We start from the raw sequence: 57671 nt of genomic DNA, 5'->3' as shown, positions 1-57671 counted from the left end.
TTTATTGAAGTGAAGTTCTTCATCTCTCAAGCTTGCCCGGCTGTGCAATGGATGCTCCCAGCTGAAAACGAAAATACCGCCCGGTTTCAAATAGTCGTGTACATTAGTGAGCGTCTGGCGTAAATCGGTCGTCCAACCTAGTGCATAAATAGAATAGACAATATCAAAGTATGCATGAGGCAGTCCGGGATTTTCTTCCATTGGAGATTCGAATAAATGAACTGGAGCCTTGCTGTCCATCAGCAACTCTTTTGCCGTTTCGATCTGTGTCTTTGAAAGGTCCACTCCCCAAAGTTCCTCGACACCTCGAGAATCCATATATTGCAAAGAATGCCCGCTACCGCAACCTATATCCAACACCTTCGCACCAGTGACGTCTCCAAGTAAATTTAAATTCTCTTCCCGTGGCGCAAGCGGTCCGTACTCTGGCAACGGATTCCGCCCGAAAAACCGAGGCGCTACCTCATCCCAACTTTTTTTATTCAACACTAGTGATTCATTTCCCATGTTCATCCCTCCAAAAATCGCATGCGAATATACATTCGACAACGGAACCTTTTTCTCCTTCAATTTATAAAAAGGAATTTACCGTCTACATAACGAATGAATAATTAGAATGGGGGAGATAAAATGAATACTTATCAAATTCGAAAGGCAGACGAGAAGGAAGCCGCACTAATCATTGAGTTACTAAAAGAAGTTGCTGCTTGGCTGCAAAATAATAACATCAACCAATGGGGATTTTTATTGGAAGGCGGAGAGGATGAGGAGATAACAGAAGCGGTTATCAATGGAGATACTTATGTCGCCTGTCAGGACGATGAAATCATTGCGACTGTTACGCTCTACTCGCAGAAGAGTGAGTGGGATCAGCATGTTTGGGGAAATGAAGACAATCCTGAAGTCCTCTATCTCCATCGGTTGGCTGTCCGGCCTCAATATATGAAAAACGGGATTGGAAAAGAAATTATAAATTGGGTAGATGAAAATATAAAAAACACAATTCGGCTTGATTGTGTAGCGCATAATTCTAAGTTGTGTGCGTACTACGAAAAGAATGGATATTCACTGACCGGAACGACAGCGGATGGACATTGTAAATTTCAGAAGGTGTTTGGGGAAGGAATGTAACATGTATCAAACAATTATTGATTTACAAAACAAAGGACTCGTCGGAGACCAAGCAGAAATCAAGCAACTGACGAGTGGAACAACCGATGGGCAAGTGTATGTAGTAGAAGAAAGTAACAATCCTTCTAGCATTCTAAAATACGATCACCCTATAAATATTGGAGCCGCCGAGCAATTCTTTAAAACGTATAAAGATATTGAGCTTTTGCCTTACGTTTATTATGTTGATCCTGAAAAGAGATTTTTTCTCTATGAATATGTTGAAGGAACAACTCATGTCAATCGCGGAAATAAGGCGGATTGGATGAAGCTTCTCGTTGAAAGACTGTTCAATCATTATGAAAAATACGATTCACAAGCTCCGTGGGGTCGATTAGGGGGAACGCCTCGGCAAAACTGGGTTGAGTTCAACAGAATTAGCTTGGAATATGCTTATGAAAATATCGGGGATTTGTTGCCGCATGAGGATTATTTACTAATGAATAAGACGGTTGAACGACTTGCAGAGTATGAAAGACAGCCGGATAAGTATTTACTCCATGGCGATACGGGTGTACATAACTTCGTTTTTCATCAGAATCAACTTGTCGGTGTAATTGATCCAGATCCAATGGTGGGACCGGTAATCTATGATTTTACATACGCGTTTTGTTCTTCACCGGATGACTTGAATATGGAGACATTGCTAGATGCATTTGATTTATTGAACAAGGTGGAGATGGATACGCCGCGTCTAGTCGAAGAAGTTGTTTTTCAGTTATATACCCGGATCGGCATTTGTAAGAAAGTGCATCCCCATGATTTAGATGAGTATTTGAAGGCATGGGAGTATTGGAAACATAAATTGAAGGAGTATGAGGATGCGTTCTAATGATAAGTTTAGTACATTTCTAGAGATTGCAAAGGATTTAAATGCGATCAATATCATTCCGTTATTAATGGGGTCGGTTGGATTAGAAGTTGTCACGAAAAGAAGTTGGGATGCAAGTGATTATCAAGCTTCTTCTAAAGATAGTTATAGGGCAGAAAATAATAACTTCAAGGACTTTGAAAAGATTCATTAAGAATTAGCCTTTAGTCAATTTTCTCCTTCTTTTATGAAATAGAAACCAAGCACCAAAAATTGCCCAAGAACCTGTTGAATAGGTTAAAGAAATATAAGATCCAGGGATGTTAGTTAAAAATAAAAGAAGCGTCGCAAGAATGAAAGAAGGCACCATGATGATTACCCATGCACGAAGTACAGGATTTTTAAAGCTTACTTCAAACTCCATGTCCATCCTCCTAGTGATAGTCGTTTGATTATTATAACAATAACAGTCAAACGATACAAAGAAGTAAAAGTCTATTTACTATTGTCTGAATGTCTAGTAGAATTTAAGTAGTTGGGAAATTCGTGTAAAAAGGAAGGTGATATCATGAGTCGGCTTAAAATTCATACGAGAACAATAAGATTCACGATGTCCAATTATGTGCCTTCCTTTGGTGATGAGATATGACTTTACTTCATCCAAGACTATCGTAGATGATAGTCTTTTTTTCATCCACAGAAGGCTGTTGAATGGACTCGTTATCCTGACATCTTTGTTCTTGCAATTATAGGAGGAAGAGAAAAGATGATGAAGTTGTCCATTATGAGAGATTTTCTTGAGTCGGATGAAAGCAAGGCCCTCGTTCATGGTTTGTTAGAAAAATGGGGATTTGATCATGATTCAGTCCAGTTTTTAAGGGCAAGCAGTAATTTCGTTTTTGTATTTGAAAGAAACGGCGAAAAGCATATTTTAAGGATAACTCCTAACGGTGATCGAAATAAGCTGATGGAGGAAGTTTCGTTTTTATCTTTTCTATCAACAAATGGAGTTAGCGTAAACATTCCTGAACGATCGAAGAATGGCAATATGGTTGAGGAAGCGAAGAATGACTTGGGTATTTTCCAGGCTGTTGTATTCCGCTTTCTATCGGGGGTTCATTACGAAATTGAGGAACTATCGGATAGGCGATTTTACTTGTGGGGAGAAGCTTTAGGGCATCTTCATAATTGCTCAAAGCAGTTTGTGAAAATGGATAGTACGAGTAATGATTATGTTCAACAACTTGCCGAGCTGGATAGTTTTTTGCCTCAAAGTGAAAGCTTGGCGCGTAAGGAGCTTGAAACAATCAAGGCATTGTTAATGACCCTTGAAATAAATGAAGACAATTATGGAATCATTCATTTTGATTTCGAACTCGATAATCTGATTTGGGATGACGACAATGTCCAAATGATCGATTTTGAAAGCAATTTGGAACATTGGTACACGGCAGATATCGCATTTGCCTTGCGAGATTTATTTAATGGGGATGTTGATTTGTCGAACAGTTCATTTCAACTATTTCTTGAAGGTTATAGAAGTAAAATGCATGTGAAAGATGAGGAAATCGATACAATCCCAATGTTTTTAAGGTTCCATAACTTGATTACTTTTGCCGATCTGCTTCGCACAGTAGATGTTGAAAAAGATTTGCATAATCCTCAATGGATTGAGGGGTTGCGTAAGAAGCTGGATTCCAAATTAGACGAATATCGAGATGGATTTACACGCAGGGGGGAATAACAATGGGAAGCGAAGGATTATATGTAATCGATTAAAAAGATGGCTTGAGTCTGGAGTTTAGCAAATTGGCAACCATGATGGAATATACAAGGGTGACAACATTGGCGGAAGTGAAAGATCTAACAGTGGACCAATTGGATTTCCTCATTAACGACGAGGCCAATTCCATCGGCATGCTGCTCGCCCATATGGTGTCAGTTGAAAAAGCATATCAAATCGATACATTTGAAAATCGGGATTTCACGGAAGAGGATATCCAACTGCTGAATCCAGCATTGGAACTTGGCGAAGCAGCACGGGAACAAATTAAAGGGAATCCAATTGAATACTACCTTGAAGAGCTGGAGCAAACGAGTAAAAAGACAATCGACACTTTCCAGACATTGCCCGATTCATGGCTATTCGAAACAGCCCCTTATTGGGGAGGAGAGCCTATGAATAAGTATTTTAAATGGTTCCATGTGTTTGAGGATGAATTGAATCACCGTGGGCAAATTCGGTTGATTAAGAAACTGATGCGTGCTTCGGAAAAATAAGTATGAGGCAATGGAAGGGCTAACAATTATGAAATCTGTTAGCCCTTTTTCTATGAAGGTTATATTGAATTGATAGGTGGAGTGTATATGGGCTTTGAAAAAGCGTTATATGATGCAGCTGTTGAATTGATTAAGAAACGATATCCTACAGGCTGGGGCGGGGCAGCCGCTATGGGCTTGGAAGATGGCACGATTTTAACAAGTGTTGCCCCAGAAGTTATTAATGCATCGACGGAATTGTGCATGGAAACGGGTTCGATTTTGGAGGCACATAAGTTGAATAAAAGGGTTACTCACTCCATATGCGTCGTCCGGGACGATGAAACTTCCGATTTCAAGGTGCTTTCACCATGTGGAGTCTGCCAAGAGCGGCTGTTTTATTGGGGGCCTAGTGTGAAAGTGGCAGTCACTTTGCCGGGGCAGGAATTAACGTTCAAAAAGCTGTCCGATGTACAGCCATATCATTGGACTGCAGCTTATAAGGAGTACGAGGGGAATTGAGTAGATAGGTGGGTGGATTTATTATGAATTCAATTGTAATCGTCATCTTGTTATCCACTTTGATAGTATCTACATATCTATGCCTAGTGATGCCTAAGAAATGGGGTAGGGCAAGGGTAGTCGTTTTTTCTTTCTTACTAAATACGGTTGTACTGAGTTCGGCGTTTTTCATACTACACAAAATTGATGCCCGTACATTCCTTAAAGATGATCAAGGTTTATTTGGAAGTTTAGGGATTACAGTGATATTCATTTTCATTCCAATCATTACGTGGATGAATATGATTATTGTTCAAATAAGGAATTATGGATTGAAAAGGTCGGACATGCGTAAATAACTGGGGGTGCGTTATGCGGAAAGTAGAAGTAATACCTTTTTCTGAAATATGGAGCGTTGATTTCGAAAAGGAAACAGCTGTATTACAGAAGATATTTGACGCGGAAGTAATCGAATTCCACCATATCGGCAGCACATCCATACACGGTTTGTCCGCAAAGCCTATCATTGACATTATGCCTGTCGTGAAAGATATTACGCAAATCGATCAGTATGACGGAAAAATGGCCGCCATTGGGTACGAAGCAAAGGGTGAAAATGGAATCGTGGGGCGCCGTTATTTTCAAAAAGGTGGGGATGAGCGGACGCATCATGTCCATTTTTATGAGAAAGGCTCTTCGGAAATCCATCGCCATCTTGCATTCCGTGACTTCCTGCGAGAGCATCCCGAGAAGGCGAAGGCATATGGGGATTTGAAAGAGAAGCTAGCGCAGCAATTTCCTTATGATATTGAATCATACATAAAAGGGAAAGAGCAGCTTGCAGCAGAGATTGAAAGGGAAGCGATGGAATGGTATGAGAAGCGTAAATGGGGGTGAGGAGAATGAAAATCTTCATCATGGGCATTGTTGCAAGTGGGAAAACGACATACGCAAAAGAATTGTCGAAGGAAATGGGTTTGCCCTTCGTTGAACTGGATGCGGTTGTTTATTATAACGTGGATGGCGAGCGGATCAAGAGGAAGCCTGAGGAACAAGTAAAGATCATTCGTCAAATGGATGCAAGAGGAAGTTGGATCGCAGAAGGAGTATATCGCCCGTCCTATCATCTTCTTTTGGACATGGCTGACATTGTCATATGGCTGGACCCGCCATTATGGAAACGGAAAATCAGGATTTTGAGTAGACATGTGAAGCAAATGATCGGCGTGGAAGAATGTGCGTATAAACCGGATTTTCAAATGCTTCGCAATATGTATAAATGGACAAAGCAGTTTGAAGGAGAACGAGCAGACCTTGATGAGATCCTTCAACCATATGTGGATAAGTTGATCATTGTTCGGGGTGACCCGGCCAATAATCGAGCACTTTCGAAGATTATTTACTAATAGATTCAAAATATAGTAACGATAATATTACGGAATGTGGGTGTATTATGAGGAATGGTTTACTAATCATTGATGTGCAAAAAGGGATGTTTCAAGAGGGAGATACTGTGTTTAAGGGAGATGAGCTGATTTCCACTTTACAAGGAGTGATAAAGAGAGCACGAGCATCCAACACCCCTATATTTACATACAGCATAATGCTCCAGTGGGAAAACCTTTGGAATATGGTAGCGAAGGCTGGGAGATACACGCTGAAATAGAGCCTCACCTAAACGATGTGATCATCCAAAAAGCAACTCCTGACTCATTCTTGAATACAACATTGGAAGAAGAACTGTATAAGAAAGGGATAAAAAATATTTATATTTCGGGCATCCAAACGGAAGCATGTGTTGATACGACTTGTCGCAGGGCGTTTAGTATGGGTTATAAGGTAACTTTGCTATCGGACGCTCACAGTACATGGAACTCCAGTGAAATTTCAGCTCAACAAATTATTAACCATCATAATGGCGTGTTACGGTGGTTTGCGGATGTTTATCCATCTGAAGAAGTAGAATTCAGATAAAAAGAAGAATTATATCGTATGACAGCAATAAATTGTTAGAATAAAAAAGGAATGAGAAGTATTTATGAACCAAAACATATTTGAAAAAAACCTCGAAAAATACGCTGATCCTGAAATGTACGATCATTTATATGACAAGTATCAGAAGGACTTAGGCATCATTCTGAAATGGGCTAATCAGGATCATCCTATATTGGAACTAGCTTGCGGAACAGGCAGATTGACGATTCCAATGGCACAGCGTGGATTCCAAATGGTTGGAGTAGACCTTCATGAAGGCATGTTGGAAAGGGCTCGACGGAAAGCCGAACAAACGGAAGTGATGATTGAATTTATGCAACAAGATTGCACGAATTTGAATCTTCCCGTCAGAAGTTCGCTAGCTTTCATGACGGGAAATTCCTTTCAACACTTTCTAACGAATGAAGCACAGGACGCTCTATTCCAATCTGTCCGCCGGCATTTGGTGGATGGAGGCATCTTTATTTATGACACACGGAATCCAGTATTGAAGGAACTTTCTGCTGTCGATGAGTACGAGGAAAAATACGTCGATAAAAATGGCGATCGGGTGATTGAAAGCCATCGTGATGTGTACGATCATTTAACACAGATCTTAGATTGCCGGACACATCGTCGAATTTATCGAGATAATACGTTAATTGCTGAGGAGCAGGACGGCATTTCCCTTCGCTATTCATTCCCGCAAGAAATGGAAAGGCTGGTAGCCGCAAATGGGTTTGAGATTGTGCAAGTGTACGGCGATTGGGATGAAAATGAATTACATGCGGAGAGCATTTCAATGGTGTATATATGTAGAGTGAAAACGGAATAAGTCAATAAGATGCAGATCATTAGGCGCTTCAAGTGTGCAAAAAGTTTTGCTCGGATTTGAATAAGAAATGCTTGAGTTAAGGTTCATTTTGTTCAAGTTCTGACAGGTTTTACTCGATTTTGACGTAGTTAAGGCACAATCTCCGTCAATTATGCTCGACTCGTGACTTTAGAATCACCTCGTTACACAATAAAGGGCTTTCCATAAAGTCGGTTTGACTTTCTGGAAAGCCTCTTTATATACTTATCCTTTGTATTTATCTCTCTCGGCCGTTTCCCGATGATTCGGCGTCATCTTCTCATGGTTTGGTTGAAGATTGCCGAGTTCAGCCAATTCCATCGAAATTTCTTCTTTAACTTCCTTGCGATTTCCTGGTGTCTTCGGATTGGAATATAAATTGCTGTGCGCTCCTTGTTTCATTATGCAACCTCCCATATTGTAATTACATTTTTAATATGGTCTGTTTTATTCGTTTTAATCTATAGCGTTAGACCTTTTCTCTATCTTCTTCAATTATCTCGCCCGATTACGATAGTGGGTTATGGAAACTGTTTATACTTATTGTATACTAAGAAAATTACAGGGTATTCTATTTTTTGACATGGAAAATGGTAATACTATACGTTGAACAGTTGTTCAAAATGAATATTGTACTTTAAGATGGATAATCCGTTTTCAGGATGGAGGAGGAATAATGAATCAAATGCAAAAGCAAATTAAGCTTGCAAAACGTCCTATCGGGACACCTGTGATGGAGGATTTTGCTTTTATTGATGCACCAATCGGAACGCCTGCGGATGGTGAAGTGTTGATTCGTGCTATATATGTTTCGGTTGATCCGTATTTACGTGGAAGGATGCAGGATACAAAATCCTATATTCCTCCATTTCAAATAAACGAGGTTATTACAAGTGGGATAATTGGCCAAGTAGTCGAAACAAAATCGGAGCATTTTACGAAAGGCGATATCGTACTCGGTACGCTTGGCTGGCAGGAATATTCAGTTGTGAATGAGAAGGGAATTCGAAAAATTGATCCGAAGAGTGCTCCCGTAACAGCACATCTAGGTATTATTGGAATGACGGGATTAACAGCATATTTCGGCTTGCTTGATATCGGGAAGCCAAAAGCAGGGGAAACGGTTGTCGTGTCCGGAGCTGCTGGTGCAGTTGGATCTGCCGTTGGACAAATTGCCAAAATTAATGGAGCCCGCGCTGTGGGAATAGCCGGGACAGATGAAAAATGCCAGTATCTATTAAATGAACTCGGGTTTGACGCAGCGATCAATTATAAAAAGGAAGATGTTCCAAGAGCACTAGAAATAGCATGTCCAGACGGAATTGATATCTATTTTGATAATGTCGGCGGCTCTATTTCTGATGCTGTATTCCCACTTCTTAATAAGTTTGCCCGCATTCCGGTTTGCGGTGCAATTTCTTCCTATAACAGTGTTGAACTGGATATGGGTCCTCGTGTTCAAACGGCACTGATCAAAACAAGTGCCCTTATGAAAGGATTCACGCTTGGGGATTATGCAAGTCGCCTTGAAGAAGGCAACATTGCACTCGCTGCGTGGTTAAATGAAGGAAAACTTAAATATGAAGAAACGATTACGGAAGGTTTCGACCATATTATTGACGCCTTCCTTGATCTTTTTACAGGAGCAAATGTAGGTAAATCACTCGTCAAAGTGGCAGATATTATTTAAACTTTGGTGGGCCAAGGCTTTGTATGGCAAAAGATTCGAAAGAAAAAACAGACCCTAGGCATCGAGCCTAATGGGTCTGTTTATACGGTTTCCTTAGCCCTCATTACTCGGGAAAGCAAAGGTTGACGCGGATTCGCTGTTTTCTTCAAACCACTTTTCTGAAATGGTTTTGGTTTTGGTGAAGAAGCGAACATGCTCGGGCCCGAACATATGCCCCTCGCCGAATCTGGACCGTTTCCACCCGGCAAAGTTATGGTAACCGACAGGAATGGGAATCGGCACATTAATCCCGACCATCCCGACGTCAATTTCCATTGAAAATTTGCGTGCGGCTGCCCCGTTATTCGTGAAAATTGTCACGCCGTTTCCAAGTTCATGTGCATTGATCAGTTCGATTGCTTCCTCTAAAGAATTGACCCGGACGACATTGCGGGCAGGACCAAATACTTCTTGCTCATAAACTTCCATGCCGGGTTTGACATTGTCCAGCAGAGTAGGGCCGAGATAGAAACCGTTGGAGTTTTTAGCGATGTCCGGGTTACGGCCATCACATACAAGCGTAGCACCTTCCTCCACGCTGCGGTCGATATAGCCGATGATTGTATCCTTTGACTGCTTAGTTATAACGGGCCCGAAGTCGACATCTGCATCTGTGTATGGTCCCACTTTTAACTTTGCAATTTTTTCAGCTAGTATGCCTACAAGCTTGTTCGCTGTTTCTTCGCCAACAGGAATGATTGTCGAAATGGCCATACAGCGTTGGGAAGCGGCCCCATAAGCAGCGCCTAAAAATGCGTTTGCCGCCTGTTCTAAATCCGCATCGGGCATGACGATCATATTGTTTTTACCGCCGCCTAAAGCCGTAACGCGCTTTCCAAATTTAGAACCGGTTTTGTAAATATACTCGGCGACTGGCGTGGATCCGACAAACGAAACGGCTTCAATAGCAGGGTTTTCCAATAGTTCGTTGACCGCATCCTTGTCGCCATTGATGACTGTCCAAACACCATCGGGCAAACCCGCTTCTTTCCACAGTTCCGAAAAGAATAATGCAGAGCAGGGTACACGTTCGGAAGGCTTTAAAATGACGGAATTACCGACTGCGACCGCCATACTTGTCATGGCTAGCGGCACCATCACGGGAAAGTTGAAAGGGGAAATCGCAGCCACGACGCCGAGTGGAACTTTTGCCGAATAAGCATTAATATTCCCGCCGACATTAACGGAGTACTCGCCCTTTAATAAGTGAGGGGCGTTTATGGCTAAATCTACAGATTCTAATCCGCGTGTAATTTCACCCCTCGCATCGTCGACTGTTTTCCCGCTTTCAGTACATATGGTTTCGATGAGCTCATCCATACGTTCGGTCATCAATTGACGGAACTTCATGACAATCTCAACACGTTTGCTAACTGACAGAGCGCGCCATGCTGGAAAGGCAGCTTGAGCAGTTGCAATGGCTTCCCGCACTTCCTCTTTTGACGCAATAGGGACATGTGCGATTACTGCACCTGTACTTGGATTGAAAACATCTGAGAATTGACCACTTTTGCCAGCTACGATTTCACCATTAATAAAGTGCCCCAGTTCTTTTACTTCTGTATTCGTCACCATTCATTCATTTCCCCTTTGTGGCAGTAGTTCTTGCAATGCGCGAGTGAGTTTGTCAACAATAAAATCTTTTTCTGCCATCGAAATAATTAGTGGTGGTGCGATTGTTAAAACGTTGTTGAAACCTGCAACCGTGACTCCATTTTTCCCGATGATTAGCCCTTTTTCTTTACATAAAGCAATGACTTTGTTGACAGCAGTTACATCAAGTGGAGCTCTGCTGTTTTTGTCACTTACAAGCTCAATGCCGATTAGTAAGCCTTTTCCGCGGATGTTGCCGACATTTGGATGTTCCTTTAAGCTTTCTTGCAGTTCCGCATGGAGAACAGCTCCCATTTCTTCTGAGCGGGAGAATAAGTTTTCACTTTCCATGATTTCAATATTTTTAAGGGCTACTGCACAAGCCGCTGGAGAACCGCCGAATGTGTTGACATGTCGGAAAAAGTCGTACTCCTCGCTTCCAATAAAGGCTTCATAGATTTCTCGGCGCACTGCAGTAGCAGATAACGGCATATATGCGCTAGTTAAGCCTTTTGCCATTGTGACAATATCAGGCTGAATGCCGTAGTTCTGGAAGCCGAATGCTTTACCGGTACGTCCGAAGCCACAAATGACTTCATCGGCAATGAGCAATGCCCCATGCTTTTCACAAACGGCCTTTACCCCGCGTAAATAGTCCTCGTGCGGCATAATCACGCCGCCGCCCGTAATTATGGGCTCGAGAATAACGCCAGCAATCGTATCGGACATTTCCCACGTCATGACATTATCAATCGCCTGAACGGACGGCAAGGCAGTCGGCTCTGTAATATGATCTTCATTTGCACGGTAGGTATCCGGCGGTGCGACATGAATGAAGTTGGGTGCTAACGGTTCGTATTTATATTTACGCTGGGCTTGCCCTGTTGCCGCCAACGCCCCCATTGTACTGCCGTGGTAGGCCCGGTAGCGGGAGATAAATTTCGTGCGATTGGTATGACCTTTCTGTTGATGGTACTGGCGTGCGATCTTGAAGGCGGCTTCATTCGCCTCCGAGCCGCTGTTGGAGTAGAAGACAACATAATCATCACCTAATAATTCGCTGATCTTTTCGCTTAGTTGGATGGCAGGGACGTGTCCTATGGATAGGGGTGTATAGGCGTTTTCCAGTAACTGGTCGTAAGCGGCTTTGGCGAGTTCCTCCCGACCGTAGCCGACGTTCACGCACCACAAACCGGACATGGCATCCAAGTACCGTTTCCCGTCAATGTCCGTTATCCAAGCGCCTTCCGATTTCTGAATAATTGACGTAGCATTCGGGTTGTACGGCTTCATGGCATGCCATACATACTGCTCATCTTTTACTTGCCAATTTTGACTTGTCAAGTTCGTCATGGAAATCATCACTCCTTCATTTATCTTATGCCAATAAATCCACTATTCAACTCCCATAAAAAACAGCGTTATACACACAGCCCCTTATTATATAAACAACTTCCCTAAAATATGCGCTTGCCCCTATTTTGTAGTCTTATATCCTCCCCCTCCGAATACACTTACTCTATAGTTTTTTAATTAGTAGATAGTTCAATAACTATGAAAGAGAGGACTTGCATATGTATGCATGTAATAGGAGTCGATTGCAGGCATTAGTTGAACGGTTCAGTCAGTTCGGTGCCACTGCCAATGGGGGGGTAACCCGTCTGTCCCTGTCAAAAGAGGATATTTTGGCAAGAGATTGTTTTATTGAAATATGCAAAGAGCTAGGCATGGATAGTAAAACAGATGATATGGGCAATGTCTATGCAACATTGCCGGGGAAAAAAGATTGTCCGCCAATCGTAATCGGATCGCATCTGGATTCTGTTGAAAAAGGCGGCAAGTTTGATGGTGTGTTAGGTATTTTAACAGGAATAGAAGCGATACAGACGTTAAAGGAGAACGACATTGAGCCTGAGATTCCAATCATGCTTGTGAATTTTACGAATGAAGAGGGTGCGCGCTTCGATCCGGCGATGATGAGTTCCGGTGTCCTTGCTTCCAAGTTCAGTAGAGAAAAAATGCTGAGTTCTTCCGATAAAAACGGTATTACTTTTCAAGAAGCACTACAGGCGAGTGGCTACGCAGGGGAGCAAGGAAATCGATTAACAGAGGCCCTTGCGTATATTGAGCTGCATATTGAACAAGGACCGGTGTTAGCTGCTAAGCATTGTGATATTGGAGTGGTCGAAGGCGTTTTAGGCATGGTGTGCTATGAAATTACTGTAACAGGTGAATCAAATCACGCAGGTACAACGCCGATGCAGATGCGTAAAGATCCGATGATTGTGGCATCTCGATTAATTTCGTCATTGCACGAGCAGTTGGGCAAGATCGACGAAAAGCTAGTTTTCACTTTTGGACGTATGCATGTGACGCCTAATATCCATACAGTTATTCCAAATGAAGTAGTGTTTACGATCGATTCACGTCATCAATCTCCAGAGGTGATGCATCAAGTGGAGGAGCTATTGACGGGAATAGTTACAGAAGAAAACGACTGCCGTATTCAACCAGTGAAGCTATGGGGACGGGAGACAGTATTATTTGACGAAGCTATTTGCGATGAAGTGGAAAGATCGTGTGCTGACTTCGGTTATTCCCACCATAGGATGTTCAGCGGGGCGGGACACGATGCACAATATATTGCGAGTTTCATACCTTCTGCAATGATTTTTGTGCCAAGCATTGGCGGGAAAAGTCATTGCGAAGAAGAAGAAACGACATTTGAAGACTGTGCAAAGGGAGCAGACGTATTATTGGAAACCGTATTGGCACTGCAAACGAAATTCAGCATGAGCGATCGATACACACTAAACCAATGATGAATGAGGTACTTCGTCGTAATGAACATGGGGCAAATCTAAAAAACTTACAGTCATTAATGGAAAGGTGAGGTTAATATGAAAAAAATGATTACAGGCGGACTCATCGCGACAGCTTCAGATTTGTATGAGGCAGATATCTTAATCGAAAATGGCAAGATTGTGCAAATCGGCAAAAACTTATCGGCTGATGGAGCGGAAATTGTGGATGCAGCGGGCAAATACGTTTTCCCTGGCGGAATTGATCCGCATACGCATTTGGATATGCCGTTCAACAACACGGTAACAGATGATGATTGGAAGTCGGGTACAATTGCCGCTGCCTTTGGCGGGACAACGACCATTTTAGATTTCTGCTTAACTGCGGGTGAAGAAAAACTAGCGCCTGCCGTGGAAAAGTGGCATGAAAAAGCAAATGGAAATTCAGTCATTGATTATGGCTTCCATTTAATGATCACCGATTTAACGCCCGAAACGGAGGCCGAGTTGCCTTTGTTGCTTGAGCGTGAAGGGATTACGTCTATTAAAGTGTTCATGGCATACGCGAAAGAATTCCAGGCGTCGGATCGTACGCTGTTTAAAGCCTTTAAAATCGCAAAAGACATGGACGCTGTAGTCATGGTGCACTGTGAAAACGGCTCAGTTATCGACGAATTAGTAGAGGAGGCGAGGCAAGCCGGCCAGACGGCGCCAATCTATCACGCACTGACGCGTCCTGCGGAAGTGGAAGGTGAGGCGACGAAACGGGCAATTGAACTGGCGCATATCGCAGGCGCGAAGCTTTACGTTGTCCATGTGACGTGTAAAGAGGCATTAGATGAAATTATCAATGCGCGTGAAAAAGGCTATGACGTATATGGGGAAACATGTCCACCTTATTTAACGCTCGATCAATCAGCGTTAGCGCAGCCAGGCTTCGAAGGGGCGAAATATGTTTGGTCACCGCCACTTCGGCCGAAATACCATCAAGAGCACTTATGGAATGCGTTAAAAGCCAAGCAGTTGCAAACAATCGGATCGGATCAATGTTCATTCAGTTTTAACGGAAAAAAGCGATTAGGGATAAATGACTTTTCAAAAATTCCAAATGGTGGACCGTTCATCGAAGATCGTTTTAGCATTTTATATTCTGAAGGTGTGGCGAAAGGACGGATTTCCATTCATGACTTCGTCGATATGATTTCGACGAGTGCTGCAAAGATTTTCGGCCTTTATCCGCAAAAAGGAACGATTGCGATTGGTTCTGACGCGGATATCGTGATTTTCGATCCTGCAGTAAAACGTGAAATTTCTGCGGACACCCACCATATGAATGTCGATTACAACCCGTACGAAGGATGGGAAGTGACGGGGGAGCCCATCAGTGTACTTGTCCGTGGTGAATATGTCATTAAAAACAGACAATTTGTAGGCGCACTAGGCAGTGGCCGTTATATTAGGCGTGCCGTACAGCCGGCAACTGCAGAACAGATCAACGTCTGAACATCAATTCATTAGGGGGAATGATTAAATGAGTTCTCAACTCAAACGTAATTTTGCGGAAATGACGGTCAGAATGACGAAAAATGAAGCAATGGAAGAAGCTAATCGCTGTCTGTACTGTTATGACGCACCCTGCATTACCGCTTGTCCGACAAGTATTCAAATTCCGAACTTCATCAAAAAAATAGCTACTAGCAATATGAAAGGTTCGGCCATGACGATCATGGATGCCAATCCGATCGGTGCAAGCTGTGCGCGTGTATGCCCAACCGAGATATTGTGTGAAGGGGCATGTGTGCTGAATTCATCGACCAAACCTATTAAGATAGGACAATTACAACGTTATGCAACAGACTGGGCGATGGAAACAGACGTCGAACTATTTAACAAAGGTGAAGCAAATGGAAAAAGGATCGCGATTGTGGGGTCTGGTCCAGCTGGCTTATCGGCAGCGCGTGAGCTTAGTCGCTTCGGGTATAGTGTCACAATTTTCGAAGCGGAGGCGAAGGCGGGTGGCTTGGGTGCTTATGGCATCGTGTCCTTCAGATTGCCGAATGAAGTAGTGGATTGGGAAGTGGCTCAAGTTGAAAAGCTTGGTGTAGAAATTAAAACAAACACTAGAGTAGGCGTAGATATTTCTGTTGAGGACATTCTAACGCAATATGACAGTGTTATTTTAGCGGCTGGAATGGGATCTGTACCTGACCTAGGCATTGAAGGTGAGGAACTAGAAGGCGTCCATGATGCCATTGAGTTTGTCAAGCGTACAAAAGTAGGTGAACTGACAGAAGACTTAATCGGGAAACGTGTTGCAGTCATCGGTGCTGGCAATACAGCCATAGATGGAGCGACTTGTGCTGTACGGCTAGGTGCGGATCAAGTTGACATTCTTTATAGAAGAACGGAAAAAGAGATGACTGCCTATCAATATGAATATGAATTTGCCAAGCAGGACGGTGTTGGATTCAAGTGGCTGACAGCACCGAAGCGAATTATTGGTGATGAGGCAGGGAAAGTGGTAGGCCTTGAATGCATCAAGATGAAGCTTGGAGAGGCTGGAGCAGACGGTAGGCAAAGACCTGAAGCAATAGAGGGATCTGAGTTTGTCATAGAGGTAGACGCGGTTATTAAAGCAATTGGGCAAACGCGTTTTGTCCCGCTCATTGAAGCGTTTGGTTTGCAGCATACGAACGGAGTCGTAGACATTGACGAAACGACTATGCAAACGTCGAATGATAAAGTGTTTGCCTGCGGGGATGTCGTTTTCGGCAACGGCCAAGGTGAAGCTATGGTCGTAACAGCTGCACAGCAAGGAAAAGATGCTGCTTACATCATTCATGAGCGTTTTAGAAAACAGAGCGGGATTGCATAAGGGGGGATAACACATGGCAGACTTACGAATTGACTTAGCGGGGATTAAATCACCGAATCCATTTTGGTTAGCATCAGCACCACCGACTAATTCAGGTTATCAAGTGCAACGGGCATTTGAAGCAGGGTGGGGCGGTGCAGTATGGAAAACGTTGGGCGAACCTATTTTAAATGTTTCATCGCGCTTTGCGGCCGTCAACTTCAACGGACAAAGAGTAGCGGGGTTCAATAATATTGAATTGATTACGGACCGTCCATTGGAGGTTAATCTGAAAGAAATTGTTGAAACGAAAAAAAGATTTCCCAATCACGCTATTATCGCTTCCTTAATGGTAGAGCCAAAGCAGGAAAAGTGGCATGAGATTGTAAAAAAAGTAGAAGCTGTTGGAGTTGATGGACTGGAGCTGAATTTCGGTTGTCCACATGGAATGGCAGAACGGGGAATGGGATCCGCCTCTGGTCAAGTCCCTGAATTGGTTGAAAAGCAGACATATTGGGTGAAGGAAGCTGCACGCACACCAGTCATCGTCAAGCTGACGCCGAACATAACGGATATTACGATGACAGCAGAAGCGGCAGTGCGTGGCGGGGCAGATGCCGTCAGTATGATCAATACGATTAACAGCTTGGCAGGTGTCGATCTGGATACATGGAATACCGTCCCACATGTTGGCGGGAAAGGGGCACATGGCGGTTATTGCGGGCCGGCAGTCAAGCCGATCGCCCTGAATATGGTCGCGGAATGTGCGCGAAATCCGCTCGTCAATGTCCCAATATCAGGGATTGGCGGGATCTCAAACTGGCAGGATGCTGCGGAATTCATGCTAATGGGTGCAACAGGCGTACAAGTTTGTACAGCAGCGATGCACCACGGATTCAGTATTGTCGAAGATATGATAGATGGGCTAAATAATTATTTGGACGGGAAGGGCATTGCCTCAGTGATGGATTTAGTCGGTCAGTCCGTGCCGCGCTATTCTAACTGGGGTGACTTGGACTTGAACTACAATATTGTTGCTCAAATTAATAATGATGTATGCATTAACTGCAATAAATGTCACATCGCGTGTGAAGATACGTCACATCAATGCATTGACCTGTACACAGAGAATGGTCGCCCGATGCTGAAAGTACGTGAACAGGATTGTGTTGGTTGTAATTTATGTGCAATTGTATGCCCAGTTGACGGTGCGATTTCGATGATCGAAAGAAAGTCTACGATTCCGCCGATGACCTGGAACGAACGTCAATCACTTATCAGCAATTTTACACGATAAATAAGCAGACCAAATTTGGTGCTAAGTGAAAAGCAAAGAGTTAGTTGTGTATTAACTGGAAATCTACTAAAAAGGAGAGACATGTATGGCGAATGGCGGAGATTATTTAAAATCCCCAGATTTACTTCCAGTGACACATCAAAATAGAAGCGTTGGCACATTTGGTTTTGCAGTGATTTGGATAGGGATGGCGATCGTCTTAGCCGCATTTGCTATTGGCGGTTCGGCTATTATGAGTTTGTCATTGCCGATGGTAATTCTAGCGACGTTAGCCGGTTCTGTATTAATCGGCGTATTCATGACGTTGATCGGTGATATTGGCGTTGAGCATGGCTTGTCCTTCCCCGTGTATATGCGTGCCCCGTTCGGCACAATCGGCACACATATACCTTCGCTCGTCCGCGGAGTGACAGCAGCTTGCTGGTTCGGACTTAACACCTATTTTGGTGCGATGGCCATCAACGGGATTTTGAATTTATTATTCGACTTCAATAATTGGTTTTTATGTTTCCTAGTGTTTGCGGCATTACAGTTATTCAACACAGCGCGCGGCATTAAATCCATTGAGCGCTTTGCGGATTTTGCAGCGCCGGTAATTATTTTAATATCGTGCTGGATGTACGTTACGCTTGCCGATAAAGCGACGGTTCAAGGGAAAGATGTGTGGACTTGGGTAGAATCCCCGACAACAGGGATAGCGGCTTTTACAGCTTTCATGGTTGTAATGATGGCGAATATGGGGTTCTGGGCGACATTGGCAGCTGATATGCCGACACTGTCACGTTTCTTTAAAGCACCAAAAAATGAACGCAATTGGTTCAAACGTAATAAAACACAATTAGTCGGCTCTTTGATCGTGATGCCGATTACGAATACATTTATCGTAACGATAGGGGCAGTGGCTTACATGGCAGTGGCCTCTGCTGATCCGATAAATGCTTTGATGCAAAGTGCAAGTGGAATTGTGCTGGGGGTTTTATTGCTAATGATCGTGTTGGCGCAATGGTCAACAAACACATCCGCAAACGTTATTCCTGCAGCAACGATTTTCTCGAACATCGGTGGACCGAAAGTGCCATTCTGGGCAGCTGTCATCATTGCGGGAGTAATCGGGGTTTTGGCACAGCCATGGAGTCTGTTTGGCGTGTTGGTAGAGGCGCTATTAATCATTGGCGGTATATTAACGGCAATTGTGGGGATTCTGTTCGCCGATTATTATTTAATCCGTAAACGTCGTGTGAACGTAAAAGATCTGTATGAGTTAGACGGCCAATATGAGTATATGAAAGGCTTTAACTTAGCAGGGCTATTTGCTTGGGTCATTGGTGGAGTGTTAGCGAATATGTTCCCGACTTATTCTTCATTGGTCGGCTTCGTCGTTGGGGCGGTTGTCTACTATGTGCTAGCAAAATATTGGTGGTTTAAGAAGTATCCGCAAGCAGAACTGGTTAATCCGAGTGATGCGGAATATTTAGGAATTACAGCCGGTCACGACTGGGATGATATCGTCACGCAGGAGATGGAAGAAAAAGTTGCTAAGTAGAAAAGCGGGGTGTTTGTATGTCGGATTACTTGTTAGGTTTGGATGAAATGAATCAAGTTGATGGCTATTTAGCCAGTGGCTTTAAGGTCCATTCTGTTCGTGAAAACTTGAGTGGCATGTTCGTTGAGTTTAAACGGCAGGAAGAAGAAGTTTGTTTGCAGATTACGACTGCCGAAGCTCGCAAATATTTTTCGGCAAAGCTCTTGGAACAAACGCTGTAGCTAGAAATAATGGGAAGTGGTATAGACTCTATTCTGGTACGTACTAGAATAGAGTCTTTGCTATGAAGCTTGATTGGCCTGATACACGTATTCTCCTTCTCTCTTGGCAGCACAGATGAAGCAGATCCCCGAATTGTTATTGAATCGCAGCTTTTACGATTGCTAAATCCTCCACTAATAATCGATACAAATTCGGCCGACGCCTGACAGCAAGCGGGTGGTAGGCGACTGTTGTCGGATACCCTTGAACGTCGTGCCAGCTGCCGCGCAACCCTTTCACGTCCGCATCTGGATTTTGAAAGAAGGCTTGTACAGCTACATTTCCTAGACATAAGATAAGTCGGGGTTTTTGGAGCTGCAGCTGTTCTTCCAAATGGCGACGCATGCAGATTTCACGGGTCCGTTCTTTATCGTATTTTCGGATGGGTCTCCTCTTTAAGATATATGTAACGTAAATAAGTTCTTTATTCAGCCCAACGTCATGAACGGCTTGCTGCAATGTATGCCGCGTTCCGCAAACAAACGGGTTTCCTTCACGATCCTCACGGGCGCCCGGATTATCAAGAACGACCATGATAGGTGCGTTCGGATTCCCTTCTCCCCATACCATCCTTGTGCCTTGTTTATAAAGTCCGCACTCCTCGCAGTTGATCTGACTCATCGGTGTCGGGTCCTCCGGCCAACTTTCTGGGCAAAACGGTTTCATGTTCATCACCCTCCTAACAGTTTAGAATACCCCTTATTGAATAAAGCATGCGGTTCTTCCATTCTATTTTTTCAATTAATAAAGGAGAAACGGCCGTTGGTATAGAACATAATTTTGAAAAGGGGTGTGAGTATGGAAGCTTTGTTAGTAATTGATGTGCAAAATGGGATTGTTGATTCTGGTGATTTCAATGCTGAATTAAACTTGATTACAAATATAATCGGAGACTTTACAGGGAAAGGGAAGCCGGTTATTTTTATCCGGCATTTTGATGATATAGAGGAAAGTCCACTTTACAGGGGTTCTGTAGGTTCAGAACTACATCCATCCATTAAAAGGTTTGCGGAAGTTGTTGTTGAAAAGCAAACACCAAGTTCATTTTTTAAAACCAAATTGGCGGGTTTGTTAGAAGAGTTGGAAGTGGATCATGTATTCATTACTGGCTTCAATACTGAGTTTTGCTGTTTGTTTACGGCAATTTCCGCTTTTGACCGTGGTTTTAAGGTGACATTCATTGAGGATGCAACAGGAACTGCGAATACAGATGAAACGTACGAAATGCCAGGACTGGATATTCGGGATTTTGTTGGGACGGTGCTGCATTGGTCAGAGGTAATCGAAGTGCTGGATTATGAGGAGTACGTGGAGGCGTATAAGTAATGTTGCCGCAAGAGTTGGCTGTTGAAAAGATTGCTGCGAGTTTGAAGGGTGACCCGCTTGTACAGGCGATTTTTCTGAAAGGATCGATGGGGAGGGGAGAGCATGATGCGCATTCTGATGTTGACCTTTATTGCTTGGTGAAAAAGAAGGATCAGAAGGGGTTTCTTGCCGGTCGGATGGAACATTTGCGAGCGTATCGTGACATTATATTGGTCGATGATATTTTCATTGTCGCTCCCCAAATTATTGCGGTGTTTGATGATCTGTTGCATATCGATTTATTCACTGTGACGAAGGAATCGTTCGTTGGCGGTGACCATTTCAAGGTGCTGTATGATCCGCATCGGTTATTGGATGAATTTATGGAGACGCAAGGGTTGGCGCTGTCCGAGAATGAATATCGGGATGATGTAATGGATGTGGGTTGGTTTTTATTCCAACACTCGAAGACGGCTGCACGAGGAAATGACATTTGGGCGGTTAAGATGCTGACGAATGTTGTGCACCATTTAGGGAGGGTGCTGCTTTATCGATATGCGCCGGAACGCGCGAAGTTAGGTTTGAAGACGATTGAACGGTCGTTGCCGGATTCCGTTGTAGCGGAGCTGACGGAAATTCTTGAGGCCATTACGCCTGGAAACCATGCGCAGGCGGTTATTCTGATAAGCCGATTGCTTGAACGGGAGTATGAATGGATTCAACTGCAAATTAATGTGGAAGATCAATCGATGAGATTTTTACGAAAAATGATTGATATGTACATAGGGGAAAGGGAGGGGGAAGAGGTATGACACAAGTTTGTGTAATTAGCATTTATGTACCGGATATGAAAGTTGCGGTTGAATTTTACACCGGAGTGTTAGGGTTTCAGGTGAATAAAGAATACAGTCCTAAAATTGTAACGCTTGTCCATGGGGAGCTGCCGATCGTGTTAGAGGAAATGGAGAATGCGGGATATGATAAAACGTCTTCAGGGGTTGTGCTCACGTTGAAAAGCGATGATATCCATCAATCACTTGCGGTGCTTAAAGAACACCATGTGGAATTAATCATCGGAGAGCCTGCCGACTGTCCGCCGGGAAAATATATTAGTTTCCGCGATCCGTTTGGAAATGTGTGGGAGTATTTGGAGTTTGATTGAATAATTAGACTAACATGCTAAACTAGTAAATAGCGGAATAAATAGAAGAGGAGCTGAGACTATTCATTCATAAAGAAAGACAAGCACCACTATTGTTAGAAGGGCTGGAGGCGGCGATTAAGCGATTGCCAGTTCACCATGAAGCGATTCCTGTTTTGCGCTCGAAGTATGCGGCCGTACAGGCCGGATTTGGCGGAGAGCAGGAATTGGACAAAGTGTTTGAGAGCTATGCTTTTTCGATGAAGCATGGCATTTTCCACGATTTATCGCTAGCCTCCAGTACAAATTTTCAAGTGGACACGCTATTCATCACTCCTTGGTATGCGGTTTTGTTTGAAGTGAAAAACATTGCGGGTGAATTGACGGTGACGGAAAACCCGCCACAAATGATCCGCGTGCTCGATTCAGGTCAAGTGAGCGGCTTCAAAAGTCCAATTGCCCAATTGGAAAGCAACTGTGAATTGTTTCAAGACTGGCTGTACAGCCGAGATCTATCATTGCCGGTATACGGAGCAGTTGTGCTCGCCTATGCCAGCCAACGCATCGAAGTATTCGATACGAAAATCCCTGTTTTATTTCCAAGTGCGGTCCCCACATTCATCCGCAAACTCCCAACAACCTCCCCATTGTTGGATGACGAAACGTTTGCCACCCTTTTAGCGCAGCTTAACAGCGGCCATCGTTTTTTTATTCCATCTCCAATTTGTGAAACTTATTCGATCAGACGCAGCGACATCCGCACGGGCGTGATCTGCCCGGGGTGTGGGTTTATTGGCATGGAAAAATATATGGGAGGGTGGCGCTGTCTGTCTTGTGAAGGGAGAAGCAGGGATGCGCATCAGCAAGCGATTCGTGACTGGTTTTTATTATTTGGCGGAGGAATGAGGAATAAGGATTGTCGAGAGTTTCTCAGGGTCGACCGCCAGCAGACCGCGCATCGGCTTTTGGCGTCTATGGATTTAGAAGTAGAAGGGGCTAAGCGAAACAGGTCGTACACTCTAAAATTTCATATGGAAAGCAAAAAGCGCACATAATTTGTGCGCTTTTTTGCTGGGAAAATGTCCAGTCGGTGATAAAGTGCTAAGAGTCGGTGATAACTCCCTAAAGGTCGATGATAAATAAATTCACCTATGAAAAGGGTGCTTGTGATCGGCGCTGTTTGTTGAAAAATGGAGAGTCGGTGATAAAGTGCTAAGAGTCGGTGATAAACTCGCTCAAGTCGGTGATAACGGATCGAGAGTCGGTGATAAACCTATCTGAGTCGGTGATAACTCCCTAAAGGTAGATGATAAATAAATTCATCTATGAAAAGGGTGCTTGTGATCGGCGCTGTTTGTTGAAAAATGGAGAGGTGGTGATAAAGTGCTAAGAGTCGGTGATAAACTCTCTCAAGTCGGTGATAACGCATTGAGAGTCGGTGATAAACCTTTCTGAGTCGGTGATAACCGGCTCAGCTCACTCAATCATTCCACCTCAATCAACCCACTCTCCACCAAAAACTCCTTCGCGACCTTTTCGACCATCATGCCGTCGTTGTCGACTTTGGCATTCATTTTTTGCATGGCTTCTTCGTCAATCATGCCTTCGAGCTGCTTTAGGACTTCTTCGATTTCAGGATATTCCTCAAGCGTTTCTTCCCGCACTAACGGGAGCGCGTGGTACGGTGGGAAGTACGATTTGTCGTCTTCCAAGACGCGTAAGTCGAATTCCTGCAATTGGCCATCTGTCGTGTAGGAGTTAATGACGTCTACTTCGCCTGCATTGATCGAACGGTACATGATGCCGTGATCCATGCCTTTTACAGCATCGAACTTCAGCCCATATTCATTCTGAAAACCAGGCAGGCCATCTGGGCGGTCGATGAATTCAAAGACAGCGCCTAATGTGAAGTCTTCCGAGTAGGCAGCAAAGTCGCTGAATGTGACAACGCCGAGTTCTTCGGCTTTTGATTCATCTAATGCGAGCGTGTACGTATTGTTGAAGCCGAATGTGTTAAAAGCGACAATGCCGTCTTCAGCAACGAGACGCCTTGTCGCTTCCAACGTTTCATCGGCTGTCCCCGGCTCTTCATGATAATACGTCACGACAATCGTCCCCGTGTAATCGGGAATGACGTCAAGATTACCGTTCAGCATTGCATTCCACACCACATTAGATCCGCCGAGATTCTCTTTATAGATCACTTTTATGTCTGTTTTATTCTCAATCAACTGCCCCATGACGTGCGACAGGATGATGCTTTCTGTGTTGTTCCGTGAACCGAGCGTCAACGAATCTGTTTCAATTAAAATGCAGGCCGATAGCATACTTGCAACAACTGCAATAAGCAGCAATGAAGTGAGTTTCTTCCTCATTCCGCTTTCAATCCTTTCGGTGTCGTCCAGCGCTCAACCGAGCCGAAGAACACTTCCAAAATAATAGCTAGTAGTGCAGCAGGGATTGCGCCAAGTAGGATCAGTCCGTCGATACCACGCGTGATTCCTAGGAAAATGAAATCGCCAAGGCCACCTGCGCCGATGAATGCGGCAAGAGTAGCGTTACCGACGTTAATGACAGCGGCAGTTCGAATTCCGGCCATGATGACGGGAATCGCGAGTGGTAATTCCACTTTGAAAAGAATTTGCATGCTCGTCATTCCCATTCCCTTTGCAGCTTCCCGCGTAGCCGGGTCGACGTCGTTGATGCCCGTGTACGTGTTTCGGATAATCGGCAATAAGGAGTATAGGAAAAGTGCTGCAATCGCTGTTTTAACGCCGATACCGAAAATTGGGATCATAAAGCCAAGTAACGCAAGGCTAGGAATTGTCTGCATGACGCCACTGCCGCCAAGTACGAGTGTCGCAAGTTTAGGCACCCGCGTGACAAGAATGCCGAGAGATACACCGAGAACGATGGCGATCAACATGGAAAAGAATACAAGCTGGATATGGATGGATGTCGCTTCGAGAACTTCTCTCCACCGCATCTGTGATTGTTCAGTCAATTGTTGCCAGATGGATAAGTTATTCATATGGCGACCACCTCAGTTTCTGTCCACTGAGCCGACAATGCGGATAGCAACGAGCCGCGTGTTACGAGTCCGACAACCTTGTTCGCTCCATCGACAATAGGAATCATGCCGAACGGCGTTTCGTCCATCATAATGATAGCGTCTTTTGCGGAAGCGGAATCACGTAAATAGTGCCCGATTGGTTGCATGATTTCTGCAATCGTCCGGATGCTGTTTACACTCTTGATCACATCATAGGCAGACACTATACCTAACAAAGCTTTTGATTCATCCACAATAATGAGATCTGTGATTTTCCTCTGGCGGATAAGTGAGATTGCCTTTTCGGGAGAACTTTGAGGAAGTGAAGTGACGACAGATTCTGACATAATGTCAATGACAGGCATCAGTTCAGGGTTTTGAATGATTCGATGCTTGCCAATGAATTCTTCGACAAAACCGTGGGCGGGTTCATGAAGTAACTTCTCGGGAGTGTCCAGTTGTAGTAGTTTGCCGTCTTTCATAATTGCGATACGGTCACCCATTTTGAGTGCTTCGTCCATATCATGAGTTACAAAAATGATTGTCTTATTCAATTTTTTCTGCAGTGAAATGAGTTCACCTTGCAATTGTTCTCGTGTAATTGGATCCAATGCGCTGAACGGTTCATCCATTAAGATGATTTCAGGATCGGATGCAAGTGCGCGAGCGATACCGACCCGCTGCTGCTGTCCACCGGAAAGTTCTTTCGGATAGCGATTTGCGTAGATTTTTGGATCCAGTCCGACCAATTCCAGTAGTTCGTGGACTCGTGGTTTGATTTTATCTGGGCTCCATCCGTTTAACTGGGGAACAATGGCGATGTTTTTTTCGATTGTATAGTGGGGGAATAGCCCAATCTGTTGAATGACATAGCCGATGCCTCTTCGCAGCTCGGAAGCGACATATGAGTTATTGTCCTTTCCGTTTATCGAAATTTTCCCGCTTGTATGCGGTTCCATCCGATTAATCATTTTCATCGTTGTCGATTTACCAGAACCACTCGGCCCGATGAGAACGAGCAGCTCTCCTCTTGGAATCTCAAAGCTGATAGAGTCAACAGCCTTGAACCCATCTTCATACACTTTACTTACGTTTTCAAACTTAAGCATACGTACCTCCTATTGTTTTTTTACAACATTGTATTCCGTAAAAAATCGAATGAAAAAATAAAACAACGGTAAAAAAAAGAAAGCGATTTGCCGCCTGAATTTGGTCAGGAGCAAAGCCTCTGTGAGATAGTATAACATACTTCGAGAATTGAAACATCAAGAATTCGATTTTTCTGTTGATTGCAATCGTTTACACGGAGGGAAATGATTGTTGTGAGAGCTTGCGAGGTAAGGGATATAACCCTTTGAGAAATAGTTTTCTGGCCAGCTTAAATTATTGAAAATTAGCGAGTCGGTGATAACGAGTCCAGAGTCGGTGATAAACTCTTTTAAGTCGGTGATAACACACCGAGAGTCGGTGATAAACTCACTCAAGTCGGTGATAATCTTTTCCAAGTCAACCTCACACCATTATAATGAGGAAAGAAAGGGTGTGCAGCGGATATGGATATGAATATTTTCATCGTGGAGGATGATTCTGCGATTTACAATTCACTTAAAGAGCGACTTGGCCAGTGGTCGCTTCATGTGTCAGGTCCAATAGATTTTCATGATGTGATGAAGTCTTTCATCCAGGAAAAGCCTCATCTTGTCATACTCGACATTCAACTTCCTGCGTTTGACGGGTTCCATTGGTGCCGGGAAATCCGGGCGGTTTCAAAAGTGCCAATCATTTTCTTGTCGTCGCGGGATCATCCGATGGATATGGTGATGGCGATGAATATGGGGGCGGATGATTATATTCAGAAGCCGTTCCATACGGATGTGCTTCTTGCAAAGATCCAGGCGACGCTTCGCCGAACGTATGCGTATACGGCGGATGAGGCGGCGGATGTGCTTGAATGGAATGGCGCGATGATCGATATGAAGCGCGGCATCATTCGGCTCGATGGCCATGAGGTGGAGTTGACGAAAAATGAGTTTTTCATTTTGGCGGTGCTCGTCCAAGCGAAGGATGAAATCGTGTCACGTGATGAGCTGATTCGCAAATTATGGGATGATGAGCGGTTCGTCAACGACAATACATTAACGGTCAATGTGACGCGGCTGCGCCAAAAGCTTGCGGACATCGGACTTGGTGACGCGATTCTTACAAAAAAAGGTATGGGATATATGGCGGTCAGCCTATAGGGGGAATTCGATGTTCATTCAATATGTAAAGGATATGAAAAGCTGGATACTCCTCTTTGCCGCTTCACTCGTATTGACAGATTCACTTATTTGGATTGATAAAGGTCTTGCGATGAGGTTGAGTTCTCTTGTTTACCTCAACATGCTTCTAATTGCTATTTTCATGTTATTCCTCATCTGGCGTTATAAAAAAGAGACGCATTTCATGAGAGAACTTCTTCGTATTTCCGAAGATCCTTCAAGGGATTGGCAGGAGGGGTTGCCGGAGCCGCTTTTCACGAGGGACCAGACGACGAATGATCTGTTGCGGCAAGTGGCAAATGATCATTTGAAAAAGCTGTCGGAAATGAAAGCTGTAAACCTTATGGAAAGCGATTATACTGCGGCATGGGTGCATGAAGTGAAGGCGCCGCTCACCTCGATGAAAATGACGATTGATGCGAATCGGCAAGATACGGCCATCCGGAAAATCGAGTCGGATTGGCTGCGAGTACACTTGCTTATCGACCGGCAGCTCTATATTTCACGATTACCGTCGCTCGGAACGGATTATGTGTTGGAGAAGATTAAAGTACATCAGCTCATTACACCCGAAATACGTGAGCTTCGATCATGGTGCATCGAGAAAAACATTGCTGTGGATATTCAAGGCGAGGAAATGGAAGTGCTCACGGACAGCAAGTGGTGTCGCTTCATCATCCGGCAATTGCTGACGAATGCGGTGAAATACAGTCCGGACGGGGGCACCATTTGTATTGCGGCACACCGTTCGCCAGGGGGACATCCGGTTTTATCAATTAAAGACGAAGGTCTGGGAATCCCGGCTCACGATCTTCCCCGTGTTTTCGACAAAGGGTTCACCGGGGGCACGGGAAGACTGCATAATGCAGCGACAGGGCTCGGTTTGTATCTCGCCCAGCAAGTATCTGAGAAAATCGGGATTTCCTTATTAGCCCACTCCGAAATAAACAAAGGAACGACGATGAACATGACGTTTTCTACAGAAAATGAGTTTGACGCAACACGAACGTGACAACATTGTCACATTGACCGACCTGTTTGTCATCTAAATCAAACGACCAAAAGAAGTTCGCACATTAAGATAAGGATATAGCAAACAGGGAGGGTACAATGATGGACCAACATAAAACAGTTTTACATGCCCAAAACATCCGGAAATCGTACGGAACGCGGGGCAATGTGCAACAAGTATTGAAAGGGATCGACTTGCGAGTGATGGAAGGGGAGTTCGTCGGAATTATGGGGGCTTCTGGAGCAGGGAAAACAACGTTATTGAACGTTCTTGCGACGATTGACCGCACGACGGAAGGCTCGATCCTTATTGGAGATGCTGATATTTCGAAGATGAAAGACCGTGAGCTGTCTGCATTCAGACGTGATAAATTAGGATTCATCTTCCAGGATTATAATCTTCTTGACACGCTGACGGTGAAAGAAAATATTCTATTGCCAGTGTCGCTAGGCAAAATGAAAAAGCGGGTGGCGGAGGATCAGTTCAAGTCAATAGCTGATATATTAGGCATTAAAGAGCTCGCCGATAAATATCCACATGAAATTTCAGGCGGTCAAAAACAAAGGACATCTGCTGCGCGCGCACTCATCAACAAGCCATCGATGGTATTCGCAGATGAACCAACAGGCGCGCTTGACTCCAAATCGGCGTCTTCCTTGCTTGGAACGTTGGAGGATGTCAATAAACAGCGTGGCGTCACGATCATGATGGTCACACATGACCCTGTCGCGTCGAGCTATTGCAGCCGGGTCGTCTTCTTGAAAGACGGTAATATTTATTCGGAGCTGTACCGGGGCGACAAAACGAGACAAGCCTTCTTCCAGGAAATCCTGAAAGTCCAAGGTGTCCTCGGGGGTGACAGCGTTGACGCTCTTTGATTTCGTCATCCGCAGCATGCGGAAAAACATTAAGCATTATTATTTATACTTTTTCGCGCTTATTTTAAGTGTCGTCCTGTACTTCGTCTTCGCGACGTTGCAGCATGATCCTGCAGTAGTGGCGCGTTCAGGTGGCAGCATGGGTGCGGCGTTTAAAGTGGCTGGGTTTTTATTATTATTCATTGCGGGCATTTTCGTCGTCTATGCAAATGCGATTTTCCTGAAAAGAAGAAGCCGTGAAATCGGGCTGTATCAATTGATTGGCCTGACGAAAGGCTCCGTCTCGCGTCTGTTGATTATCGAAAACTCCTTGCTTAGCGCCGGGGCGTTGGCCATTGGGATCGGCGTAGGAATTCTCGTATCACGCGTATTTTTATTGTTGCTAATGAAGCTAATCGGCTTTGATGGGTTTATCGAAGTGGAGTTTTCGACGGCCGCAGTCATCCAGACAGTGATTGTATTCATTGGAATCATCATCCTCACATCGATTCAAATGATCGTCTCCGTTTACCGAAATACATTGCTTGGATTATTCAATGCGGAAAAGAAGGGCGAGCATCCGAAAAAGCCGAAAGCATTCAGATCAGCATTCCTTGCCATTTTAGGAATGGCGCTTATCGCCTTTGGATATTGGCTATCCGCTCATATGATGAATGCTTTGCTATTCATTAATATGATCGTCGTTTTGGCTACGACCATTTTAGGAACTTATCTTGTCTTCCGCGTGACGATCAGCTGGTTATTTTACCAAATCCGCAAAACGAAACAAGGTCATCTCGGGTTAAATAACAGTTTGTCGATTGCGCCAATCATGCATCGGATGAAGGGCAACGCAAATTCACTGACAATCATTACGGTATTATCCGCAATGACATTGACGATGTTGGCGGGTGCGTATTCCCTCTACTATTCGACCGAAAAGGAACTTCGCCTAGTATATCCTTTTGATTTTTCTTTTGATAATTTTTGGTACGATGATAGTCAAAAAGCGTCCGCGCAATTTGTCAGTGAGCTGGATAAGCATAATATAACGTATACGTATTCAACAGTTGAAACCTTGCAAGTCGAGGGCGAATTTGAAGACGGAAGTGCGCCAGAAATGATACCTACATCGTTTGGAGCAAATATTATAAGCGACAAACAATTGCAGGAAGCAGGTGCGGACATTAAAATTCCTGATTCCGATGCCGCTTACCTTTATGATGCAGGCATTTACTGGTTATTGAAATCGATTGATGTCCCATTCAATGTTGAGTTATCAAATAGTGAAATAACATCTAACATGAAAGTTGTGAAAGTGAGCGAAGGAAATGCATTAAACTCTTCGGCGGCAACACAACTTGTTGTGAAAGATGCGTTCTATCAACAATTAAAAGATCAATTTGCGAATGATGGGAACGGTTGGCGAATTTCAAACACCTATGCCATCAATGTGCCGGATCAAGATCAGCTTATTGAGGCTTCTGATATCTTTAAGCGCATTAATGAGGAAAATGATCTGCATGGATTTGATTACTATTCGCAATATGTTCGTTCTATGGAAAACAACGGATTGCTCATTTTTATCTCTGGCTTTTTAGGTCTTGTGTTCCTCATTTCGACAGGCAGTATTTTGTATTTCAAGCAAATGACGGAGGCGGAACAGGAAAGAAGCAGCTATGCAACATTGCGTCAATTGGGCTTTACAGTGCAAGAGATTATGCGAGGCATCGTTCGTAAGCAAGTGTTCGTCTTCGGCTTACCATTGTTGATTGGCTTGTTGCATTCGATTTTCGCGATAAAAGCAGCATCGTTCATGTTCATGTCTGATATTACGTTGCCCGCTTCTTTCGCAATGGGCATTTATGCATTGATTTACCTCGTGTTCGCTTTCCTGACGGTCGGATATTATCGGAAGACGGTGAAAGCTGCGCTTTGATTGGCGAATTGCATGCGAAAAAGGGCGGGTCGGTGATAAAGTGCTGAGAGTCGGTGATAAGCTACCGAGAGTCGGTGATAAATCGCCTCAAGTCGGTGATAACCAATACTTTCCGGCAATATTCGATACTTTTTTTCGAAAATAGGTTGAAAAATACGGAGTCGATGATAAAATATTCAAATCAGAATAAATATGAAGATGAAGCACTTTCACGAAAGCTTCTATACCGTCTGAGCCCATGTTGGCTCAGCGGTTTTTCATTTTTCAAAACGTGAGTTTTTTTAGCATGACAGGGTAAAGATAGTAAGAGAGTTACTATGATAAAGAGGGAGTGAACAGTGTGGGAGTATTAGAGTGGCTCGTCGGACCGGCGAATGATTTTATTTGGACATACATACTGATCGGGCTTTTATTGCTCATTGGTCTTTACTTTACGATTCGGACGAAATTTGTACAGTTCCGTTTGTTTGGAGAGATGTTCAGACTTATTTTTGAGAAAAAAGAAGGCGACCATGGCGTTTCAGCATTCCAGGCGTTTACAATCAGTGCGGCTTCGCGAGTCGGTACGGGGAACGTAACTGGCGTTGCGCTGGCAATTGGAATTGGCGGACCGGGCGCTGTCTTCTGGATGTGGGTCATCGCCGTTATCGGCATGGCGACAGCGTTCATCGAAAGTGCACTTGCGCAAGTATATAAGGTGCGCGATGGCAATACATTCCGCGGAGGGCCAGCATATTACATGGAGAAGGCGTTAGGCCTTCGGAAGTTAGGAATCGTGTTCGCAATTTTACTGACATTGTGCTTTGGTTTTATATTCAACTCTGTCCAATCAAACACGATCAGCCAATCGTTCCATGATGTTTTCAATCTTCCGTATTGGGTTGTCGGACTAGTTCTTGTCGTACTTACAGGGATAATCATTTTCGGCGGCGTACAGCGGATTGTCAAAGTAACGCAATCCATCGTTCCGATCATGGCGGTATTCTATTTGCTTATAGCGCTTTACGTTGTTGCCATTAACATTACGGAAGTTCCTGCAATGATTGCCCTTATTTTTGAGCATGCTTTTGGTATTAAAGAAATGGCTGGCGGCGGTATTGGTGCTGCCATGATGCAAGGGATTAGACGTGGTTTATTCTCAAACGAGGCGGGTATGGGGAGTGTGCCGAACGCTGCAGCGACGGCGACTTCTTCGCATCCGGCGAAACAAGGGCTTGTTCAAAGTCTTGGTGTATTTTTCGATACGATCATCATTTGTTCTGCGACGGCTTTCATCATTATCCTTGCTGGGCTATATGATAAAGGGGAAGAGAGCGGCATTTTGCTGACACAAAGTTCGATGGCTGTTCACGTCGGTTCTTGGGCGCCTTATTTTGTCGCAATTGCAATCTTGTTCTTCGCGTTCAGCTCGATTGTTGGAAATTACTACTACGGTGAAACGAATATCGAATTCATTAACGCGCATAAGTCTTGGATGATGCTTTACCGCATTTTGGTTCTCGTCATGGTCATGTTCGGTGCAATGGCAAAAGTGGATATCGTCTGGAGCATGGCGGACTTATTCATGGGCTTAATGGCGATCATAAACCTCCTCGTCATCCTAGCTCTTGGAAAAGTTGCTTTCCGCGTTTTGGATGATTATACGAAGCAACGGAAACAAGGGAAGAATCCTGTGTTTAAAGCGGATTCTAGTTTGAAAGGTGCCGACTGTTGGAGGGAAGATTAATATTATCATTATAGATAAAGGATGGTCTCGCTGGAATTGGCGAACCATTCTTTTTTTATTATGTTTTTTGAAATATGGGACTTTACGACTGTTCTTTATTTGTGTGTTTTGGTCTGCTATAATTCTATTAATCTAGTACTAATGGAGGTATTTGAGGTTGAAGAAACAGAAAAGTATTGCTTGGAAGTTATCCGGTTTAATTATCGGATTGTTTTTGCTTTTATTTATTGCCTATACATTGATAACAAGTACAATTTTATATGGGAAAACCGTTGCAGAAGCTGAAAAGTATACGGTAGAAAGTACAAAGTACAATGCCCAATTGATCAGTTCCAGGTTTGGCAAAACGGACGAAATGCTACATACGACAAAGCGTATGTTTGAGACGTTGCATGCACAAGGGAATCTTACAACTGAGGAAATTGTCAGTGTTATGGAAAGGAATTTGAAAGATAATGCCGACGCAATCGGTTTGGCTGCTGTGTTCGAAAGTGGTTCAATTCCGCTAGACGATCAGGTGGATAATAAACTGGTTGATTCGACTAAAAGGTTTATTCCTTACCTATTCAAAGAAGACAACAATATCGATTTGAGAGGTCTTGTTGGATACGATAATGCTGGAGTTGAAAATTGGTATTCGATACCTAAAAATGAAGGACGAGCTGTCCTGGCAGAACCTCACGTCTTTGATTCGGGTAGCGAATTGGTGTTAATGACGACTATGTCTGTGCCGATTGTAACCGAATCTGGTGAGTTGATAGGTGTATTGGGAGCAGACTTAACCATTGACTTCCTGAATGATTTGGTGACATCGATTCAACCGGACGGTGGGTATGCCTCTATCATAACTGAAGCTGGCAACTTGACGGCGAACAGCTTGAAAGAAGAAATGATTGGAACGAATATGAAAGACTCAATTGATTGGGACAACATGAAGGAGCAACTGGATCGTGGAGAGATTGGAACATTGTATGTGGATTCTAAGAGTCTGAATGAGAAGTCGTTTAATACATTCGCGCCAATTATGCTGGATAACATAGATGATGTCTGGTCTGTGCAAACTGTGTTGCCGCAATCGAACATCCTATCGACTTTCAACTCTATATTAATCGTCACGGTCATTGCAGCCATTGTCATGGTAATTATAATGGCAGGAGTGACTGCGTGGTTCATCTATAAACAATTAAAGCCGCTTTCGTACTTGCAAAGGTCCATCGAAACGGCTGCAACTGGCGACATTACACAATATGTAGACGATAAATACATCCATAATGACGAAATCGGTGCTGTTGCGAGCGCTTATAATAATATGCTGCGACAGACAAACGAAGCAATTGGCGCGGTCCTTTCTTCGTCAAATGAGTTAAGTGATTCCACTGCGCATGTTCACCACGCTTTTGAAGAAATTGTGGCATCCAGCGAGGAAGTTTCATTGGCGACGAATGAAATTGCGACCGGAGCATCAAACCAATCCGAAGATACCGAAGTGACTAGCAATCGTATGGCCGAGTTGGCAGAGCAGATTAATGCGCTATCCAAGCTTGCAGACGGGATGCTTATGCTATCCAAGAAGACTGTTGAATCAACAGATATAGGTATGGTACAGGTCGGAAAATTACGGGAGCATAATGCTTCTGCAAATGAAATGAATACGAAAGTCCAGCAGCAAATAGACGCACTTTCGAATAAAATTACCGCAATCAACAATGTGATTGCTTCTATCCAAGATATCACTGCACAAACTAATCTCCTTGCATTGAACGCCAGCATCGAAGCGGCCCGTGCCGGAGAACATGGCAAAGGATTTGCTGTCGTTGCAGAAGAAGTGCGAAAACTTGCTGAACAATCAAGGAAGGAAACAGAGATTATTCAGCAAACTGTTCACGAGATAATCGAAGAAACACGACAAACCGTGTCTGTCATTGACTCTAATCTTCAAATGATGGAAGGACAAAATGAATCTGTAACAAATACGGAATCGTCCTTTAAACAAAACGCGGAATTGACTGAACAGATGAGCCAAACGATTATGGAATTGACAGCCGAGTTGACTGAAATGCTTACGCATAAAGATCAAGTCATTCTGTCCATCCAAAGTGTGTCTGCCGTTTCAGAGGAGACCGCTGCTTCAGCAGAACAAGTCAGCGCCTCATCGATTGCCCAGCAAGCCGAATTGGAGCGCGTTGCAGAATCGACAACCCGCATGAAGAATATCGCTTCTGAATTGCAGGAAATTGTAGAGAAGTTTAAATTAGCATAAGAAAAAGCAATCGTCCGCCAGTGGTGGAACGATTGCTTTTTTATATCTAATTCACATTTCCTCGGGTGCCTTCATGCCGAGCAATCGCAAGGATTCCTTCAACACGATGATGACGCATTCCGTTAGCGCAGTCCGATACGCCTTGTTTGCAGAGTCGGACAACACTTGCACATTGCCGTAAAACGAGTTGAACGCTTGGGCGAGGTCGACCGCATATTTTGCGATTACGGAAGGGTCCAGATCGTCGTTTGCTCGCTTAACCTCTTGCGGGAATCGGCTAAGCAGCTTGACGATATCCCATTCGTGGTCGTTTACTTCGCTAATCGCGAACGTGTTGGGTGCTCCCGCTTTGCGCAAGATGGAGTTCGCCCGCGCATGCGCATATTGGACGTATGGCCCAGTTTCGCCCTCTGTCTGGAGCATCGTTTCAAGATCAAATTCGATGTCATGCTTCCGATGCTGCTTCAAGTCACTGAAGAGGATTGCGCCTACACCGACTGCTTCAGCCACTTCGGATTTATTGGCCAATGCAGGGTTCTTCTCCTCGATATTTTTTTGTGCAAGTTCGATCGCTTCCTTCAGTACTTCCTCAAGCAAGACAATCTTTCCTTTACGCGTCGACATTTTCTTGCCGCCTTGCAAGATGAGTCCGAATGGAACGTGTGTGATGTCGTTAGCCCAGTCATGCCCCATTTTGCTAAGCACATTTTTGATTTGCGTGAAGTGGAGGCTTTGTTCATTCCCGACGACGTAAATGGATTTGACGAAATCATATTTGTTTTTTCGATCAATGGCAGCAGCCAAATCACGTGTTGCGTATAACGTCGCTCCATCTGATTTTTTAATCAAACACGGAGGCATGCCTTCTTCTAGCTCCACGACCATGGCTCCGTCCGATTCGACCAATAGGCCTTTGTCTTCGAGTTCTTCGACGACAGGTTCCATCTTGTCATTGTAATACGCCTCGCCATTATAAGAATCGAAGGAGACGCCAAGCAGATCATAAATCCGCTGAAATTCATTCAATGACTCGGTTTTGAACCATTCCCACAGAGCGAGAGCGTCGGCGTCGCCGTCTTCCAACGCTTTAAATGCGGCACGTCCTTCGTCGTTCAAGGAAGGGTCCGTCTCCGCTTCTTCGTGGAAACGGATGTACAGTTTCAGCAATGTCTTGATTGGCTCTTTACGAACATCCTCTTCGTTGCCCCATTTCCGGTACGCAGTGAGCAACTTCCCGAATTGCGTGCCCCAATCACCGATGTAATTGATTTTCACCGGTTGATAGCCACTTTTTTCTAGCAATAAAGCGATCGAATTTCCGATGACCGTAGATCGGAGGTGGCCCATGGAAAACGGCTTTGCAATGTTTGGTGACGAAAGGTCGATCGTCACGACACCGCCGTTTCCTTCAGTAGATGAACCGTAAGCAGCGGATTTGTCTAAAACTATATGCAGAAGATCATCGGTAATCGCATGGCGGTTCAGGAAAATGTTCACATACCCATTGACAGCTTCCACTTTTCGAATAGATGGATGTGTTAATGAACTTGCGATTTCCTCCGCGATCGAGACGGGAGATTTCCGTAAAATTTTCGCGAACGGAAAACAAGGCAATGCAAAATCGCCTAGCTTCGAATTTGCTGGCCGCTCCAGCATATGCTCCTCCAACTGGATCGGGCTAACTGTCTGTAAAACTTGTAAAATACCCTTTTTCATTTACACGAACCCCTTTTTAGGAAAAATAAAAAGCCTTCAATCTCAATAAATGAGACGAAAGCTTGTTCCGCGGTACCACTCAAATTGCCCCTAGAATTATGGATAGAGGCCCCTTTCTCCTAACGGCGAGACACCGGCTTCTCCTACTTCATTCAGAAAAGCATCTCCGAAGTGCGCTTCACGAATCCACTCCGCCAGGCTCCCACCAACCCCCGGCTCGCTACAGAAGTGATAATCCATTACTCTCTTCATCATTGATATTGTAGTTGAATGTACCAAATCGGTGGTGACGTGTCAATGGGCGTCACGAAACTTTTGTACGAATCGTCCGTCTAATCCGTTGATGGGAGGTTTTGACATGAATTATAGAATATCAATCTTATTAGGTGCTGCTTTATTGTTAGGTGGATGCGGAACGGATGCATCGCCGAAAAATGTCGCGGTTGAAGATAGTGTTGAATGGAAAACGTTGAAGACGGTGAGTGGGCGAGAAATCATTGCGGAATTAAAGAAAACCGCTCAAGAGACGCCTAAGCGAGACAAATCTGCCACTATAGAAACGCCCCCTGAGTATGAGGTGCCAACAAAAGAATTGGCAGAGGACTTGGCAGTCAAAGGAATTGAGGCACCTGCTGCAATCCAAGCGGTTGAGAAAGTTTATGGTGAAGGTGGGATTCATAGTGAGGGGGTCATCTTCATTGAAAACCAGACGAAGGGCGCTGCGCAATCCGGCGTGTGGATCGGCCTGAAAGAGCCCGATGAACGCGTGCAGCAATTACTAGATTTGCTGCAACCGAAAGTGGATGCGGGCGAAATACTAGCGGAACCGATCTATATTTTCCGCAGCCCTCATACGGAAAAGGAGCTGAATGAATTGCAGGATGAAGTTGCGGAGGCATTGAAAGGAATGGGATCGCAACGAGGATCATTCGGCCTGTACGTCGATGTCATTACCGGCACAATTGAAATTACCCATGATTATCTCAAGCCGAAGCAACAAGAGGAGCTGCGGGAGCTATTCGCCGGCCATACGATCAATTTTACGCAAGAGGGAAGGATGGTCGCGGAGCCGGGGGAATCAACCGTCATTGTTCCTGAACAAACGTACACGAATACCCCGGCGACGGAAGGCGGATTCATATTGGCTGCAGGTGACGGAAGAATTTTTGTGGGAGGCGGAACTGAGAGCGCTGTGTTTTACAAGTTCGCCGAAGCTGACAAGTTGAAAGTGGGCCAGCGTGTGGAAGTGGAAGCTACAGGGATGATTTTAGAATCGTATCCTGGGCAGGGTAGTGCGAAATTTGTGGAAATCATGCCAGACTATAAGCCGGTCGGCGCCGTGCTTTCTGAGTCGCAGGCCGTTGCGAAAGCATTGGATATGGCGGGTGAAAGATTGTCCAATGGCTTTGTCCTCATTGATGAAGTTATCTTTGATGAAAATGAAAAGAAGTGGGTATTCACAGTTCTGCCGGACGACGGAGAAGGCGTGTTGGAAGTTGCGGATCAATAAGAGTAGAGCAACCGTCGTATGTGGGCGGTTGTTTTTATGAACGGAGTTAAATCTCGTCTGAGCTGTGATAAACCCCTTCTAAGCAGTGATAACGTATGTCTATGTGGTGATAAACATTTTTGGCATGGGTAAGTTCATTCTGAGAGTCATCGAATTATAGTGATTCGGTGATAAATTTGTGCGAATCGGTGGTAATGTGCGCCAAGTCGGTGATAAACACTTTAGAGTCGGTGATAACAGCCCGAGAGTCGGTGATAACCTATCACAAGTCGGTGATAACGTTTTCCCCCCCCCCTTCGAAAATCACTTCAAGTCCCCCTCCCCCGGTTTCCATCCGCTGCCCATGGGTATGCTATCAACAGAGGAGGGATTGATTTGTCGAAAAGGCTGGTTTCTGCTATTCAAGAGAACGCTTTCCCGTTAAACGATAAAGCATTTGATTCTATTTTGGACGCAATTGGTGATGCGCGAATTGTCCTGCTAGGTGAGGCGACGCATGGAACTTCAGAGTTTTACAAAGTTCGCGCGGCATTATCGAAACGGCTAATTCAGGAAAAAGGGTTTACAATCATTGCGGTAGAGGGCGATTGGCCATCCGCGCAGGCGGTCAATCGCTATGTGAAAGGTTTCGACAAGGAAGGAAAATCCGCTCGGCAGGTATTGGTAGAATCTTTCAACCGCTGGCCGACGTGGATGTGGGCGAATGAGGAAGTAGCGGAACTTGTTGAATGGTTAAAACATGACAATGACGGAAAGGACGCGGCGGATCAAACAGGATTTTACGGCATCGATATGTATAGCCTCTATGAATCGATTGATGAGCTACTGCGGTTTCTTCAGGAGAATCCGCAGTTTAAGGCGGACTTGGAGTTGGCGAAAAAGGCATTCTCCTGTTTCGAGCCGTATAACCGGATGCCGGAGCATTATGCGATGTCGACTGCCCATTTCACGGATGAATGTATAAGTGAGGTATCCAGATTACTAACGACTATCCGAAGTCATGTAGATCTTTATTCGAATGAGCAGGAGAAGGACTTGAATATGACGATGAATGCATTAGTTGCGAAAAACGCCGAGTCCTATTACCGGGCGATGATGCAGGACGACGCCATCTCCTGGAATATTCGCGACATGCATATGGTCGAGGCGGTCAGTGAAATTTTGAACTATCATGGGGCTGATGCAAAAATCATCATTTGGGAGCATAACACCCATGTCGGCGATGCATCGGAAACGTCGATGGCCGACCATAAAATGATCAACGTCGGACAGCTCATCCGTGAGAAATATGGCAGGGAGGACACGTTTGCCATCGGTTTCGGCACGTACGAAGGAACTGTTATTGCGGGAGAAGGTTGGGGAGAACCGTATCAAAAGATGGATGTTCCGCCCGCTAAATTCAATTCATGGGAAGGGCAGATGCATGCGGCGGCCGCCGAGGATCAAGTTATTCTCTTCACGGAAGAAAACCGGCATTTATTCAATGAATGGATCGGCCATCGCGCCATCGGAGTCGTCTATAATCCGGAATTCGAGGCGTATGGGAACTATGTGTCATCGAGAGTCGGCAGCCGGTATGATGGGTTCGTATTTCTAGATCGAACGGAAGCTTTGAAGCCCTTCAACAAGTAAGAGCCATGCATCGATTGCACGGCTCTTCAAAAAAAATCTTACAAAATACTTTCTACCTATTTACTGTTTAAACACTACATGTTAGGGTATTAAAAGTACATAACACACAACATATAGTATCGAACGATGGAATGGTACCGTTATCGGTTTAATAGGGAATCCGCAAATCGGAGCTGTCCCCGCAACTGTAAACGCAGACGACCGTCTCAAAAACCACTGCAGCATAATGCCGCGGGAAGGGGAGATGGAAGGAGGAAGCGTGAGCCAGTAGACCTGCCGTCCATCGTCAAGCGACACTTTCTTCGGGGGTTGAGAGGTGGGAGCGAGCGGGTTCTTTGCTTTCATTTTTCTATTGCCCGATCTGTTTCCTACATTACAATCCATGAGCGATGACTCTACCGAAGAGGTAGAATCATCGCTTTTTTCATTTTTACGTTACCTAAAAGGAGATGGATTAGTATGACTATCATTACTGAAAGAACAGACATTATGGACAAACTGCAATCTGAATTCGGAGCGGACAAGCTGCAACCGCTTCTAACGGCGAGTGCTCGCTGGAAGGAGCGCCATCCTGAAGGGAGCGATTCTGAATGGTCGAAAGCAATGATTTTGGAAGTGCTCAGCAATCTTGACGAAGCATCTGCCTACTGGACATTCGTAGCTGCGCGTATTTATTTGCAGGAAGTTTATTCCCGTCAGGAAAGCGTAAGAGGCTCAAAAGCGTATACAGATTTTGCCGACAATGTAGAGCGGCTCGTGAAGAAAGGTCTTTATACATCCGTTTTACTAGAAAAATATTCACGTGAGGAACTAAAAGAGATTGGAACTTTCTTAGAGCCGGAAAGGGACAAGCTGTTTACGTATATTGGATTGAAAACGCTTGTAGATCGGTACGTGGCGGTTGATTTCAATAAACAGCCCGTTGAATTGCCGCAAGAACGTTGGCTCATCATCGCGATGACGCTTATGCAAAATGAAACAGAGAACCGTCTCGGAAAAGTGGCGGAAGCGTATTGGGCGATGAGCAATCTGTATATGACTGTTGCGACGCCGACATTAGCGAATGCGGGCAAACCGCATGGTCAGCTGTCGAGCTGCTTCATCGATACGGTCGACGATTCGCTCCAAGGAATATACGACAGCAATACCGATATTGCGAATCTATCAAAATACGGAGGCGGCATCGGCGTTTACATGGGCAAGGTTCGTTCGCGAGGATCGTCCATCCGCGGATTTAAAGGGGCTTCGAGCGGCGTCCTTCCGTGGATTAAACAACTGAACAATACGGCCGTCAGTGTCGATCAGCTCGGTCAACGTCAAGGGGCGATTGCCGTTTATCTTGATGTATGGCATAAAGATATTTTCACATTCCTTGATCTTAAGCTGAACAACGGCGATGATCGCTTGCGTGCCCATGATATTTTCACCGGAGTCTGCTTGCCAGATCTTTTCATGGAGCAAGTCGAGGCTCGAGGTGATTGGCATTTATTCGACCCGCATGAAATCCGGACTGTAATGGGGTACTCATTGGAAGATCATTATGATGAAACGAAGGGGAGCGGTTCATTCCGTGAGAAGTATGAGGAATGTGTCAATCATCCTGAATTGTCGAAGGAAACGGTACCTGCGATTGAAATTATGAAGCGTGTCATGCGCAGCCAGCTCGAAACCGGGACGCCGTTCATGTTTTACCGTGATGAAGTGAATCGCGCAAATCCAAATAAGCATAAAGGTATGGTGTATTCGAGTAATCTCTGTACAGAAATCACTCAAAATATGAGCCCGACCGAATTTGAATCCGTCACACTTGAAGACGATATCGTCGTAACCCGTTCAAAGCCAGGTGATTTTGTCGTCTGTAACTTGTCGTCCGTGAACCTTGGAAAAGCCGTTCCCGCGGATGTATTGGAACGCCTCATTACGATCCAAGTGCGTATGCTCGACAACGTTATTGAATTGAATAAAATACCGGTCGTTCAAGCGCAACGGACGAATGCTCGCTACCGTGGCATTGGACTCGGGACGTTTGGATGGCATCATTTGCTCGCTTTGAAGAATATTCAATGGGAGTCGGATAAAGCGGTCAATTATGCAGATGAACTGTATGAAAGAATTGCTTATTTGACGATTAAGGCTTCGATGGAATTAGCGATTGAAAAAGGGGCGTATCCTTTATTCGAAAAATCGGATTGGCAAAGTGGAGCTTATTTCGAGAAACGCGGATATGATTCAAAGAAATGGCGTGAACTGCGTATCGATGTAGCGATGAACGGTATTCGTAACGGCTATTTGATGGCGGTCGCGCCGAACAGCTCGACATCGGTTATCGCAGGATCTACCGCTTCCATCGATCCGATTTTCAAACCGTTCTATCATGAGGAAAAGAAAGATTACAAGCTGCCGGTCATTGCACCTGATCTTGATCACAACACATATGATGTGTATCGCCGCTCTGCGTATATCGTCGATCAGCGTTGGTCCATTAAGCAGAATGCGGCAAGGCAGCGCCATATTGACCAAGCGATTTCATTCAATATATACGTTCCGAACAACATCCGCGCATCCGTCCTACTCGATTTGCATATACAAGCGTGGAAATCGGGCATGAAATCGACATACTATACGAGGTCTACAGCTTCTGATATCGAGGAGTGCGAATGGTGTCATTCCTGATTGCGTATGCATCGTGGAGCGGCAATACGGAAGAAGTGGCGGAAATCGTGGAGGAGACGCTGCTGTCAGAAGGAATGAAAGTGACGGTGCATCGGATTGGAATCGGTCCGATGCCGGATCCGCGCAGGTTCGATGCGATGATCATCGGTACGTTCACATGGGACAAGGGCTCCACGCCTTACGAAGTAAAGGATTTCGTCGCGGATGTTGGGTACAAACCGAAGAATGTTTATGTCTTCGGAACGGGAGATACACAGTTTGGAGGGGACTATCTCTTTTGCCATGCCGCTGTCAAACTGGCACGGTTTTATGAATCTGCAATTACCCCTCTTAAAATCGAACAAAGCCCACGTGGCACGCAAGAGAAGAAAGTCATCGAATGGTCGAAAGGAGTAGTTCAACATTGGCAACACTTACACGCGTTAAAGTACTGAATCCAGCACAACCAAATAAATCAACGGCGATTTTCGGCGGGAAAGCGAGCGGCATTTTGAATTGGAACGACCTTGCCCACCCACATTTCTACACATTGCGACAAAGGATTCGTTCCCTTTTCTGGACAGCGAATGAAGTCGATATGACACAGGACGTGAAGCAATTTCCGAATTTGTCAAAAGCCGAACAGGAAGCTTTCCTAAAGATTATTGGACTGCTTGCAACGCTAGACGGGCCGCAAACCGTCGTCGCCATGAAAATTGCGGACTTTGCAACCGACCCTTCGGTGAAATCAATTATGGCGACAATCGCAGATCAAGAAAGTGAGCATAATCATAGCTACGCGTACGTACTATCGTCCGTTACGACGCTCGACAAGCAGATGACTTCATTTGAAATGGGTCGCACTGATGAAGTGCTCATGAAAAGAAACGAACGGATCGTAGATATTTACAACGAATTCGCGGAGAACCCGACGATTGAAACGGTGTTAAAAGCGATGGTGTACACGACGTTGCTGGAAGGTTTGTTCTTCTATAGCGGCTTTGCATTCTTCTATAATCTTGCGCGTCATCAAAAAATGGTCGGCACATCGACGATGATTTCCTATATCAACCGCGATGAGCTCCAGCACGGCAAGGCGATCAGTGATATTTTTCGCGCTGCGCTTGCTGAAAATCCTGAGTATAATACCGAAGCATTTACAGAATGGATTTATGATCAATTCCGCCACTCCGTCGAACAGGAAATCATTTGGAGTCGCTACGTGTTAGGGGAAATCGACGGAATCGACCTCGATGAAATGACTGGCTACGTGAAATATCGGGCGAATAAAATGCTGCGTATGCTCGGACTAAGCGAAATCTATCCGGAATTTACGGACAATCCGATGAGATGGATCCGCGCCTACGTCGACAATTTTGATGACACGAAAACGGATTTCTTTGAGCAGACGTCTAGGCAATACGTGAAGACGAGTGATTTGAACGGGTTTGATGATCTATAAGAACGAAAAAAGAACGCTGGCCATGTTCACTAGCCATGCGTTCTTATTGATTACTCATTTCCTTTCAACGTTGCGCTTGTAGCAGTTGCATTCTTATCGAGCCTTTTTTGAAATGTTTTTCTCCAGCCTTCCGATAATTCATCGACTTCCAGCAAAGTCCGCATCCCATCCAAATCGTTTTTATCATGATGCATAAGTCGATTCGCCTCCGTCACGGTTATGGCCAGATCCGGACGCGAAATATGTACTAACTCGTCGGAGGGGGAGACGATACCTTCCTTCAATACACGGAAATAAAAGCCGGTATAGCCTAAGTCTTGTATGAGCAAAGGCATGTCTTTCCGTCCGTGGATCAGCGATAGCTTGAAGCAGGGCTCGCGTGGCTGGCTCACTTGGACGACCGCTTCGCCCATTTGGAATGAATCCCCGATGCATAACTCATCCTCCGTCAATCCACGAAGTGTCAAGTTTTCGCCGAATGCGCTAGCATCCAACGGCTTTCCTAACTCCTTCTCCCAATGCGGATAATGCTCAGAAGGATAGGCGCATACGGCTTTGTCTCGACCGCCATGATTAACAAGATCGGCCTGTCCATCCCCTTCAAAATTTACTAAGGATAAATAAACGGGTTCCGCAACCGGTTTTTTATTAATCCCCGTCGTTACTTCCTTTCTCCCGAACTGCAAGTCACGCGGTTTGCCGACATTCAATGATTGAATTTGGATTTTATGCATGATCCATTCACCCCTGTATTTTCTTTCTTATAAGTATATATCATTTGGATGATGAGCGGACGGGGAGAGATGATCATTATTTCTTTTCATCTTATCAATCATTACTTGCAGTAATTCCCGCTCCATCTCTCCACGCAAATAAAGAGGATGCCATTTGCCGAGTGCTGCCTTGGCATTTTCTAGATGCTCGATAGCACTTGCAACATCTCCTTCTATGTAAGAAAGCAAAGCATGCCGTTTCAATTCCATAACGGTCTCTGTTTTGCCGATTTTACTTAGTTCTAACTCGATTTCCGGATACTCCTTCAATTTTTCAGTAAAGAAAAGGGCTGTCGCGAATGTGATATCTGCGCAATCCGCATAATAATCATGTGAAGCCGATTCCCGCGTAAATGCTGATGTCCGTCCGATATCGAGCACTTTTTCTGCGTCTTCCGGCAAATAGTAATAACCTATTGTAGTAAGGAAGCTTTTCGCAGTCGAATCCTCGGAATGTAGTAACCTTTCCAATTGTACGATCAGATCCACATTCCACTTTTTTGTGTCTGTCGTCTTCATGTCTTCCGTTAATGCAGAATAACCTGCCATGATGACGGAATCTTCTAAGGGGACAGTCCTAAGCCTTTGGATGACCAAACCATCCGTCATTGCACTTTTGGACATTGCAGGCTGCAAGTTTGTGATGCCGAGAAGGATATTTATCAAACCGAATAGGATGAAAAACGGTTGATGCGATATAGTGAAAGCGATTCCTATCGATAGGACGCCTACTACGCCATTGATCAACGGTCCGCCATATATATAGCGGATCAGCTTATCTCGCATCACTTTCTTCTCTAAATGTTCAGGGAATCCCATCATTGCCCTTCCAAGATAGCCGAGAACGGATTGGACAACATGGAAATGAAGCTTTCCCTCATGCCGTTCGATGACGAAGGGACCGACGCTTACATTGAGCATCCGCATCCCTTGAAAACGGCCAGCGAGGAAGTGTCCCGCTTCATGAAGTAAAATACATAAAGGAAAGCTGATTATGATACTTGCCACAATGATAAGTAAGGTGCGCATCGACATTGGCTCCGGAAATAAGATGAAATAAAGGACTCCGGATAGGCCGATGAACCCACCTAAAACAAAAGAACGAATTTCTTTCAAAACAAACACCTCAAATTAGTTAGAAGAGTGCCTTATAGATGAAAACGGCAAGTATGCCGATACCGACAGCGAGTAAAAATCTAAGCGCTTGTTTCATATTAATCTACCATCCTTTTTCGATACATGATAACCGTCAAAATGACAGCGGCAATGACCCATCCTAAAATGATAGCTAATTCACCGATTACACCCGCAAAACTGGCTCCTGCCTCCACTTTTGTCGCCAATTCGATTAATTGCAGGTTCGGCAAGTAATTAGCCACTTGTAAAATTGGATATTTCTCTGCGGCAATCGTAAGAAACGATCCGAGTGAAAAGACGATAATGACAGGCATTACGATAACGGACGCTTCCATAACAGACTTCGAATAAAGGCCGAGCAATGTTCCTATCGCGATATAGAAGAGTGATGATAAAATAATCGCCACAGCTATTACAGCAATGTTGATAGGTTTATATTCCGCCAAGAACATAGTGAAAAAGACGACAACCATCGTCATAATAAATGTCAGCAAGCTTTTCCCGCCAAGAATCTCAGTCGTACTTGCAGGCGAAAGCATCAGTCCGCGCAATGTGTTCTTCTCCTTTTCTTCAGCGATCAAACAACATTGAACAAATGTCGCCACCATTCCAAACGCCATATTAATAAGCAAAAAATGAGTTTCGATTGATTCAACGCCCATACGGCCATAAAATGCTCCTAAAATAATTGGGAAAAAGATAACTGAAGATACAGCCAAGTTCCTTGAAAAATCTTTAAAGTCTTTTTGCAAAATCGCGTTTACACGTTTCCATGAAATCATCATGCCAATTTCCTCCCTGTCACTTGCACAAAAATATCCCCTAAAGTCGGTTCGTTTGAATGGATTGTTACGATTTGATCCTTATTCATATACTCGAATAGCTGTTTAGCACCTTCGGAACCTGCAGGTAAAATCACTTTTTCTTCGTTCGTCAATTCCACTGTAATCGTCGAATCCGAGTAGCTCTTCTTTAATTTGTCTGGCGTATCCAAAAGTTGGATTTTACCTTTATTTAGGAAAGCGACTCTGTCACATAATGTTTCCGCCTCGTGCATATCGTGCGTCGTCAAAAATATCGTTGTTCCTTTTTCGTTAAGCGCCCGTAATCCCTCATGGATATGAAGTGAATTTGTCGGATCCAGGGCAGAGGTCGGCTCATCGAGGAACAGCAATTCGGGTTCGTGGATCAAAGCCCGTGCAAGTGTCACACGCTGCGTCATTCCTTTTGATAAGGAAGAAACTTTTTTCGATTTCTCTTCTTTCAAATTAACGGTATCGAGCACTTCATCGATTTTTGAGTAGGCTACATCATATAAATCGCAATAGAGTTTCAAATTATCGTAGATTGATAGCCTTCCATATAAGCTGCTATTATCTGTAAGTACTCCGAAACGCTTACGGTACTCCGATTTCTTTAGCTGAGACACAGATTCCCCAAAAACGTTTGCGGTCCCGCTAGTAGGTGTTAATTGCCCGGTTAAAATTTTAATCGTTGTCGTTTTTCCTGAACCGCTTGGTCCGAGAAAGCCGAAAATTTCACCCTTTTTAACGTGGAAGTCGACACTTTCAATTGCTGTTTGATTCGCAAAGACTTTTGCTAAGCTGCTCACCTCAATAATGTTTTCCATTTCCATCCTCCTGTCGGTTTCGTACATTTCGTATTTGCACCTTCAGAATAAGTGAAATCGGAATGTAGCACATTATATTTCGGACGAAAAGAGTGAAATAAAGGGTGAGTAGAGCAAATTCCACCGTGAGTGAACCGTATTTAAATGTGGATTTTCCGCTCCGTGTCATGAACGGAGTATTTCCCGAGCTGAAACGTCGGATACTGTCAAAATATTTCCGGGGAAATAATACAATTTTCTACAAATTTATATGCCAAGCATCTCTTTTAACTCCACCATCTTTGTTTTTGACAATGGTATTGTCGATTTTTCGGCATCATCCAAAACAAGGCTATAGCTGTTCCTCGTCCAAGTGATGACTTCTCGCACTTTCTGCAAATTTACAATGTACGAACGGTGGCAACGGAAGAAACCGAATGGGAGTAGTCGTGATTCTAATTCATTCAACGTAGAAACAGAAGGGAAGGCTTCTCCTTTAATATGCAAAAAGGATTGTCCTTCATTGCTTTCAATATAATCGATCTCAGGTGGGTCAAATAAAACAATCTTTTCATTAACCTTCGTTGGTATCTTTTCTAATCGGACAGGTACGATCGATTCGGCCGCGGTTGGTGAATCTTCTATTTCTTTATCTTCATCCGTTGCAGTATGTACTGGATGCAGTCCGTTTTCATCCAAACGGAAGATTTCGTCGGCAGCTGTTACAGCGCTTTCCATATTTCCCGTCAAAATGAATGCGCTGCGACCGTCTAGTTTGAGTTTTTGAAGAACAGAAATGAAAATCCGTTTTGATTCCAAATCAATATTTTGATCAGGTTCCTCGAAAATGCAAATAGTTGGGTTTTGCATTAGTAAAAGGGCAAGTTGAACTCGTTTTCGTTCCGAAAAGGACAAGTTCTTTATTTTTACACGGCGTTTTGAATCCAATTGAGCAGTCTGAATAGCGTCCTCGATGGATTGATTTGATGTATAAAGCTGTTTTGTGAAACGTACCATTTCCTCCACTGATAAACGTTCATATAGTCCGTCATGAAGAAAGTAAAAACCGATTTTTGTTTTGTTTTCTGAAATGCCGCTGTCCCCAATACGTATTTCGCCGTTCGATAGCTTGGATTTTTCAAGCAATAGCTCAATCAGCTGCTCGCGCACATTGACGCTCGAATAGACGGCAACGACTTTTCCTAAGTCGATTGATAAATCAAATGAAGGGAAAACGACAGAATCATGAATTCTCTTTTCCGCGTTAATAAATTGAAGTGACACCTAAAATCCCCCGTTTTAAAAGTCTATTTATTAAAAGTAGTATACCAGTTATTTCTATTGTGAATGAACCCTCTAACCTTTTTGAACAATTTATGACACCTGTAAAACTGTGATATACATCACATCTTAGGCTCGAAGAGTCATCTATGATGGAGTAGACGGAAGGGAAATAGGCAATTCCCTAATATCGCTTCCGCAGTCCATTCATTAACATGTAAATCGAAAAGAAAATTCGGGGAGGAATTCATTATGTCTTCACTTACCATCGATACTCGCGTCTCGGATATTGTCACGGCATTGCCTCAAAGCGCAGACTTGTTCAGAAGTCTTCGCATCGACTATTGTTGCGGCGGAAAGATTCCATTGAAGGATGCGGCAGAGCAGCGGAACTTGAATCCTTTAGAAGTTTTAAACAGCATCCATTCAATAGAAGAGAAACGGGAAAACCGTCTGAGCATGGAAGCTTCTTCATTTGGGGAAAAGACATTGATCGCCTATATTCAGGAGAAATATCATGAAAGCTTGCGTGAGGAGCTGCCGATGCTTGCGCCTTATATTACGAAGGTAGCCCGGGTGCATGGTGAAAATCATCCGCATTTACTGCGAGTGCAAGAGATTTTCAAAGCGTTGCGCGAAGAGTTGCTGAACCACACGTTTGATGAAGATCAAAATGTTTTCCCTCTTATTCTAGAGTTTTTAAATAATCCGACTGCCGAAGTGAAAGAGCAATTGAAGACTCACGTATCTGAGCTGGAAGCGGAGCATGACAATGCGGGGCGCCTGCTTTATGAACTAAGGGAAATTACTGACAACTTTACGCCTCCAGAAGGGGCTTGCGGAACATATCGACTCGTTTATGCAAGGCTTGAGCAGCTTGAAAAAGATACATTTGAACATGTGCATCTTGAGAATAACGTTTTGTTTGAGCGAGTTGCGAAAGCGTTGTAATTAAAAAAGCTGCCAAAACGGCGGCTTTTTTTTTAAATTAGTGGATTACCTGGACGGATATAGGGAAAACCCTAATGGAACTATTCCGATTAATCTATAACATTAAGGGTATAAGGTAAAGGTAGGTATGTCGATTTCCCCTATCTGCACGTCATTCTGATTAAAGGAGTGAAAATATTCAATGTCCATGAACAAGTTTAGTATGAAGTATTTCAAACCGGTTGAACGTTATTCTGGAAACTGGTCTGTACTCGAAGAGAAAAGCAGGGATTGGGAGAATATGTATCGCCAAAGGTGGTCCCATGACAAAGTTGTCCGCACGACGCATGGCGTTAACTGTACCGGTTCCTGCAGCTGGAAAGTGTTTGTGAAGAACGGAATTATTACGTGGGAGAACCAGCAGATCGATTATCCTTCATGTGGTCCCGACATGCCTGAATTCGAGCCGAGGGGTTGTCCGCGGGGAGCATCCTTCTCATGGTACGAGTACAGTCCGTTGCGGGTGAAATATCCATACATACGGGGGAAGTTGTGGCGTATGTGGAGCCGGGCGCTTTCAGAACATAAAGATCCGATCAAGGCGTGGGCAAGTATCGTGGAAGACCCTGCGAAGACTGCTGAATATAAGAAAGCGCGCGGCAAGGGCGGACATGTGAGAATCCATTGGCGCGATGCGAAAATCTTGATAGCCGCTCAATTGATTTACACTATCCAGAAATATGGACCTGACCGTATTGCGGGCTTTACGCCGATTCCTGCGATGTCAATGGTCAGCTATGCGTCGGGCGCGCGTTTCCTATCGCTGTTAGGCGGGGAAATGTTGAGCTTCTACGATTGGTATGCGGATCTTCCGCCATCTTCACCGCAAATTTGGGGCGAGCAGACAGACGTTCCGGAATCTAGCGACTGGTTCAACGCCGGCTATATTATCATGTGGGGCTCGAACGTTCCGTTGACGAGGACGCCGGATGCGCACTTCATGACAGAAGTCCGTTATAAAGGGACGAAAACCGTATCCGTCGCACCGGATTATGCGGAAAGCGTCGTCCATGCAGATGACTGGATCGCGCCGAACCCTGGCTCTGATGCAGCGGTTGCTCAAGCGATGACCCATGTCATTTTGGATGAATTTTATGAACAGCGGAAAGAACCGATGTTCCTCGATTATGCGAAGCAATATACGGATATGCCATTCCTCATTACGCTTGATGAGCATAACAATGCTTACAAAGCAGGGCGCTTCGTACGTGCGAGCGATTTAGGACAGGAGAGCGAACACGCCGAATGGAAGCCGGTCATCATTGATGGTGCGAAAAATGAAATCATCGTTCCAAACGGGACAATGGGGCAACGCTGGGAAAAAGATGCAAAATGGAACCTGATCCTTGAAAACGAAGATGGAACGAAAGTGGATCCGGTGTTATCTGTACTTGACCAAGGCGCTGAATGGAGAGAAATCCAATTCCCTTACTTCGATAATGCGGGGAATGGAGTCTTCACACGTGCAATTCCTGCGAAGAAAGTAAAATTTGCGGATGGCACGGAGCGACTTGTTGCAACTGTATATGACGTCATGATGAGCCAATATGGAATTAGAAGATCGGGCAGCAAATGGGATGCAAAAGGCTACGATGATACAGACTCACTTTATACGCCTGCCTGGCAGCAAAAAGTGACGAACGTCAAACCGGAGCTCGTCATCCAGATCGCTCGTGAATTTGCACAGAACGCCTTGGATACAGGCGGACGTTCAATGATCATCATGGGAGCAGGCATCAATCACTGGTTCAATAGCGACACGATCTATCGAGCCATACTTAATCTAGTTACCCTTACTGCGTCACAAGGAAACAACGGAGGCGGATGGGCGCATTATGTCGGACAGGAAAAATGCCGTCCGATCGAAGGATGGAGCACAATCGCTTTTGCTAGAGACTGGCAAGCTCCTCCACGTTTGCAAAACGCAACGTCATTCTTCTATTTTGCGACAGACCAATGGAAATACGAAGAAGGCGGCACAAGTGCATTGGCATCTCCGCTAGGTAAGAAATCGCGTTATGAACATCCAGCGGATTACAATGTGCTTGCCGCAAGACTTGGATGGTTGCCATCCTATCCTCAATTCAACAGGAACAGCTTGCAGTTGACTGAGGAAGCACGACAGGCGGGCAACACGACGACCGAAGAAATCGCAAAATATATGGTCGATCAATTGAAAACCGGTAAACTCAATTTTGCTATCGAAGATCCGGATGCACCGGAAAACTTCCCAAGATCACTTTTCGTTTGGCGTTCGAACCTCGTTTCGAGCTCCGCGAAAGGGCAGGAATACTTCATGAAGCATCTATTCGGGGCTTCCTCAGGGTTGATTGCACAGCCGAATGAAGATATGAAGCCGGAAGAAATCGTTTGGCGCGATGAAGTGGAAGGGAAGCTGGACCTTCTCGTAGCACTCGATTTCAGGATGACAGCAACACCATTATACGCCGATATCGTATTGCCAGCGGCGACTTGGTACGAAAAAGTGGATTTATCCTCAACCGATATGCATCCATTCGTCCATCCTTTCAATCCTGCTGTCGATCCGCTATGGGAATCGCGTTCAGACTGGGATATTTTCCGTTCACTTGCCGAATCGTTTGCTGAAATGGCGAAAACACATTTGCCTGGTGTCTACAAAGACTTAGTGACAACGCCGCTCGGACATGATTCTATGCAAGAAATCGCTCAACCTTACGGGGAAGTGAAGGATTGGAAAAAAGGAGAGGTCGAGCCGATTCCAGGCAAGACGATGCCGGGCATGACAATTGTCGAACGTGATTATACGAAGGTGTATGACAAGTACATCACGCTCGGTCCAATGCTTGCTACTGGAAAAGTGGGCGCTCACGGCGTCTCATTCTCGGTTGCGGAAGAGTATGAATTAATGAAAGGCATTAATGGCGTGTACACAGACGGAACGATCAAGGACGGCTTGCCAAAATTGTATACGGCGAAAAATGCAGCGGAAGCGATGCTCACCCTTTCATCCGCAACGAACGGACGCGTTTCACAACGTGCTTTCGAAGCGGCAGAACAGGATACAGGCGTAGAGCTGAAGGATATTTCAGCAGACCGGGCAGCGGAACGGTTCACATTTGCCAATATTACAGCCCAGCCGAGAGAAGTCATCCCGACACCTGTCTTCAGCGGCTCGAATAAAATGGGCAGACGCTATTCGCCATTCACGACGAACATTGAAAGGCTCGTGCCGTTCAGGACGTTGACGGGAAGACAGCATTTCTATCTTGACCATGAATTGTTCATGGATTTCGGAGAATCATTGCCGGTTTACAAGCCGACATTGCCGCCGATGGTATTAGGTCCGCGGGATAAACCGATTGTTGGCGGACAGGATGCACTCGTCCTCAGATATTTGACGCCGCACGGCAAGTGGAACATCCACTCGACGTACCAAGATAATCAGCATATGTTGACGTTGTTCCGTGGAGGTCCGACCGTCTGGATTTCTGATCTCGACGCAAAGGAGCATGGCATCGACGACAATGCATGGCTTGAAGTGTACAACCGGAACGGTGTCGTGACAGCGAGGGCCGTTGTCAGTCACAGAATACCTAAAGGCACGATGTTCATGTATCATGCGCAAGATAAGCATATCCAAGTTCCAGGCTCTGAAATTACGGAGGAGCGGGGCGGAAGCCATAATGCACCGACTCGTATCCATATGAAACCAACACAAATGGTCGGCGGTTATGCTCAGCTGAGTTACGGATTCAATTATTACGGACCGATCGGAAACCAGCGTGATGAATACGTGGCGGTCCGCAAGATGAAGGAGGTCAACTGGCTTGAAAATTAAAGCACAAGTAGCAATGGTCATGAATCTGGACAAATGCATCGGCTGCCATACGTGCAGCGTGACATGCAAAACGGCATGGACGAATCGGGAAGGCGCCGAATATATGTGGTTCAACAACGTGGAGACAAAGCCGGGCATCGGTTATCCAAAACGTTGGGAGGATCAGGAAATTTACAAAGGCGGCTGGAATCTACGAAATGGAAAGCTTGAATTGAAATCAGGTTCGAAGCTTTCGAAAATCGCATTAGGGAAAATCTTCTACAATCCGGATATGCCGGAAATCAAAGAGTTTTACGAGCCGTGGACATACGACTATGAAAAGTTGACGATGGCTCCTGAAAGCGAACATACGCCAGTTGCACGTGCGAAATCAGTCATTTCCGGAGACTATATGGACTTGGAGTGGGGGCCGAACTGGGAAGACCAGTTGGCTGGCGGCCATATTACCGGTCCAAAAGATCCGAACATCGAAAAAATTGAAGAAGAAGTCAAATTCAATTTCGAGCAAGCATTCATGATGTATTTGCCTCGTCTTTGTGAACACTGCCTCAACCCGAGCTGTGTCGCTTCCTGTCCTGCTGGAGCGATCTACAAGCGGGAAGAGGACGGCATTGTGCTCGTCGACCAGGAAGCATGCCGCGGATGGCGTTATTGCATGACGGGCTGCCCTTACAAAAAAGTATATTTCAACTGGAAAACGAACAAAGCGGAGAAATGTACATTCTGCTTCCCGCGCATCGAATCCGGTTTGCCGACAGTCTGCTCGGAGACGTGTACAGGAAGGATTCGCTATTTGGGCGTTCTGCTCTATGACGCTGACCGTGTGCTTGAAGCGGCATCAACTCCAGATCCGCAAGACTTGTACAAGGCGCAATGCGATTTATTCCTCGATCCAAATGATCCTGAAGTGATCGAGCAGGCACGGAAAGATGGCATTTCAGAGGACTGGATCAATGCAGCGAAAAATTCACCGGTCTATAAACTGGCGATCGAATACAAACTTGCATTCCCGCTTCATCCGGAATACCGCACATTGCCGATGGTTTGGTATGTGCCGCCACTAAGCCCGATCATGAACTACTTTGAAGGAAAAGATTCAATTAAAAATCCTGATATGATTTTCCCTGCAATCGAAGAGATGAGAATTCCGATTCAATACTTGGCAAATATGCTAACGGCAGGTGATACGGAAACCGTGAAAGAAGGACTTCAGCGAATGGCGATGATGCGCTCCTATATGCGTGCAGTTTCGTCCGGCAAGGAATTTGACGAATCCAGACTTGACCGTGTCGGCTTGACGGCCCAACAGACGAAGCAAATGTATCGATTGCTCGCAATTGCGAAATACGAAGATCGCTTCGTTATCCCGACTTCCCATAAGGAAGGAACGATGAACGTCTATCGTTCACAAGGATCTGCTGGTTATAACGAACAGATGGGCACATATGGCGAAAGCATTACACAAAACCAATTCAGCTACTCGATGGTGGGCGGTACCGATTGTGACGGATGCGGACCTGTCTCCCCAGGAAAAACAGGCAAGGAGATTTACGAAGAAAACTTCTATGGAGGGATCTGGCGTGATTAATCTAGACCGCTTATACGAAGAAAAAAGCGTCTTTGGCTTTTTCGCCAGCCAGTTGTCCTACCCGGAAAAAATCACATATCATCCGTCGGTATTGGAAGAGTCGATCGACTCTTCCGATCCCTCCTATCCCGAAGTAAAGCGTTATTGGGATTTAATGCATGAACATAGTCTAGAAGAAATTCAAGAGATGTATATTAATACGTTTGATTTTCAAAAAGATTGTACGCTTTTTATGACCTATGTGAAATATGAAGACTCGAAGGAACGCGGGCAAATGCTAGCCCGGTTGAAAGTGCTTTACGAAATGTTCGGGCTTGTCATGCCGGATAATGAATTATCGGATTTACTTCCGCTCATGTGTGAATTCATCTATGCAGCGGAATGGAGAGGGGATCCTCGTGCCCAACAAAGTTTTTCCATGCTGTTGGCTGTGTTGGAGGACGGATCCTATCATTTGATGAAGGCTCTTGAAAAGTATGAGAGCCCATACTTCCACCTCATCAAAGGGATGAGGGAGGTATTCAAGTCTTGTATCCAACAGGAGGTTCCTGCCAATGAGTAACCAATTTTTGTGGGTGATTTTCCCTTATATTTGCATGGCAGTATTCGTCGTAGGCCATATTTTCAGGTATCGGCACGACAAGTTTGGATGGACCGCAAAGTCGAGTGAATTTATCGAGAAGAAACAACTGATGATCGGCAGCTTGCTTTTCCATATCGGTATTATTCCCGTTATTCTCGGGCATGTTGCGGGTCTTGGCATACCGAAAGAGTGGACGCGTGCGCTTGGCGTCAGTGACCATATGTATCATATGGGAGCAATTTGGGGCGGGGGATTTTTCGGCGTCGTCACACTTGCCGGAATGCTGATCCTAACAGCACGGCGTATTACCCACCGGAATGTACGGAAGCTCTCCTCGGCTTCTGACATCATCGTCAACTGCCTACTTCTATTCATCGTATTTATCGGTTGTTATGCTTCTTTAGTGACGAATAACTTGAACCCAGGATTCGATTATCGTGATTCCATTTCGGTTTGGTTCCGATCCTTGCTGATCTTCAGGCCTGAAGCAGGGTATATGGCTCCCGTTCCATTGACATTCAAGCTGCATATTTTGACGGGTTTCCTCATTTTCGCGATGTGGCCGTTCACAAGACTTGTCCACGTATGGAGCGTGCCATTGAATTATGTCGGCAGGAGCTATATTCTGTATAGAAGATCGCCTGTAAAAACAGGCAAAAGATAAACGGTTTTCCATAGGGAGCAATGGTGATGAAAGAACGGTCGGGATTTAATTACGAGCAAGAGATTGAGCGTTTAAAAGAATTATTCGGATTCGATTTCGTTGGCATAGCGCTCGTCCAATCGCCGGAACGTCGATTTGAATTGAGATGGGTGTATGTGACGGGAAATCGCAGCGAGCGCTATCGGCGCATTACATTGCAATCGGGTAAAGGGATAGCAGGAATTGTCTTTAAGACGGGCAAGCCGATGTATGTCAAAGATGCAGATGAAGAATGGAGTGCAGGCGACCTATTCAATTATCCGATTGTTTCTATTGAAGGGCTCAAAAGTTTAGGAGCGATCCCCCTCTATCAAGACAATCGTGTGAAAGGCGTCATGCTTGTCGGATACCGTTCTGGCGGGCAGCTGACCGAAGAACAGTTCGGGCAGTTCCGGCAAGAGATCGGGACGGAATTCGGCCCATTTTACAATAAGGAGATGGTGAAGGATGAGTCGAAACAGTAATATGCATTTGTCGGATTTATTAATGAAACTCTACGGCAATTCCGATGAAGCCATCTTCTTCTTCGATCGGCAAGGGAAGACGCTAGCGATGAATTCCGCTGCGGAAGAAATCATCGATAAAGATGTTTATGACCAAATGATGGCGGGCAGCACGAAAGCCATCTGCACAGTATGCAAAGGCTTTACAAGCTCAGATGAACCACGGACTTGCGTCTCTTGCTATATGTCTAATCCGGATGAGGATATTAGCTCCTTCCAAGTGTATTTCGAGACAAAAGGCAGGGGACTCATCCCTTATACCGGAAGCATCCAGACAATTGATGAAGAAACGGGAACCCGGGTCTTCATGCTGAGAGATTTGACGCAGCAAATTAAGACACAAGAAGAACTGAATCAGAAACTGATGATGAAACGAGTGATCAAAGCTCAAGAGGACGAGCGGAAGCGGCTTTCCCGGGAGCTTCATGACAGCGTAGCACAGGAAATGCTTAGCTCGTTAGTCGATTTACGTGTCTTGAAATATATGAATATCGAAGAGGATGTTTTGAAGAA

At 44.8% G+C, this 57671-nt stretch carries 55 protein-coding genes, 1 riboswitch and 1 other annotated feature (2 of these 57 only partly in view); of the genes, 40 read left to right on the top strand and 15 right to left on the bottom strand.

What is annotated here, in order from left to right:
- Window positions 1–507 carry the 5' portion of a class I SAM-dependent methyltransferase gene (locus ACR65H_RS02250; protein ID WP_440498430.1) on the bottom strand. Its footprint begins 243 nt before the window's first position, so only the first 507 of its 750 coding nucleotides appear in the window; it begins with the start codon at window positions 505–507; its stop codon lies beyond the left edge, outside the window.
- Window positions 508–630: 123 nt separating this feature from the next.
- Between ACR65H_RS02250 and ACR65H_RS02245 the strand changes: the two genes are divergently transcribed.
- Genes ACR65H_RS02245 through ACR65H_RS02235 form a run of 3 tightly spaced genes read left to right on the top strand, consistent with a single transcriptional unit; the run spans window position 631 to window position 2195 of the window.
- The gene (locus ACR65H_RS02245) at window positions 631–1131 is read left to right on the top strand and encodes a GNAT family N-acetyltransferase (protein ID WP_440498429.1); all 501 of its coding nucleotides are present in this window, start codon (window positions 631–633) and stop codon (window positions 1129–1131) included.
- Between the two features lies 1 nt (window position 1132).
- Window positions 1133–2002, top strand: a complete 870-nt coding sequence (locus ACR65H_RS02240; protein ID WP_440498428.1) for a phosphotransferase — start codon at window positions 1133–1135, stop codon at window positions 2000–2002.
- Window positions 1992–2195, top strand: a complete 204-nt coding sequence (locus ACR65H_RS02235; protein ID WP_440498427.1) for a hypothetical protein — start codon at window positions 1992–1994, stop codon at window positions 2193–2195. The genes ACR65H_RS02240 and ACR65H_RS02235 overlap by 11 nt, the downstream gene beginning before the upstream one ends.
- 3 nt (window positions 2196–2198) lie before the next feature.
- Here ACR65H_RS02235 and ACR65H_RS02230 read toward each other — a convergent pair whose 3' ends face one another.
- Window positions 2199–2405: a hypothetical protein gene (locus ACR65H_RS02230; protein WP_440498426.1), complete on the bottom strand. Its 207-nt coding sequence runs from the start codon at window positions 2403–2405 to the stop codon at window positions 2199–2201.
- 342 nt (window positions 2406–2747) lie between these two features.
- On the opposite strand from ACR65H_RS02230, the gene ACR65H_RS02225 reads away from it, so the two are divergent.
- The 8 genes from ACR65H_RS02225 (at window position 2748) to ACR65H_RS02190 (ending at window position 7550) form a co-directional block, all read left to right on the top strand.
- Entirely contained in the window at window positions 2748–3725 is a 978-nt protein-coding gene (locus tag ACR65H_RS02225) for a phosphotransferase enzyme family protein (RefSeq protein WP_440498425.1), read from the top strand.
- A 74-nt stretch (window positions 3726–3799) separates the two neighbouring features.
- Entirely contained in the window at window positions 3800–4261 is a 462-nt protein-coding gene (locus ACR65H_RS02220) for a DinB family protein (RefSeq protein WP_440498586.1), read from the top strand.
- Between the two features lie 87 nt (window positions 4262–4348).
- Window positions 4349–4762: a cytidine deaminase gene (locus tag ACR65H_RS02215; RefSeq protein WP_440498424.1), complete on the top strand. Its 414-nt coding sequence runs from the start codon at window positions 4349–4351 to the stop codon at window positions 4760–4762.
- Between the two features lie 23 nt (window positions 4763–4785).
- Entirely contained in the window at window positions 4786–5100 is a 315-nt protein-coding gene (locus ACR65H_RS02210) for a hypothetical protein (RefSeq protein ID WP_440498423.1), read from the top strand.
- Window positions 5101–5113: 13 nt separating this feature from the next.
- Window positions 5114–5638 carry a GrpB family protein gene (locus ACR65H_RS02205; RefSeq protein ID WP_440498422.1) on the top strand — a complete coding sequence of 175 codons (525 nt, stop codon included), beginning with the start codon at window positions 5114–5116 and terminating at the stop codon, window positions 5636–5638.
- A gap of 5 nt (window positions 5639–5643) precedes the next feature.
- Window positions 5644–6147, top strand: coding sequence for a P-loop NTPase family protein (locus ACR65H_RS02200; protein ID WP_440498421.1), 504 nt, complete (start codon window positions 5644–5646; stop codon window positions 6145–6147).
- A 217-nt stretch (window positions 6148–6364) separates the two neighbouring features.
- The gene (locus tag ACR65H_RS02195; RefSeq protein WP_440498420.1) at window positions 6365–6715 is read left to right on the top strand and encodes an isochorismatase family protein; all 351 of its coding nucleotides are present in this window, start codon (window positions 6365–6367) and stop codon (window positions 6713–6715) included.
- Window positions 6716–6779: 64 nt separating this feature from the next.
- On the top strand, window positions 6780–7550 hold the full coding sequence (locus ACR65H_RS02190; protein ID WP_440498419.1) for a class I SAM-dependent methyltransferase: 771 nt from the start codon (window positions 6780–6782) through the stop codon (window positions 7548–7550).
- A 243-nt stretch (window positions 7551–7793) separates the two neighbouring features.
- Here the strand turns inward: ACR65H_RS02190 and ACR65H_RS02185 are convergent, their stop codons facing one another.
- Window positions 7794–7970 carry a hypothetical protein gene (locus ACR65H_RS02185; RefSeq protein WP_440498418.1) on the bottom strand — a complete coding sequence of 59 codons (177 nt, stop codon included), beginning with the start codon at window positions 7968–7970 and terminating at the stop codon, window positions 7794–7796.
- Between the two features lie 274 nt (window positions 7971–8244).
- Between ACR65H_RS02185 and ACR65H_RS02180 the strand changes: the two genes are divergently transcribed.
- Entirely contained in the window at window positions 8245–9258 is a 1014-nt protein-coding gene (locus ACR65H_RS02180; protein ID WP_440498417.1) for an NADP-dependent oxidoreductase, read from the top strand.
- A gap of 93 nt (window positions 9259–9351) precedes the next feature.
- Here ACR65H_RS02180 and ACR65H_RS02175 read toward each other — a convergent pair whose 3' ends face one another.
- Together ACR65H_RS02175 and ACR65H_RS02170 are read right to left on the bottom strand one after the other, a co-directional pair.
- Entirely contained in the window at window positions 9352–10872 is a 1521-nt protein-coding gene (locus ACR65H_RS02175) for a CoA-acylating methylmalonate-semialdehyde dehydrogenase (RefSeq protein WP_440498416.1), read from the bottom strand.
- A complete protein-coding gene (locus ACR65H_RS02170) occupies window positions 10873–12243 on the bottom strand; it encodes an aspartate aminotransferase family protein (RefSeq protein ID WP_440498415.1) in 1371 nt (456 codons plus the stop codon).
- 221 nt (window positions 12244–12464) lie between these two features.
- Between ACR65H_RS02170 and ACR65H_RS02165 the strand changes: the two genes are divergently transcribed.
- From ACR65H_RS02165 to ACR65H_RS02140, 6 genes are all read left to right on the top strand, one after another.
- On the top strand, window positions 12465–13712 hold the full coding sequence (locus tag ACR65H_RS02165) for a Zn-dependent hydrolase (protein ID WP_440498414.1): 1248 nt from the start codon (window positions 12465–12467) through the stop codon (window positions 13710–13712).
- Between the two features lie 78 nt (window positions 13713–13790).
- Window positions 13791–15194 (top strand): dihydropyrimidinase, encoded by a 1404-nt coding sequence (hydA, locus tag ACR65H_RS02160; protein WP_440498413.1) that lies wholly within the window; start codon window positions 13791–13793, stop codon window positions 15192–15194.
- A 28-nt stretch (window positions 15195–15222) separates the two neighbouring features.
- Window positions 15223–16566: an NAD(P)-dependent oxidoreductase gene (locus ACR65H_RS02155; RefSeq protein ID WP_440498412.1), complete on the top strand. Its 1344-nt coding sequence runs from the start codon at window positions 15223–15225 to the stop codon at window positions 16564–16566.
- Between the two features lie 13 nt (window positions 16567–16579).
- Complete coding sequence (gene preA / locus ACR65H_RS02150) at window positions 16580–17842, top strand: NAD-dependent dihydropyrimidine dehydrogenase subunit PreA (protein WP_440498411.1); 1263 nt, start codon at window positions 16580–16582, stop codon at window positions 17840–17842.
- Window positions 17843–17927: 85 nt separating this feature from the next.
- On the top strand, window positions 17928–19385 hold the full coding sequence (locus ACR65H_RS02145; protein WP_440498410.1) for an NCS1 family transporter: 1458 nt from the start codon (window positions 17928–17930) through the stop codon (window positions 19383–19385).
- A gap of 17 nt (window positions 19386–19402) precedes the next feature.
- Window positions 19403–19606 carry a hypothetical protein gene (locus ACR65H_RS02140; protein WP_440498409.1) on the top strand — a complete coding sequence of 68 codons (204 nt, stop codon included), beginning with the start codon at window positions 19403–19405 and terminating at the stop codon, window positions 19604–19606.
- 136 nt (window positions 19607–19742) lie between these two features.
- Here ACR65H_RS02140 and ACR65H_RS02135 read toward each other — a convergent pair whose 3' ends face one another.
- Window positions 19743–20312, bottom strand: a complete 570-nt coding sequence (locus ACR65H_RS02135; RefSeq protein ID WP_440498408.1) for a uracil-DNA glycosylase — start codon at window positions 20310–20312, stop codon at window positions 19743–19745.
- 132 nt (window positions 20313–20444) lie between these two features.
- On the opposite strand from ACR65H_RS02135, the gene ACR65H_RS02130 reads away from it, so the two are divergent.
- The 4 genes from ACR65H_RS02130 to ACR65H_RS02115 all read left to right on the top strand — a co-directional run bounded on the left by ACR65H_RS02130 (window position 20445) and on the right by ACR65H_RS02115 (window position 23147).
- A complete protein-coding gene (locus ACR65H_RS02130; protein ID WP_440498407.1) occupies window positions 20445–20972 on the top strand; it encodes a cysteine hydrolase family protein in 528 nt (175 codons plus the stop codon).
- Window positions 20972–21763: a nucleotidyltransferase domain-containing protein gene (locus ACR65H_RS02125; RefSeq protein WP_440498406.1), complete on the top strand. Its 792-nt coding sequence runs from the start codon at window positions 20972–20974 to the stop codon at window positions 21761–21763. Before ACR65H_RS02130 ends, ACR65H_RS02125 begins: the two co-directional genes overlap by 1 nt.
- Window positions 21760–22113: a VOC family protein gene (locus tag ACR65H_RS02120; RefSeq protein WP_440498405.1), complete on the top strand. Its 354-nt coding sequence runs from the start codon at window positions 21760–21762 to the stop codon at window positions 22111–22113. The genes ACR65H_RS02125 and ACR65H_RS02120 overlap by 4 nt, the downstream gene beginning before the upstream one ends.
- Window positions 22114–22238: 125 nt before the next feature.
- Window positions 22239–23147 carry a nuclease-related domain-containing protein gene (locus tag ACR65H_RS02115; protein ID WP_440498404.1) on the top strand — a complete coding sequence of 303 codons (909 nt, stop codon included), beginning with the start codon at window positions 22239–22241 and terminating at the stop codon, window positions 23145–23147.
- Between the two features lie 429 nt (window positions 23148–23576).
- On the opposite strand, the gene ACR65H_RS02110 is transcribed toward ACR65H_RS02115, so the two are convergent.
- The 3 genes from ACR65H_RS02110 to ACR65H_RS02100 are packed head-to-tail and all read right to left on the bottom strand — an operon-like array spanning window position 23577 to window position 26253.
- Window positions 23577–24467 (bottom strand): glycine betaine ABC transporter substrate-binding protein, encoded by an 891-nt coding sequence (locus ACR65H_RS02110; protein ID WP_440498403.1) that lies wholly within the window; start codon window positions 24465–24467, stop codon window positions 23577–23579.
- On the bottom strand, window positions 24464–25123 hold the full coding sequence (locus tag ACR65H_RS02105; RefSeq protein ID WP_440498402.1) for an ABC transporter permease: 660 nt from the start codon (window positions 25121–25123) through the stop codon (window positions 24464–24466). The genes ACR65H_RS02110 and ACR65H_RS02105 overlap by 4 nt, the downstream gene beginning before the upstream one ends.
- Window positions 25120–26253 carry a betaine/proline/choline family ABC transporter ATP-binding protein gene (locus tag ACR65H_RS02100; RefSeq protein ID WP_440498401.1) on the bottom strand — a complete coding sequence of 378 codons (1134 nt, stop codon included), beginning with the start codon at window positions 26251–26253 and terminating at the stop codon, window positions 25120–25122. The genes ACR65H_RS02105 and ACR65H_RS02100 overlap by 4 nt, the downstream gene beginning before the upstream one ends.
- Before the next feature lie 444 nt (window positions 26254–26697).
- Here ACR65H_RS02100 and ACR65H_RS02095 point away from each other — a divergent pair, with 444 nt between their 5' ends.
- The 6 genes from ACR65H_RS02095 to ACR65H_RS02070 all read left to right on the top strand — a co-directional run bounded on the left by ACR65H_RS02095 (window position 26698) and on the right by ACR65H_RS02070 (window position 35199).
- Window positions 26698–27384 carry a response regulator gene (locus tag ACR65H_RS02095; RefSeq protein ID WP_440498400.1) on the top strand — a complete coding sequence of 229 codons (687 nt, stop codon included), beginning with the start codon at window positions 26698–26700 and terminating at the stop codon, window positions 27382–27384.
- 10 nt (window positions 27385–27394) lie between these two features.
- Complete coding sequence (locus tag ACR65H_RS02090; protein WP_440498399.1) at window positions 27395–28417, top strand: sensor histidine kinase; 1023 nt, start codon at window positions 27395–27397, stop codon at window positions 28415–28417.
- A gap of 101 nt (window positions 28418–28518) precedes the next feature.
- On the top strand, window positions 28519–29295 hold the full coding sequence (locus ACR65H_RS02085) for an ABC transporter ATP-binding protein (protein ID WP_429918641.1): 777 nt from the start codon (window positions 28519–28521) through the stop codon (window positions 29293–29295).
- Window positions 29273–31213 carry an FtsX-like permease family protein gene (locus tag ACR65H_RS02080; RefSeq protein WP_440498398.1) on the top strand — a complete coding sequence of 647 codons (1941 nt, stop codon included), beginning with the start codon at window positions 29273–29275 and terminating at the stop codon, window positions 31211–31213. The genes ACR65H_RS02085 and ACR65H_RS02080 overlap by 23 nt, the downstream gene beginning before the upstream one ends.
- A gap of 340 nt (window positions 31214–31553) precedes the next feature.
- Window positions 31554–32939, top strand: coding sequence for an alanine/glycine:cation symporter family protein (locus tag ACR65H_RS02075; protein WP_440498397.1), 1386 nt, complete (start codon window positions 31554–31556; stop codon window positions 32937–32939).
- A gap of 157 nt (window positions 32940–33096) precedes the next feature.
- Window positions 33097–35199: a methyl-accepting chemotaxis protein gene (locus ACR65H_RS02070; RefSeq protein ID WP_440498396.1), complete on the top strand. Its 2103-nt coding sequence runs from the start codon at window positions 33097–33099 to the stop codon at window positions 35197–35199.
- A 51-nt stretch (window positions 35200–35250) separates the two neighbouring features.
- Here the strand turns inward: ACR65H_RS02070 and argS are convergent, their stop codons facing one another.
- Window positions 35251–36915: an arginine--tRNA ligase gene (gene argS / locus ACR65H_RS02065; RefSeq protein WP_440498395.1), complete on the bottom strand. Its 1665-nt coding sequence runs from the start codon at window positions 36913–36915 to the stop codon at window positions 35251–35253.
- A 47-nt stretch (window positions 36916–36962) separates the two neighbouring features.
- Window positions 36963–37179 (bottom strand) — a binding site (T-box leader).
- A 94-nt stretch (window positions 37180–37273) separates the two neighbouring features.
- Here argS and ACR65H_RS02060 point away from each other — a divergent pair.
- The 5 genes from ACR65H_RS02060 to ACR65H_RS02040 all read left to right on the top strand — a co-directional run bounded on the left by ACR65H_RS02060 (window position 37274) and on the right by ACR65H_RS02040 (window position 44171).
- The gene (locus ACR65H_RS02060; protein WP_440498394.1) at window positions 37274–38425 is read left to right on the top strand and encodes a DUF3221 domain-containing protein; all 1152 of its coding nucleotides are present in this window, start codon (window positions 37274–37276) and stop codon (window positions 38423–38425) included.
- A 375-nt stretch (window positions 38426–38800) separates the two neighbouring features.
- Window positions 38801–40057: an erythromycin esterase family protein gene (locus tag ACR65H_RS02055; RefSeq protein ID WP_440498393.1), complete on the top strand. Its 1257-nt coding sequence runs from the start codon at window positions 38801–38803 to the stop codon at window positions 40055–40057.
- Between the two features lie 114 nt (window positions 40058–40171).
- A riboswitch (cobalamin riboswitch) is annotated at window positions 40172–40352 on the top strand.
- Between the two features lie 164 nt (window positions 40353–40516).
- On the top strand, window positions 40517–42730 hold the full coding sequence (locus ACR65H_RS02050) for a ribonucleoside-diphosphate reductase subunit alpha (RefSeq protein WP_440498392.1): 2214 nt from the start codon (window positions 40517–40519) through the stop codon (window positions 42728–42730).
- Window positions 42715–43164: a flavodoxin gene (locus tag ACR65H_RS02045; RefSeq protein WP_440498391.1), complete on the top strand. Its 450-nt coding sequence runs from the start codon at window positions 42715–42717 to the stop codon at window positions 43162–43164. The genes ACR65H_RS02050 and ACR65H_RS02045 overlap by 16 nt, the downstream gene beginning before the upstream one ends.
- A complete protein-coding gene (locus ACR65H_RS02040) occupies window positions 43110–44171 on the top strand; it encodes a ribonucleotide-diphosphate reductase subunit beta (RefSeq protein WP_440498390.1) in 1062 nt (353 codons plus the stop codon). Before ACR65H_RS02045 ends, ACR65H_RS02040 begins: the two co-directional genes overlap by 55 nt.
- 50 nt (window positions 44172–44221) lie before the next feature.
- On the opposite strand, the gene ACR65H_RS02035 is transcribed toward ACR65H_RS02040, so the two are convergent.
- From ACR65H_RS02035 to ACR65H_RS02015, 5 genes are all read right to left on the bottom strand, one after another.
- A complete protein-coding gene (locus ACR65H_RS02035) occupies window positions 44222–44905 on the bottom strand; it encodes an MOSC domain-containing protein (RefSeq protein WP_440498389.1) in 684 nt (227 codons plus the stop codon).
- A 27-nt stretch (window positions 44906–44932) separates the two neighbouring features.
- Complete coding sequence (locus tag ACR65H_RS02030) at window positions 44933–46060, bottom strand: M50 family metallopeptidase (protein ID WP_440498388.1); 1128 nt, start codon at window positions 46058–46060, stop codon at window positions 44933–44935.
- Between the two features lie 98 nt (window positions 46061–46158).
- Window positions 46159–46866 carry an ABC transporter permease gene (locus ACR65H_RS02025; RefSeq protein WP_440498387.1) on the bottom strand — a complete coding sequence of 236 codons (708 nt, stop codon included), beginning with the start codon at window positions 46864–46866 and terminating at the stop codon, window positions 46159–46161.
- Window positions 46863–47711 (bottom strand): ABC transporter ATP-binding protein, encoded by an 849-nt coding sequence (locus ACR65H_RS02020; RefSeq protein ID WP_440498386.1) that lies wholly within the window; start codon window positions 47709–47711, stop codon window positions 46863–46865. The genes ACR65H_RS02025 and ACR65H_RS02020 overlap by 4 nt, the downstream gene beginning before the upstream one ends.
- Window positions 47712–47957: 246 nt before the next feature.
- Window positions 47958–48974, bottom strand: a complete 1017-nt coding sequence (locus tag ACR65H_RS02015; protein WP_440498385.1) for a LytTR family transcriptional regulator DNA-binding domain-containing protein — start codon at window positions 48972–48974, stop codon at window positions 47958–47960.
- A 249-nt stretch (window positions 48975–49223) separates the two neighbouring features.
- Between ACR65H_RS02015 and ric the strand changes: the two genes are divergently transcribed.
- From ric to ACR65H_RS01980, 7 genes are all read left to right on the top strand, one after another.
- Complete coding sequence (gene ric / locus ACR65H_RS02010; protein ID WP_440498384.1) at window positions 49224–49922, top strand: iron-sulfur cluster repair di-iron protein; 699 nt, start codon at window positions 49224–49226, stop codon at window positions 49920–49922.
- Window positions 49923–50109: 187 nt separating this feature from the next.
- Window positions 50110–53781, top strand: a complete 3672-nt coding sequence (locus tag ACR65H_RS02005; RefSeq protein ID WP_440498585.1) for a nitrate reductase subunit alpha — start codon at window positions 50110–50112, stop codon at window positions 53779–53781.
- The gene (gene narH, locus ACR65H_RS02000; RefSeq protein ID WP_440498383.1) at window positions 53771–55369 is read left to right on the top strand and encodes a nitrate reductase subunit beta; all 1599 of its coding nucleotides are present in this window, start codon (window positions 53771–53773) and stop codon (window positions 55367–55369) included. The genes ACR65H_RS02005 and narH overlap by 11 nt, the downstream gene beginning before the upstream one ends.
- The gene (narJ, locus tag ACR65H_RS01995) at window positions 55362–55931 is read left to right on the top strand and encodes a nitrate reductase molybdenum cofactor assembly chaperone (RefSeq protein WP_440498382.1); all 570 of its coding nucleotides are present in this window, start codon (window positions 55362–55364) and stop codon (window positions 55929–55931) included. The genes narH and narJ overlap by 8 nt, the downstream gene beginning before the upstream one ends.
- Window positions 55924–56616 (top strand): respiratory nitrate reductase subunit gamma, encoded by a 693-nt coding sequence (gene narI, locus ACR65H_RS01990; RefSeq protein WP_440498381.1) that lies wholly within the window; start codon window positions 55924–55926, stop codon window positions 56614–56616. The genes narJ and narI overlap by 8 nt, the downstream gene beginning before the upstream one ends.
- Window positions 56617–56642: 26 nt before the next feature.
- Entirely contained in the window at window positions 56643–57119 is a 477-nt protein-coding gene (locus tag ACR65H_RS01985) for a GAF domain-containing protein (protein WP_440498380.1), read from the top strand.
- Window positions 57103–57671, top strand: partial view of a sensor histidine kinase gene (locus ACR65H_RS01980; protein WP_440498379.1) — the 5' portion only. It continues 499 nt past the right edge of the window; only the first 569 of its 1068 coding nucleotides appear in the window; it begins with the start codon at window positions 57103–57105; the stop codon falls past the right edge of the window. Before ACR65H_RS01985 ends, ACR65H_RS01980 begins: the two co-directional genes overlap by 17 nt.

Source organism: Sporosarcina sp. SAFN-015 (genome assembly GCF_059415085.1).
This window is presented reverse-complemented; position numbering and strand designations above follow the sequence as displayed.

Coding starts and splice junctions, on each gene's coding strand:
- ACR65H_RS02245 (WP_440498429.1), top strand. CDS start 631: ATGAATACTTATCAAATTCGAAAGGCAGACGAGAAGGAAGCCGCACTA.
- ACR65H_RS02240 (WP_440498428.1), top strand. CDS start 1,133: ATGTATCAAACAATTATTGATTTACAAAACAAAGGACTCGTCGGAGAC.
- ACR65H_RS02235 (WP_440498427.1), top strand. CDS start 1,992: ATGCGTTCTAATGATAAGTTTAGTACATTTCTAGAGATTGCAAAGGAT.
- ACR65H_RS02230 (WP_440498426.1), bottom strand. CDS start 2,405: ATGGAGTTTGAAGTAAGCTTTAAAAATCCTGTACTTCGTGCATGGGTA.
- ACR65H_RS02225 (WP_440498425.1), top strand. CDS start 2,748: ATGATGAAGTTGTCCATTATGAGAGATTTTCTTGAGTCGGATGAAAGC.
- ACR65H_RS02220 (WP_440498586.1), top strand. CDS start 3,800: ATGATGGAATATACAAGGGTGACAACATTGGCGGAAGTGAAAGATCTA.
- ACR65H_RS02215 (WP_440498424.1), top strand. CDS start 4,349: ATGGGCTTTGAAAAAGCGTTATATGATGCAGCTGTTGAATTGATTAAG.
- ACR65H_RS02210 (WP_440498423.1), top strand. CDS start 4,786: ATGAATTCAATTGTAATCGTCATCTTGTTATCCACTTTGATAGTATCT.
- ACR65H_RS02205 (WP_440498422.1), top strand. CDS start 5,114: ATGCGGAAAGTAGAAGTAATACCTTTTTCTGAAATATGGAGCGTTGAT.
- ACR65H_RS02200 (WP_440498421.1), top strand. CDS start 5,644: ATGAAAATCTTCATCATGGGCATTGTTGCAAGTGGGAAAACGACATAC.
- ACR65H_RS02190 (WP_440498419.1), top strand. CDS start 6,780: ATGAACCAAAACATATTTGAAAAAAACCTCGAAAAATACGCTGATCCT.
- ACR65H_RS02185 (WP_440498418.1), bottom strand. CDS start 7,970: ATGAAACAAGGAGCGCACAGCAATTTATATTCCAATCCGAAGACACCA.
- ACR65H_RS02180 (WP_440498417.1), top strand. CDS start 8,245: ATGAATCAAATGCAAAAGCAAATTAAGCTTGCAAAACGTCCTATCGGG.
- ACR65H_RS02175 (WP_440498416.1), bottom strand. CDS start 10,872: ATGGTGACGAATACAGAAGTAAAAGAACTGGGGCACTTTATTAATGGT.
- ACR65H_RS02170 (WP_440498415.1), bottom strand. CDS start 12,243: ATGACGAACTTGACAAGTCAAAATTGGCAAGTAAAAGATGAGCAGTAT.
- ACR65H_RS02165 (WP_440498414.1), top strand. CDS start 12,465: ATGTATGCATGTAATAGGAGTCGATTGCAGGCATTAGTTGAACGGTTC.
- hydA (WP_440498413.1), top strand. CDS start 13,791: ATGAAAAAAATGATTACAGGCGGACTCATCGCGACAGCTTCAGATTTG.
- ACR65H_RS02155 (WP_440498412.1), top strand. CDS start 15,223: ATGAGTTCTCAACTCAAACGTAATTTTGCGGAAATGACGGTCAGAATG.
- preA (WP_440498411.1), top strand. CDS start 16,580: ATGGCAGACTTACGAATTGACTTAGCGGGGATTAAATCACCGAATCCA.
- ACR65H_RS02145 (WP_440498410.1), top strand. CDS start 17,928: ATGGCGAATGGCGGAGATTATTTAAAATCCCCAGATTTACTTCCAGTG.
- ACR65H_RS02140 (WP_440498409.1), top strand. CDS start 19,403: ATGTCGGATTACTTGTTAGGTTTGGATGAAATGAATCAAGTTGATGGC.
- ACR65H_RS02135 (WP_440498408.1), bottom strand. CDS start 20,312: ATGAAACCGTTTTGCCCAGAAAGTTGGCCGGAGGACCCGACACCGATG.
- ACR65H_RS02130 (WP_440498407.1), top strand. CDS start 20,445: ATGGAAGCTTTGTTAGTAATTGATGTGCAAAATGGGATTGTTGATTCT.
- ACR65H_RS02125 (WP_440498406.1), top strand. CDS start 20,972: ATGTTGCCGCAAGAGTTGGCTGTTGAAAAGATTGCTGCGAGTTTGAAG.
- ACR65H_RS02120 (WP_440498405.1), top strand. CDS start 21,760: ATGACACAAGTTTGTGTAATTAGCATTTATGTACCGGATATGAAAGTT.
- ACR65H_RS02110 (WP_440498403.1), bottom strand. CDS start 24,467: ATGAGGAAGAAACTCACTTCATTGCTGCTTATTGCAGTTGTTGCAAGT.
- ACR65H_RS02105 (WP_440498402.1), bottom strand. CDS start 25,123: ATGAATAACTTATCCATCTGGCAACAATTGACTGAACAATCACAGATG.
- ACR65H_RS02100 (WP_440498401.1), bottom strand. CDS start 26,253: ATGCTTAAGTTTGAAAACGTAAGTAAAGTGTATGAAGATGGGTTCAAG.
- ACR65H_RS02095 (WP_440498400.1), top strand. CDS start 26,698: ATGGATATGAATATTTTCATCGTGGAGGATGATTCTGCGATTTACAAT.
- ACR65H_RS02090 (WP_440498399.1), top strand. CDS start 27,395: ATGTTCATTCAATATGTAAAGGATATGAAAAGCTGGATACTCCTCTTT.
- ACR65H_RS02085 (WP_429918641.1), top strand. CDS start 28,519: ATGGACCAACATAAAACAGTTTTACATGCCCAAAACATCCGGAAATCG.
- argS (WP_440498395.1), bottom strand. CDS start 36,915: ATGAAAAAGGGTATTTTACAAGTTTTACAGACAGTTAGCCCGATCCAG.
- ACR65H_RS02060 (WP_440498394.1), top strand. CDS start 37,274: ATGAATTATAGAATATCAATCTTATTAGGTGCTGCTTTATTGTTAGGT.
- ACR65H_RS02050 (WP_440498392.1), top strand. CDS start 40,517: ATGACTATCATTACTGAAAGAACAGACATTATGGACAAACTGCAATCT.
- ACR65H_RS02045 (WP_440498391.1), top strand. CDS start 42,715: ATGGTGTCATTCCTGATTGCGTATGCATCGTGGAGCGGCAATACGGAA.
- ACR65H_RS02040 (WP_440498390.1), top strand. CDS start 43,110: ATGGTCGAAAGGAGTAGTTCAACATTGGCAACACTTACACGCGTTAAA.
- ACR65H_RS02035 (WP_440498389.1), bottom strand. CDS start 44,905: ATGCATAAAATCCAAATTCAATCATTGAATGTCGGCAAACCGCGTGAC.
- ACR65H_RS02025 (WP_440498387.1), bottom strand. CDS start 46,866: ATGATGATTTCATGGAAACGTGTAAACGCGATTTTGCAAAAAGACTTT.
- ACR65H_RS02020 (WP_440498386.1), bottom strand. CDS start 47,711: ATGGAAAACATTATTGAGGTGAGCAGCTTAGCAAAAGTCTTTGCGAAT.
- ric (WP_440498384.1), top strand. CDS start 49,224: ATGTCTTCACTTACCATCGATACTCGCGTCTCGGATATTGTCACGGCA.
- ACR65H_RS02005 (WP_440498585.1), top strand. CDS start 50,110: ATGAACAAGTTTAGTATGAAGTATTTCAAACCGGTTGAACGTTATTCT.
- narI (WP_440498381.1), top strand. CDS start 55,924: ATGAGTAACCAATTTTTGTGGGTGATTTTCCCTTATATTTGCATGGCA.
- ACR65H_RS01985 (WP_440498380.1), top strand. CDS start 56,643: ATGAAAGAACGGTCGGGATTTAATTACGAGCAAGAGATTGAGCGTTTA.